The following is a 57,671-nucleotide window of genomic DNA, read 5'->3' on the forward strand; positions in this document are numbered from 1 at the left end:
ACTGGTGGAGGCGCATTGTTAAGAGGAATAGACGCATTAATTTACCACGAAACTCATATGCCAGTAAATGTAGCTGACATTCCACTAGATTGTGTGGCTATAGGAGCTGGAAAAGCGCTAGATAATATAGACATAATGGAAAAAAGAGGATAATTTTGAAAAAGTTCAAGAATAAACTGGCAGTAATAGTTATACTACTGTCAGTATGCTTTTTGTTTCTTATTGGATATAGTGTTCAAAGAGAAAAAATGTCTTTCGTGGAAAATGGTGTTGGATATACCTTAAATAGTATCCAAAGTGTAGTTTATAATATAGGAAATAAAATAAAAAACTCCTTTAGTTTTATTACTAATATAAATAATATAAAAGAAGAAAATGAGAAGTTAAAAGAGGAAAATATTAAACTATCTCAAATGTCAACGGAAAATGAAATTCTCACTAGTGAAAATGAAAGATTAAGAAATATGTTGAATTTCACTAATTCTAAAAATGAGTATAAATATATAGGTGCTGATATTAAAGGATTAAGTGGAGAAAACTTTTTAGATGGATTTACTATAAATAGAGGTAGCAAAGATGGAATTAAAAAAGGCATGGTAGCAATTACAGCAGAAGGGTTAGTAGGACAAGTCACTTCTGTAGGAAGCAATTGGTCGATAGTACAGTCTTTATGTAATGAAAATATAGCTGTTGCAGCACATGTATTATCAACTAAAGAAAGTGATGGCATTGTAAAAGGATACAGAGGAAATGACGAAAAATTCCTTGCAGAAATTACAGGGCTTTCAATTAGCTCTAAGATAAAAGAAGGAGATACTATTTTAACTTCAGGATTAGGATTAGTTTATCCTAAAGGAATAAAAATAGGCACTGTGTTAGAGGTAAAGGAAGATAAAGCTGCTGTAATGAAAAGTGCAATAATAAAGCCAACTGTAGATTTTAATACTTTGGAGCAAGTATTAATAGTAGTACCAGATGACATTATAGAAGTTAAATATAACTATTAGGTGATTAAAATGAAGAAAGTAATAACACTATTTTTTATATGTATTGGACTTACTATGTTGGATAATACATTAAGTACATTTATTGCTATTAAATCTATTTATCCCAGCATTTTATTTGTTTTTATAATTTCCTACTCAATAATAAATGGTCCAGTAGAGGCAATTATTTTAGGTATATTTGCCGGTGCACTACAAGATATTTATTTATTTAATGGATTAGGAATTAATATGCTTAGTAATATGCTTACTTGCTATATTGCAGCACAAATTGGTAAAAGCATATTTAAAGAAAAATCCTTTGTTCCAATAATTTCAACTTTTTTTCTTAGTATTTTAAAAGGAGTTATGATGTTTAGCTTGTTTTATTTATTAAAGATAAAAGTTAATATACAAACAGCACTATATGTAAGCATATATAATATGATTTTATCTATAATTTTATATAGATATGTTTACAAACTTTCTGAAACAAAATTTATGAAGAAAGATTGGAGATTTTAGGATAGTGATATTATGGTAAAAAACAATAAAAAAGAAAAAAATTTTTCAAGATATACGGTGTTTTTTATTACTATGGCTGTGATATTTACAATTTTGATAGTAAGACTCCTATTTCTTCAAGTAGTTATGGTAGAAGAATATAGGGAAGAAGCAAGTAAAAAGCACTATAAAAATGTTTCTAAGGTAGCACCAAGAGGTGATATCATTGATAGAAAGGGAGAAGTATTAGCAACAAGCAAACAAAGTTACGCATTGATGTTTACAGAAACTCCTGAGAGTAAAGAAGTTTTTTTTGATACTATGGAAAAGGTGCTTAAAATTTTAGATGAAAATAAGATTTCTATAGTAGATGAATTTCCCATAACTGTTGAGCCGAAATTTGAATTTAAATTTAATGCTGTTGATGAAGCAAGTAAACAATGGATGGAGCTTAGATTTAAAAAAGATAGAGGATTTCAAGAGGATATAATCAATAAACTTTATAAGGGAAAAAGCGAAAGTGATCTTTCTAAGGCGGAATTACAGAAAGTAGATGAAGAATTATTAAAGATTACTGCAGAAGAAGCTTTCAATAAGCTCTTTAATGAATATAAAGAACAATTTAAGAAAAATTATGAGATTGATATTGACAAGAAAAATTATAGCTTAACTGATAAGAGAAGATACATTATTGTGTTAGATAGCATTAAGATACAAAGTTATTCAGGATATAAACCTGTGGTTATATCTAACAGTTTAGATAAAGAAGCTGCGTTTATCTTTGAACAACTTCAGCCAGACTTGCCAGGTATAATGGTAGAAACTCAACCTATTAGAAATTATCCTAATGGTGAACTAGGTTCAGCTTTTTTAGGATATACTGCAAAAATAGACTCTTGGGAAAAAGAAAAATTTGAAGAAAAGGGATATGATGTAAGTGCTGATAAAGTAGGAAAAGTAGGTTTAGAGTTTAGCTTTGAAAGTATTCTAAAAGGAACTAAAGGTCAAGAGAGTATAGAAGTAAATAAGCAGGGAAGAAAAGTTAAAACTCTTGGAGAAGTTGAAGCTTATCCAGGAAAGACTTTACAGCTTAATATTGATAAAAATATACAATCAGTTGCGGAAAGAGCATTGGATGATACTATGGCTGACCTTCAAAAACAAGGTAGGAGAAATGATGTTGATACTACCAATGCTACAAGAGGAGCAGCAATAGTTATGGAAGTTAAGACTGGTAAAATACTTGCATTAGCAAGTAGGCCAGGATATGACCCTAATATATTTACACTTACGCCAGAACTTTCATCAAAATATTTTAATTCTGATTTAGAAAAAATGGGAAAAGAATATATTGAAAAAAGAGGACTTACCTCTATATCAGGGATATTAGATGAGAATGAATTGTCTAGTCTTTCTTACGAACAAAAGGTAGATAAATTACTTAATAGAATGTTTCCGTTAGATACTACAACAGAAAATAATACAAAGTCTAGACAAGACAGCTATGATATATTTCCTAAACCATTATATAACTATGCTACATTATCTTTAATTCCACCAGGGTCTGTATTTAAACCATTAACAGGATTAGCTGGACTTGAAGAAGGGGTTATAGATTTATCTACTACAATTAATGATGCTGGAGAATACAACAAAAGATACTCAGATTATAAGGGAGCATGTTGGATATATAACCAAAGTGGAGGTTCTCATGGTAGTATAGATATTAGAGAGGCTCTTAAAGTATCTTGTAACTATTTCTTCTATGATGTAGCAGATAGATTGTTTGCAAAAGGCGGAGAGAAATCAAGTGGACTTGATTATATAGCGAAATATGCATGGAAATTTGGACTAGGGGTAGAGCCTAATTCTAATAAAGAGCCTAAAACTGGTATAGAAATACCAGAAAATTTTGGTCAAGTTTATAACTATGAATCAAGTAAAAATAAGTTTGCTAACGAATATGTAGAGCAAATAGCTGATTATTTAAATAAAGGTATAGATTCTATAAACACTACACCACATTATAAACCTATTGATATAAGAAGAAAAAATGAAGTTGGTAGTGATAAAGAAAAAAGTGAAATAGCTAAAATCAATGAGAAGAAAACTATATTGATTGATGCTATTAAAGAAGAGATGAAAAAAGATGCCAAAGGAAAAGAAGAAGAAATAGTTCCTAAAATGGAAAAACTTCTTAAAGATTTAATTGAGTCTGTTCCAGAATTTAAAGAAAAGAAATATACCGATAAAGATATTAAGAATATGGCAATAGCAATTAATTATGCCATAGCAGATGCTATATCTAATAAAAAATCTGCTGCTAATGCTTATGATGCTTCCATAGGACAGGGAATGAACCAATTTACTCCTCTACAATTAACAAACTATATGGCTACTTTAGTTAATGGTGGATATAGATATGAAATGCAGCTTGTGGATAAAATTATTGATCCAGTAACAGGAGAAGAGACTGTAATTAAACCTCAACTGTTAGATAAATTTGACATTAATCCAGAGTATTTAGAAGTTATAAAGCAAGGTATGGGGGATGTTGTTAGCGCAACAGAAGGTACAGGTGCTACTGCATTTGAAGATTATCCATTAAAACACGGTGGTAAAACAGGTTCTTCTACTTTTAATCAAAATCAAGAGGAGGCATTAGGAAGAACTTCTTATGCCGTATTTTTAGGTTTTGCACCTTTCGATGATCCAGAAATAGTAACCTGTGTTATTATATTTGATGGAGGGCATGGAGGATATGCAGGACCAGTAGTAAGAGCCATATATGAAGAGTACTTTAAAGAAGAATTATTGAAAGTAGATCCAGGTTATGGATTTATGTATCCTGAAACACAAAGTAATTCAAATCAAGATAATACCACAAATAATGAAGCTATAAATAATAACAATAATGAAAGTGCAGAAAATAATCATCAAGAAGATGCTTTAGACTAAAATAATGATAATCAATAATAAAAAAATAGCCTTTATGCTAAATTAGCATAAAGGCTATTTTAAAAAGTTAAAGTCTTTTATGAAAATGTATTTAAGAAATTGATTTTAATTATAATTGTCAATTCTCCATTATTTTAAGCTTTGTTTTTATAAATCAATTAAATTCTATACATTATTTCAAAATTCTAGATTATATGAGGAAAATAGAGTAAAATAAACTTATAACCATTAGGGGTTACTTATGATATTCAATATAAAAACTTAAAATATACCTGAAAATAAGTTTTCTACAAAATAGTTTAAACTCTTGAAAATTAAGGATTAACTGTTAAGAATGAAGAGTTTATGAAGAAATTCACTTTTAGTGAATTTCTCAAAATAAAATCTATTCTAAAAAAACTCTAAAGACGTTGACGTGGAGTTTTAACCATAATTCTTCATTTTTCATTCTTAATTTTTAGTTTCTAAAGAAAAATTTTGTTATGGAAATTAAAATAATGTATAAATTAAATTTTTATTAAGAAACCCTATAAAAATATCCTTATTATAGGAGGATTTTAGTTAGAAGTGTTGAAATATATCAAATAGCTCAATTTTGGAGGGTATTTATGTATGCAGACAATATAATAATAAAAGGTAATAAAGAGGGATTAAATGTAGTTATCGACATGAAAAAATTTAAAAACTCTCTAGATATGACCAATGCATTAATTGAAAAACTATCAAAGGGAAAAAGATTTTATAGAGGATGTACTTTGAAAATTACGACTCAATTAAAGGAATTTACAGATAGAGAATTAAGGAAATTAAGGGATCTGTTATTTGAGGAGTTTTTAATAAGAGATTGTATTTTTCAAGATATAGATGAAAAGCAAAATAAGGTCTTTAATGGTATTTATGAAGGGCGCACTAAATATTTAAAGAAAACCATAAGAAGTGGACAAGTATATGAATATTCAGGTAACCTAGTTATAATAGGAGATATAAACCCAGGAGCAGAGGTGTATGCCGCGGGAAATATTGTAGTTGTAGGAGCTATTAGAGGAAGTGTACATGCGGGGTGCACAGGAAATGATAAATCATTTATAGCAGCATTTTCACTAGAACCTCAAATTATAAGAATTGCGGATATAATGACAAGAGCACCTGAGGATGGCATAAAACCAGCTTATCCAGAGGTTGCAAGAGTTAAGAATGGAAATATAATCGTAGAGCCGTACTTAGTTAATAAATATATTTAATGGAGGTATTATAAATGGGAGAAGCAATTGTTATCACGTCAGGAAAAGGTGGCGTAGGAAAAACTACTACAACAGCCAATATAGGAACAGCTTTAGCTGCTATGGATAAAAAGGTAGTAGTTATAGATGGTGATACAGGACTAAGAAATCTAGATGTGCTTATGGGGCTTGAAAATAGAGTAGTATTTACATTGTTAGATGTAATTGAAGAAAGATGTAGATTAAAGCAAGCTCTAATAAAAGATAAAAGATTTAATAACTTATTTTTACTTCCAACAGCGCAGACAAGAGATAAAAATGATGTAGATATAAAAGAGATGTTAAGAGTAGTGAATGAACTTAAAGAAAATTTTGATTATGTTATAATAGATTGTCCAGCAGGAATTGAACAAGGCTTCGAAAATGCAGTAGTAGGAGCTGATAGATCAATAGTTGTTGTCAATCCGGAAATAACTTCAGTTAGGGATGCTGATAGAGTTATAGGAAAGCTTTGTGCAAAGGGACTTGAAGAAAGTGAGCTTATAGTTAATAGAATTAATTTTGAAATGACAAAAAATGGAGACATGTTAGATATTGAGGATATAAAAGAGTGTCTAGCTATTAAATTAATAGGCGTAGTACCTGATGATAGAAAGGTAACTATATCAACAAATAAAGGTGAGCCGATAGTACTAGATAATACTGCAGATGCAGGACAAGCCTTTAAAAATATTGCAAGAAGAATTACAGGTGAAGAGGTTCCTTTTGTAGAATTAAATCAAACTTCTTCTCAAGGTGGCTTCTGGGCTACAGTAAAAAAATTCTTCGGCAACAAATAGGAGGAAGATATGGATTTGTTTAAAATATTTTCAAGTAAATTGTCTTCTAAGGATATTGCTACAGATAGATTGAAATTAATATTAATTCATGATAGGGCTGATTTTTCGCCGGATTTTTTAGAAATGATAAAGGGAGATCTATTAAAGGTTATATCTAATTACGCAGAAATTGATGATAGCGATGTTGATGTTAAATTTACAAAGGCTGAAGAAATTGAAGGTGCTTCTCCAGCATTAATTGCCAGTATACCTATTAAAAAAATCAAAAATAGATAGCTCTAAAGCTGTGCATTATTTAAATGCATAGCTTTTTTCAATCAATAGTAGCTCGCAAAAAAAATATAGGACGAAGCTTTAAAATATAAATTTAATTTATGAAGCAAAATTACATTCTTTTGTAATTTCATACGCATAAATATAAATATATATATTTATACAATAATTTTATTTTAATTAATAATTATGAAATTAGCCATTACTTTTGTTCTTTTATTAAATATGTTATAATCATATTTATGTTGGAGGGATAAATATGCTAAAGAATCTAAAGCTAAATAATAAATTATTAAAAAGAATAGACTACGGCATAATTGTAGCGGTAGTAATTCTAGTTCTTTTTTCTGTTGCAAATATATATAGTGCAACAGGGGGATATTATGCAAAACTACAATTTGCATGGCTCATAGTAGGGCTTGTTACTATGTATTTTGTAATATTAATCGATTATACTCTAATTTTAAATTATGCACCTCTTATTTATTGGGCAGGTGTTGTATTATTGATTTTAACAGAATTTGTACTAGGTAGCGAAGTAAATGGAGCAACAGGATGGATAAGCATTGGAAGTAGAGCCCTTCAGCCTTCTGAATTTGCCAAGCTTGGTATGATAATAATGCTTGCTAAACAAATTCAAGATATGGATGGAGATGTAAATAATGTGAAAAGCGTTATTAAACTTGGCATATATGCAGCTATACCAATGTTTCTTATAGTTATAGCACCGGATATGGGAATGACTATGGTATGCTTTTTTATGGTTTTAGGAATAGTTGTCGTAACAAATTTGAATTGGAAAGCTATTGTAGGAGGACTGGGTGGTATATTCTTAACCGTAGTTGCCTTATGGAATTCACCTCTTATGAAACCTTATTGGAAATCAAGATTTATAGCTTTTTTAAATCCAGAGCAATTTGAACTAAGTCATGGCTTACAGCTATTACAATCAAAAATTGCCATAGGATCTGGAGGAGTTTTCGGCCTTGGATTTTTAAATGGTAAGCAGTATAAATTTGTTCCTGAAAACCATACAGACTTTATTTTTGCAGTAATCGGAGAAGAATGGGGTCTTATGGGAGCATTAATACTATTAACTTTATATGGTATTATTCTATATAAATCAATAAAAATAGCAAAAACTTCAAAGGATGTAGCTGGAAGTATAATTTGTACAGGAATAATAGGAGCACTAATGTTTTCTATAATTCAAAATATGGGTATGACCATAGGTGTAATGCCTATAACTGGAATTACTCTTCCTTTTGTTAGCTATGGTGGTAGTTCAATGCTTACTAACTTTATATCTTTAGGTTTAATATTAAATGTTGGTATGAGAAGAAAGAAAATAAATTTCTAGGGGGAATTTTTTATGAGAATAGCTCTAATTGCCCACGATAAGAAAAAAGATGATATGATAGAATTTGCAAGAAGATACAAGCATATATTAAATGAACATGAACTTTATGCTACAGGTACTACAGGAAAACTATTAACCGATTTAGTAGATCTTGAAGTCTATAGATTTTTGTCAGGACCTTTAGGTGGAGACCAGCAAATAGGTGCAAGACTTGCACAGGGAGAAATGGATTTTATAATTTTTTTAAGAGATCCTCTTACAGCCCAACCACATGAACCAGATGTAACAGCTCTTATTAGATTATGTGATGTTCATTGTATACCTCTTGCTACAAACCTAGGCACAGCTGAAGTAATTATGAAAGCTTTAAAAAGTAGATAAAAAAGTATTTAAAATTAAAAATATATAGGAAATTTAAAACGAGAAACTAATAGCATATAACTTAAATTACTAAGTAATTTAAGTTATATGCTATTTTTATTATTTACTTTTGTTGTGAAAATATGATGATGCCAGTATTGACGTAAACTTCTTACTTGTTAATACAAAATAATGTATCAGCCTTTAATTAATCATTTTATTTTAGATATCTAAGTTAAGATTTTTTCAAACTTTATTCATAAAATTCAAGTATTTTAATATATATATAAAATAGAAAAGTAAGAAGTTATAAAGGAGGAAAAATGGGAGGTTATAGTGAACAATATGAAAAATATTATTCAGCATTAACTAGAAATAAATCTGCATATTACCAAAAAAATAGAACTAATAAAGAAACTAATAGAAGTAAATCTTTATGGACATGGTCCCGTAAAAATTATGGTGACAGACTTATAATACAGCTCTCCATAGTAATTTTTTTAATCATAGTATTTTTAGGATGTAAGATATATATAAATGAATATACAGTCGGATTTTATAATTTAAGTAAAACTATGATAAATAAAAGTTATGATTATAAATCTATTTTTGAAAAAGCAAAAAGTGTAGATATTCAAGATATAGAAAACATGAGTATAAAAGTAATAGAAAAAATTAAAATAGGTTTTATAGGTGGAAGAACTATTGATGAAGAAATCCAAAGTGATTATTCTTTACCTGTATCATCAAAAAAAGTTTATGGTAATAATAAATGGGATAAAAGTATAAATGAAACTTTAAAACTTCAAGTTTATGAGAATATGGATATTAAAAGTTGTAATGATGGAAGAGTTAAAAAGATAGATAATGATAAGCTTGGAAATTATATATTGATAGACCATGGAAAAGGAATAGAGAGTAAGTATTATAATTTATCTGATATTTATGTGAATGTAGGTCAATCAGTAGAAAAAGATGAAACCATAGGTGAGATAAGGGGAGATACTGTAGAACCCAAGACCTTTTATTTTGAAATTTTATATATGGGAAAAACGCAAGATGTATATAGTTATATGGTAACCTAAAAATTTGGAGGAGGAGTGGATTGATACGGTTTAGTAAATATTTTATACCCTATTTATTATTTTTAATTATTATAGGAATAAACTATAAGCTTTTATTAGGATTCATTATAGTGATAATTCATGAAATGATTCATTACATTACTGCTAGAATTCTAGGTTATAGTGGATTTTGTATAGAAATACTACCCATTGGGGCAGCCCTAAAACTGAAAGACTTAGATGAGGCTTCTCCTATGGAAGATATAATAATTTCATTAAGTGGTCCTATTGGAAATTTTATAATTGCTCTTATAAGCTACATTGTCTATAGGTATATAAACAACAGTTATATACTTTTGTTCTTACAATATAATATGGTGATTGGATTATTTAATCTGTTCCCCGCCTTTCCATTAGATGGAGGTAGAGTTTTAAGAGATATACTTACAACAAAATTTTTATATAAAAAAGCTAATGAAATAGCCTTAAGGATAAGTATAATTTTAGGATACATATTGCTCATAATTCACTTTATTACTTTGCTTTATGGTATATCCAATATTAACTTAGCCTTAATAGCTATTTTTATTTTGGTTATTTCTAAAAAGGAAAAAGAAAGGATAGTATATGTAATTATGGGTTATATAATAAAGAAAAGGGAAAAATTAATTAAAAGAGGTTATATAGAAAATAAAAGTATATCTGTACACTATAAATTAACATTACTTCAGCTATTAGATTTAGTGGATAAAAATAAATATAATATTTTTACTGTATTAGACGATAATATGGATGTTTTAGAGGTTATATATGAAGAAGAAGTAATAAATGGATTAAAGAATCAAGGGAACATGACTTTAGAACAATTTATAATTAATAGAGATTTTGATATTTATAGAGATCTAAAGCCTTAATTTAACATTTAAAGGGAGCTTAATATTTTGAGGATAAATACTTATGCCTTAAATTTATAATAGTAATTAAACATATAGACTTTAAAAGCAAATGTTTGACCATACTTTAAATGTTAAAGTAGTTTTTATATAATCAACATTTATTTTGAAATATTCTTAGCTTATGATAAAATAAAGTATTGTAATTAACTTAAGGAGGAATTTGAATGAATAAAATTTCTGATGATATACTGTACAAAGTTGAAAAACCAGCTAGATATGTAGGTGGAGAATTTAATTGTTATAATAAAGATAAAAGTGTAGTTGATATACGTTATGCTTTTTGCTTTCCTGATGTTTATGAAGTAGGAATGTCTCATTTAGGAAGCAAAATATTATATTATGTAATTAATGAAAGAGAAGATACTTTTTGTGAAAGATGCTTTGCACCATGGCCTGATATGGAAAAGCAATTAAGAGAAAATGACATTTCATTATATGCATTAGAAAGTAAGGATTCCTTATCAGAGTTTGATTTTTTAGGATTTACATTACAATATGAAATGAGCTATACAAATATATTAAATATGCTTGATATGTCAGGAATACCTCTTAGAGCCTCTCAAAGAGATGAAAAAAGTCCAATAGTTATGATGGGAGGACCATGTGCTTACAATCCTGAACCATTATACGATATTGCTGATATTTTTGTTTTAGGAGAAAGTGAAATTGTAATTCATGAAATATTAGATTTATATAAAGAATATAAAAATAAATCTAAAAAAGATTATTTAAGAGCAGTATGCAAAATTGAAGGAGTATATGTTCCAAGTCTTTATGAGGTAACTTATAAAGATGATAATACAATTCAAGAGTTTAAACCTATTTATGACGATGTACCTAAAACTGTTAAGAAAAGAATTATAAATAACTTTGATGAAAATGTATATCCAGATAAACTTATAGTTCCATATACAGAAATAGTCCATGACAGAATTACCTTAGAAACCTTTAGAGGTTGTACAAGAGGCTGCAGATTTTGTCAGGCAGGTATGATTTATAGACCAGTTAGAGAGAAGAAGACAGACACACTTATAAATCAAGTAGATGAAATTCTTAAGAAGACCGGATATGAAGAGGTTTCATTAACTTCATTAAGTATTTGTGATTATTCAGATATTCAAAACTTAATATTTTCTTTAGTTAAGAAATATGAAGGAGAAAAAATAGGGGTTTCCCTGCCATCTATAAGAATAGATTCTTTCTCTGTGGATTTAATTAATGAAATTCAAAAGGTTAGAAAAACAGGTCTTACCTTTGCTCCAGAGGCAGGAAGTCAAAGAATGAGAGATATTATAAATAAAGGTGTTAATGAAGAAAACTTATTAGAATCTAGTAGAAGTGCTTTTGAAGCAGGATGGTCAACATTAAAGTTATATTTCATGATAGGATTACCATATGAAACTATGGAAGATGTTATAGGTATAACAGAACTGGGTGAAAAAGTAGTAGAACAATACTTTAATGTTCCAAAGCATATAAGAAAAAGAGGCTTAAGAGTTACAATTAGCACATCTATATTTGTGCCTAAACCTTTTACTCCTTTCCAATGGGCACCAATGGATACTATGCCTAGTGTTAAAGAAAAAATTTCTAATTTAAGAAACTCAATTAAAAGCAAAGCTATAGTATACAATTGGCATGAGTCTCCTGTAAGTTATATGGAAGCAGTATTTGCAAGAGGAGATAGAAGACTTTGTGATGTATTAATAAAGGCCTTTGAAAAAGGTGCTCGTTTTGATGGTTGGGGAGAGTATTTTAGTTTTGATACATGGAATGAATCAATGAGTGACTGTAATGTAGATGGAGATTTCTATGCTTACAGGGAAAGAGATTATGAGGAGATACTTCCATGGGATTTTATAGATATAGGTGTTACTAAAGAATTCTTAATAAAGGAAAACAATAAAGCTAAGGAAGCTATTGTTACACCAGATTGTAGAGGAATATGTGAAAGATGTGGTGTAAACGTGAGCTTTAAGGAGGGAAAGTGCTTTGAAGGTGCGATACTTAATAAAATACACTAAGGAAAGTGAAATAAAATTTATATCTCATTTAGATTTAATGAGAACAATTCAAAGAGTTATAAGAAGAGCTAGATTGCCTATAGAATATTCTAAAGGGTTTAATCCACATATGACTATATCTATAGCTCAACCTTTATCTGTAGGTTCATATTCTAAAGGAGAGTATATGGATGTTGTATTTACAGAGGATATAGATGAAAATCAAATATTAAAGAATTTGAACGAAAATACACCTAGAGGTGTTATATTTCTAGACGTAAAAAAGGTTGAGAATAAGGAAAATTCTAAGGCACCTCAAGCAATGGCTATAATTGACGCTGCTAAATATATAATAAAATTAAAAGCTAAAGATGTGAATAAAGCATTAGAAGATATAAAGAACTTAAATAAAGAAAGTCAATGGAATATAGTGAAAAAGAGCAAAAAAGGCGAAAAAGAAGTTGATATAAAACCATTAATAAAAGAAATTACTTATAGTACTGAAAAGGATAGAGTAATATTAAACACATTATTAGCCTGCGGTAGTAGAGAAAATCTTTCAGCTAGTTTACTTAGCGATTATATAAAAGAAAAAGTAGAATCTATAGAAGAAGATTCTTTTGTAGATATAGAGAGAATTGATATGTATGCATATAAAAATGAAAAAATCTTCTCTCTAAATCAGTATTTTTAATAAATTTAGGAGAGTTTTTTTTGAAAGAAATATTTATTGAAAGACAAGAAGATTTTCTCAAAGTTGCTGTAAAAGAAGATAATGTGTTAAAGGGATGCTACATTGAAGAACAAAATCAGCTTCCTAAAATCTCTGATATCTACAAGGGTATAGTTAAAAATATTGTACCTGCTATTAAATGTGCTTTTATAGATATAGGTTATAAAAAAAATGCTTACATGTATTTAAATGATAATATGAAAAGCATAAAAAAAGGTGATGAAGTATTAGTTGAAGTTATAAAAGAGGAAATTGGCAAAAAAGGTCCTAAAGTTATAAATTCAATTAGTTTACCGGGTAGCTATATTGTCATAACTAATAGTCACAATAAAATACAGTTTTCACCTAAAATAAAGGATAAGAATTTTATAAAGTATATAGAAGACAATTTAGATAAACCTATAGATTTAGGAATAGTTATAAGAACTAAAGGACAAAATGTAGACTTATCTATATTAAAAGAAGAAATGTATAATCTATATAATATATATGAAAATATAGTTAACAAATTTACTTATTATCAAAATATAGGCTTATTGTATGGAAGTGAAGGAATATTAGGGAATATATTGAGGGAAACATCAGGTGATGACTATAATATTATTGTAAATAATCATACAGATTTTAATTATTGTAAAGAAGTTTTAAATTCTAAACATCATGAAGGTGAAATAAAAGTTTATGATGGGTCAATAGGGCTTTTTGATTATTATGGTATTGAAAAAGAAATATTAAGTCTTAGAAATAATAAAGTAGTTCTTCCTAGTGGAGGAAATATTGTTATTGAAAAAACGGAAGCAATGTATGTAATAGATGTTAACTCAGCTAAAAATGTAAAAAGTTCATCTCTTAGAAAAACGGCATTAGTCACAAATATTGAAGCAGCAAAGATTATAGCTGAACAAATAAAATTAAGAAATTTAAGTGGAATAATATTAATTGATTTCATAGATTTAATAGAAGATAATGAAAAACAAGATGTTATTAGTACCCTGAAAAGATATTTTAAAGATGATAAGAATAAAACTAATATATATAATTTTACTGAGTTAAACTTAGTGCAAATCGCAAGAAGAAGGACTGGAAAATCTATATATGAGTATATTTTTGAAGAATGTGTATCATGTAAGGGGAAAGGGGTAAAAATAAAATTATCTTATATTGAAAATATGATTAGAAATAATATTAAAAGACTAAATAGTGAGCAGAATGTCAAAGATATATATATTGAGATAGATGAATTTTATAAGAATGAAATTCAAAGAGATTTAATAACTTTTATAAAAAATATAAATGCATTGGATAAACGTATATATATAAATTATATTCACGACTTGGATACTTTTAAAATAGAACCATTAATATTTTCAAATCAAATAAGAAATCTAGAAAATTGCAAGATATATGGATAGTCATTAATATTTTATCACTTATTTTATGATTTATATCTTTGCTATAAAAAGTATAAAATTCCTTTACAAATAAATTTAGATATGCTACAATGGCTTTTGTAGACCGCACAGAAGAGGTTTTATTAAATCATTTAATTTTATTAAATGTACCTTAAATGGCGAGACTGGATTGAGGAGGTGTATTTTAATGTACGCAGTTTTACTTACTGGAGGAAAGCAATACAGAGTTCAAGAGGGAGACGTATTATTCGTTGAAAAACTTGAAGCTGACGTTGATTCAACTGTAGAATTTGATAATGTTTTAGCAGTTGGAAAAGAAGAAGGATTAGTAATTGGAAAACCTGTAGTTGAAGGAGCTAAAGTTGTTGCTAAAGTAGTAGCACAAGGAAAAGCTAAAAAAGTTATAGTATTCAAATATAAGAGAAAAAAAGACTACAGAAAGAAACAAGGACACAGACAACCTTTTACAAAGATAGTAATTGAAAAGATAGAAGCTTAATTATGACTAAGGTTAAATTTTACAAAGACTGTGATACATATGTTGGCTTTACTGTTAGTGGTCATGCTGCTCCACAATCTGAAAATCTAGATATAGATTTAGTATGTTGTGGGATATCAGTAATATCACAAACCACCATACTTGGTATGGAAGAGGTTTTAAAGTTAAAACCACAATATGAATTGAATGATGGGATTATAAATTTAACGTTAGAAAATCTGGCAAGTGAAGACATTGAGAAATGTCAAGTTTTAATTGAAACTATGCATGTTGGATTACAAAGTATGGCATTTACGTACGGTGATTATATAAAGATAGAGATAGAGGAGGTGTAGTATTATGCTAATTATGAACCTTCAGTTATTTGCTCACAAAAAAGGAGTAGGTAGCTCAAAGAACGGAAGAGACAGTGAATCTAAAAGACTTGGTGTTAAGCGTGCAGATGGACAATTTGTGCTTGCAGGAAACATCCTAGTTAGACAAAGAGGAACAAAAATCCATCCAGGAAACAACGTTGGAATAGGTGGAGATGATACTCTTTTCGCTAAAATAGATGGAGTTGTAAAATTCGAAAGAATGGGCAAAAATAGAAAAAAAGCTAGCGTTTACCCAATCGATGTAGAAGTTGCAATGGCTGAATAGTTGATAAAGCACCCTGCTAGGGTGCTTTTTTAATCTATAGAATCAAAGTTTATAAATTAAACTGATAAATTGAGAATTAAGAATTGAGAATTGAATTATAGACCAAGTGTCTATGGATATAAGGAAATAACTTAAAAGTATTTTAAAATGTAAAATGCATAGATGTGGTGTCTCAAAATTTAATATATAGACAAATATGTTTTAATTAACAACTTAAAATAATGGAGAATTGACAATCATAGTTGAAATTAATTCCTAAGGAGTTAATTTCTTTAATTGATTTTTCCTAGCATTTACATTGCTAGTTTTTAAAAATAAATCAATTTAAAACTTCTCCTGTAAAGGGAAGTATCCATAATTGTAAACTGTGCATTGTGAGTTGTATAAGAGAAGAAGTATCTAGAATTCTTAAATCTTAATTCTTAATTAACAAGATACTTTATAATAAATTACTGTTACTATATTATAAGATTTACAGAGAAAATCTCTCAATACTATAAACTATCCATAAAAAATTAAATTTAGTAAATAATATAGTTATGTATGTTAAAATAATTTTTATTTAAGGTAAGGTGAAAAAGTATGTTTATAGATACAGCCAAAATTTTTGTTAGATCTGGTAATGGTGGAAATGGATCTGTTTCCTTTAGAAGAGAAAAATACGTGCCACTTGGCGGTCCTGATGGAGGAGATGGCGGTAATGGTGGAAGTGTTATATTAAGAGTAGAACCTAATATGACTACACTACTAGATTTTTCTTATAATAGAAAATTCATAGCTGACGATGGAGGCAAAGGTGAAGGATCAAAGTGCTATGGTAAAGATGGTGAAGATCTTATAATAGATGTACCAATGGGTACAGTAATAAGAGATGTAGAAACAGATAAGATAATGTGCGATTTATCTCATGCTGGTGATACATATGTAGTTTGTAAAGGTGGAAAAGGTGGAAATGGAAATGCTAAATTCTGTACTCCAACAAGGCAGGCACCAAGTTTTGCAGAGCCAGGTATGCCTGGTGAGGAAAGATGGATAAAGCTTGAACTTAAATTGCTTGCAGATGTAGGACTTCTAGGATTCCCTAATGTAGGAAAATCCACGTTACTTTCAGTAGTCTCTAAAGCAAGACCTAAAATTGCAAACTATCATTTTACTACATTAAAGCCTAATTTAGGTGTAGTGAGTTTAAAAGGAATACAAAACTTTGTAATTGCAGATATTCCTGGAATAATAGAGGGCGCTGCAGAAGGAGTAGGCTTAGGCTTAGATTTTTTAAGACATATCGAAAGAACAAGATTACTTATACATGTTGTAGATATATCAGGATTAGAGGGCAGAGACCCAATTGAAGATTTTAAGAAAATAAACGAAGAACTTAAAAAATATAGTATTAAATTATGGGATAGACCACAGATAATAGCTGCTAATAAGACAGATATGTTATTTGATGAAGAAGTATTTGAAAACTTTAAGAAACAACTAAATGAAATGGGATATAATAAAGTATTTAAAATTTCAGCAGCTACAAATCAAGGAGTAGATGAGCTTATGAAAGAGGCAGCAGAGATGCTGAGCCATATTCCAGTTCAAGAGCTTGAAATTAATAATGATGAAAGATTCGTACCTGAGGAAAAGAGATTTACTTATACAATACGTGAAGAAGAAGAAGGCATATTCGTTGTAGAGGGAAGCTTTGTTGATAGATTACTTAATAGTGTTAACGTAAATGATCCGGATTCTTTAAGATATTTCCACAAGGTTTTAAGAAACAAAGGTGTGCTAGATGAGCTTAAAACTATGGGGGTACAAGACGGTGATATTATAAGACTTAATGATTTTGAATTTGAGTTTTTATTATAGGAGGAGTTTTATGATAAGTACAAAACAAAGAAGCTATTTAAGAAGCTTAGCAAATAATATAGATCCTATATTTCAAGTGGGAAAAGGTGGAATAGAGGAAAATTTTTTAAAACAAGTAGATCAAGCTTTAGAAGCAAGGGAGCTTATTAAAATTAAAACATTAAATAACAGTGGAATGACACCTAGAGAAGCATCTGATATTTTATGTGAAAAATTAGGATGTGAAGGCATTCAAGCTATAGGAAGTAAATTAGTTATATATAGAAAATCAGCTAAAAAGCCTAAAATAGAACTTCCAAAGTAAATGATAAAAAACCATGAATTTTCATGGTTTTTTAAATAATATTTTTAATATATCTATATATATACTACTTGAAAATTAATATGTAGTTAATAACTACACTATTAAATATTTCAATTTATAACTTTAATCAATGGAGAATTGAAAATTGACAATTGATAATTATGATGGAAATTAGTCTTAATAAAACTAATTTCTTTAATTGATTTTTTACTAGCAATACAATTGCTGTTCCTTTTTAAGAAGTGACTAAGTTGCTTAAAAAATAAATCAATTGAAAACTTCTCTTATAAAAGAGAAGTATCAATAATTTTCCATTGTCAATCGTCAATTCTCCATTATTTTGAGCTGTGCATTAGAATACCTAAGTAAACAGCTTTATTAGAGTATACATTATATTTTAATGTGGTACATTTATATATAGTATGATTTAATATAAGGGATTAAATTTGTATTTGGTAAAAAGTAAAAATTATGTTATTATATAATATAGAAAAAGAAGGTTTTTATTATGAGAAAAGCAATATTTGGAGGAACCTTTGATCCAATTCATAACGGGCATATGCATATTGCTTATGAAGCATTATATAACTTAAATTTAGATCTAATTATTTTCATACCTAGTGGAAACCCGCCACATAAGATTCAGAGAAAAGTTACAGAAGGTAAAATAAGATACGAAATTGTAAAATCTACAATTGAAGATGAAGTAAGATTTGATATAAGTGATTATGAAATAAATAGTAATGAATTAAGTTATACATATAAAACTTTAAAACATTTTAATACTCTAGAGCCTAATACTAAATGGTTTTTTATAACTGGTGCAGACAGTTTAATTGATTTAGAAAGCTGGAGAAATGTGAAAGGTATATTAGAGAATTGTACCCTTGTAGTTTTTACAAGACCAGGGTATAGTCTTGAAGAAATAAAAAAGCAAAAGAAAAATATTGAAGAAAAATATAATACAGATATTATATTCTTAAATATGCCTGTAATCGATATTTCTTCTACCATAATTAAAAAGAAAATAAGTGAAAATAAAAATGTAAAATATCTTCTTCCTTGTGAAGCCTACAAAATTATTAAAAAGCTTAACTTGTATAAATAAAGGAAGTGAAAAAATGTTAATAGAAGATGACATAAAAAAATATCTTGAAAAATGTTTGAAGCCGTCAAGATATGTTCATACTTTAGGTGTTGTAGATGTTGCTGAAAAATTGGCAATACAGTATAATGTCGATGCTAAAAAGGCAAGAATAGCAGCACTATTACATGACGCAGCAAAAAATATGAACAATGATGAGCTTATAAGAATTTCAAAGGAAAATAATCATGAAATAGATGAGGATTATTATAGTTCACCTCAGTTATTACATGGTGTTGTCGGAGCATATATAGCTAAAAATACCTTTGATATTGAGGATAGCGATATATTAAATGCTATTACATATCATACTACAGGAAGAGCTAATATGTGTTTACTAGAAAAGATAATATATGTAGCAGACTACATCGAACCTTCAAGAAATTTTCAAGGAGTTGAATCTTTAAGAGAACTTGCATATAAGGATTTAGATGAAGCTGTTATTGGATGTTGTGAAAACACTATAAAATACATATTATCTAAAAAACTTTTATTACATAAGAATACAATAGAAGCTAGAAATTATTTACTAATTCAGAAGCAGTAGGTGTTTAAATATGGGAGAAAATAATAAACGAAATAATGAATCTGTAAGAAAAAATAAAAGAAAAAAGAAAAAGTCATCTATTTTATTAAGAGTTCTATTTACAATTTTACTAATAGGAGTCTTATTATCTGGTGGAGTATATGCTTATTTATCTAGTTTTGATAATAATGCTATAGATCTTAAAAAATCTGGTGCTAATAAAGGAAATAAAAATGATACTTTATCTAGTGATGGTTCTGCTAATTTTCTTGTAATGGGATTGGACCTAGGATCTGGTGATGAAAATGATAAATATGATCCGAAGAGAACAGATACCATAATGTTAGTGCATTATAATCGAAAAGAGAAGAAATATGATATTATTTCAATTCCTAGAGATACAAAAGTAACTATTGATGGGCAGGAACAAAAGATAAACGCCGCTCATGCAATAGGTGGTGTACAATATTTAGTTGACTCTGTAGAAGAGTTATTTAATACTACCATAGACTATTATGTAAAAGTAAATACTATAGGTTTTAGGAAGTTCATTGATGCAATAGGTGGAGTAGATGTAGTCATAGAAAGAAATATGTATTATGACGATCCTACACAGGATTTGCACATATACTTTGAAGCTAGCAAAGAACCACAGCATTTAGATGGGAAAGAGGCAGAGGGCTTTGTAAGATGGAGACAAAACAATGATGGAACTGGACTTGCAGAAGGAGATTTGGGAAGGATAAAAGAACAACAAAAATTCTTTAAAACCTTATTAGCGAAAATACAAAGTCCAAGCATAATACCGAAGCTTCCTAATGTGCTATCAGTCTTCCCAGAATATATAGAGACTAATTTAAGTGCATTAAATATAATGGATTATGGCTTAAGCTTAGCTAGTACTTCAAAAGAAAAAGTAAACTTTCACGTAATTTCTGGTGAAGATGCATGGATAGGTGGAATATCTTATTTTATTTATACACCAGAATCAAATAGTGATATTTTATCTATATTAAACAATGAAAAGCAAATAGAGTCCAATGATGAAAAGCAAGTAGAAGGATTTAAAAAAAATAATATTAGAATTAACATACTAAATTCTACAACCAAAGAGGGATTAGCAGGAAACTTTGGAGAAAATATAGCTAAAAAAGGCTATAGTCAATATACTACAGGGAATGCTAATGAGAATAGACAAACTTCTAAGATTAAGATATATGGATTAAAAAAGGATATTGTAGAAGTTATTAAAAAAGATTTTAATATAGATGACGTAGAATATATGTCCGAATATAATGAGAACTTTGAAGTAGAAGTTATATTAGGTGAGGATAGGGATTTTGTTTATTAAACATATAATTTATATGTAAATATATAAGCAAATTTAAGGAGGATTTCAACATGGAAAAGAAAATAATAAACACAGCTAAAGCTCCAGCAGCTTTAGGACCATATTCACAAGCTGTTAAAGTAGGAAATATGGTATATACATCAGGACAATTAGCGATAAATTCAGCAACTGGGGAATTTATAAATGATGATATAAAAAAAGCGACAGCACAATCACTAGACAATGTTAAAGCTATTTTAGAAGAGGCTGGAACGTCTATGGATAAAGTTGTTAAGACTTTAGTATTATTAAAAGATATAAATGATTTTGCTGCAATGAACGAAGTTTATGCTACATATTTTGGCGATAATCCACCAGCAAGATCTTGCTTCCAAGCTGGAAGTTTACCAAAAGATGCTTTAGTTGAAATTGAAGTTATAGCTATAGTTGAATAATTATTAAACCTCGAGTATTTACTCGAGGTTTTTAACCGACGAAAATAGTTTGATTAATAAGTAAAAACAATATTAAATGTAATTTTAGTCAGATTGATTATTTATAACAAATTCTATTAAAAAATTGATTGAAAGCTTTTTCAAATAAGGAGAAGTTATACATAATTATCTATAGCTAATTGTCAATTGTATAAAGTGGAGGTGAGATATGAATAACAATTTAATATATAAGGTGTTAGAATGCGGAGAAGGAATGAAACTTAGAGAATATATGACAGATGTATTAGAGCTTTCTGGAAGATTCACTAAAAATGCTGGTCTTAATAAAAGAATATATGTTAATAAAAGTATTGTTAAATTGAATCATAAGCTAAATAAAGGAGATATTATTGAAGTTCAAGTTAATAAAGATGAAAGTCAAAATATTATTCCAGAAAATATAGATATAGATGTAGTATATGAAGATTTCGATTTGTTAGTAGTGAATAAACAGCCTAATATGGTAGTTCACCCTACAAAAAGCTATCCTACAGGAACTCTTTCAAATGGTATACTTTATTACTTTAAAGAGAAAGGTGAAAATTGTATAGTAAGATTAGTTAGTAGACTGGATATGGATACTTCTGGTCTTATAATGATAGGAAAAAATCAATTTGCCCATATGAGCTTAGCTAAAAGTATGGAAAATAACTTAATCACTAAAAGTTATTTAGCTGTCGTTCATGGGATAATAGAAGAAGAAAGTGGGACTATTAATGCTCCTATAGGTAGACCTACAGAAGAGAGCATTAAAAGAGAAGTGATGAGTAATGGACAAAAGAGTATAACTCATTTTAAAGTAATAGAACGATATAAAAATGCTACATTAGTGGAACTAACCTTAGAAACAGGAAGAACTCATCAAATAAGGGTTCATTTAAGTTACATAAAACACCCTATTTATGGTGATAGTTTATATGGCATAGAAGAGAATCAGTACATAAAAAGACAAGCGCTTCACGCTTATAAGCTTATAATACCTCATCCACGAACAGGTGAAATGCTAAACTTAGAGAGTAAATTACCAGAAGATATGGAGAGGCTTTTAAGTAAATTGAAGGAAGGAAATTAGAGAAGTTTTAATTAAATTTTTTTGAATAATATCCTAATTTAGAGCGAAACTTTTATAAATTGAGAATTAAAAATGAAGGATGAAGAATTATGAGAATGTATCTTAAAAGTAATTTAGTCACTTTTAAATCCATTAATAGAATTAATTCCTAGGAGTTAATTTCAACTAAATTCTTCATTCTTCATTTTTAATCTTTAAACTCTAGTGCTTTCTTGTTAATCTATTTAATCTTCTACGTCTTTTTTTTTCTTAAATTTATTCCTCTTATTATTAGTACTATTAATACTAGTAATAGTATAAATCCAATAATTAAAGCAATTTTTATAGTTCTCTCATTATCTTTTATAATTTTAGCAACTACAGGAAACTTTTTGGGTGTGTAATCTGTCCCACTAATAAGTTTAATTTCTCTTGTACTATTATTATATTTCATTATAGCAGTAGCTATTGATTGACCTTTTAAAAATGACTTTTTATCAAGGTTATCTGTATTAAAAGAAATCTGAGGTTCTTCTTTTACAGATAAATCTTTAGTATAAAACTCATCACTTGATGCTAGTAGAGGAATTATGGTGCCATCCTCAGCTTCATAATTAGTTATTAAATCATTTTTACTATAAAGTTTTATTGTATCGAAATTATTAAAAGCCCACTCAAATATACTTCTACTATCTTTAAAATAAGTCTTATAAGGATCATATAGCAGAGAAACTATATATTTTTCATTTCCTTTTTCAGCAGAAGCTACAAAGGAGTGTAATGATTCGTCTGTATAACCTGTTTTAGCTGCTATACATGGTTCATAATAATTATCTTCATAATCATGTAAAAGCCTATTATCATTCCATAGTGGTCGTTTTTCCTTATATTTATTTGTAGGTTCTAAAAATAAAGTCTTTGTCTTTGAAATCTTAATATACTCAGGATTCTTTAAAAGTTCTTTTTCTACTAACGCTAAATCATAAGCAGTAGTTCTATGATCTGGTTCATATAATCCATGTGGATTTGTAAAATTAGTATTTTTACAACCTAATTTCTTTGCTCTTTCATTCATCATTTTTGCAAAATTTTCCTGAGTTCCACCTATATGTTCTGCTAAAGCTTGTGCAGAATCATTAGCGGAAACCATAATTAAAGAATATAATAATTGTCTAACTGTAAGTACTTCTCCTTGATCTATGTATATTCTAGAGCCTTCTATAGTTGGAGGTGTAGCTCCTACTGTAACTTTTTCATCTAGATTGCAATTTTCTAAAGTTAATAGTGCAGTCATCAGCTTTGTTGGTGATGCAGGAGGATATTTAACGTCCTTGTTCTTTTCAAATAGAACCTCACCGGTAGTTGCATCAATTACTACCATTCCTGCAGCGCTAGGATCAGGAGCTGATGGTGCTGCAAATATGTATTTGAAATTACAAAATGAAAGAGTACTTACTAATAATAAACTTGCAATTGCTTTTTTCATATTTTCCTCCTAGTAATTTTAATATGATAGCTACCATTATATCAAAAAAATTAAAAAATATCGATAGATATTTATAGAAAATGGAAATACTCAAAATAGAAAGGAGAGTATTTCATGAAAGATAAAGAAAAAATTATTGGTTCTATTTGCATATTAGTATTAGCTATAGTATTTCTTATTAGCGGATATTTAATAACTAGAAATAATAGCAAGGAGGCTTATGAGGATATATTTGTAGAAACTAAGGATATAAATAGTGAAGAAAAGAGGAACTCAACATTTGATGAGGAAGTTATAGTAGTAGATATTAAAGGTAAAATAAAATATCCAAAGGAATATACCTTAAAAAAAGGAAGTAGAATAAGAGATTTAATAACTATGGCAGGAGGATTAACAGAAGAAGCAGATACTAATAGGGTACATTTCTCAAAAACATTAAATGACGAGGATTGTATAGTTATATATGGAAAAGAGGATAAAGAGGAAGAATCTAATATAGTTAATTCAAATAATATAGGTAATTCTTCTAACAGTTCTTCAAAAATTAATATAAATAAGGCTACTGCTGAAGAATTAACCCAATTATCAGGTATAGGACCTTCAAAAGCTAAAGCAATTATTGAATATAGAAATGCTAATAATGGATTCAAATCTATAGAAGAATTGGGAAATGTAGATGGAATAGGTGAGAAGACTATTGATAAATTTAGAGATAAGGTGGACATTAGATAGGGATTATTATAAAATGATTACGTTGAAATCTTATTAAAATTTTAAAAAATAATCTTAGTAGATTATTAGAGTTTTATAGACAGGAGGGTTTAGCATGGAAAAGAGATTGACAGAACTTTCAAAAACATCAGGATGAGCAGCTAAAATAGGGCCGGAGACCCTTTCAAAAATATTAAACAAGTTGCCTAAAATGCATAGTGATAATTTAATTGTTGGCATAGAAACATCAGATGATGCCGCAGTTTATAAATTAAGTGATGATTTGGCAACTATTCAAACCTTAGACTTTTTCACTCCAGTAGTGGATGATCCTTATACTTTTGGACAAATAGCTGCGGCTAATTCACTAAGTGATGTTTATGCTATGGGGGGAAAGCCTACTGTTGCGCTGAATATAGTTTGTTTTCCAAATTGCCTTAATATAGAGATTCTAGGTGAGATATTAAAAGGTGGAGCAGATAAGGTTATAGAGGCCGGAGCTGTGGTGATAGGAGGTCATACTGTTTCTGATGATGAACCTAAGTATGGACTTTCGGTAATGGGAATAGTGCATCCAGATAAGGTTCTTAAAAATTATGGATCTAAGGAAGGTGAGGTATTAATACTAACTAAGCCTTTAGGAACAGGAATATTAACTACTGCAATAAAAGCAGATATGGCTTCAAAGGAAGCTTATAATGAAGGTGTTAATGTTATGAGTACCTTAAATAGATATGCAGGTGAAATCATAACAGAGCATTATGTTAGTGCTTGCACAGATGTAACTGGATTTAGCATAATGGGACATGGTTATGAAATGGCAAGTGCATCTAATGTGACTTTTAGATTATATAAAGATAAATTACCTATAATTGAAGGTATTAAAGAATATGCAATGATGGGATTAGTTCCAGCAGGTAGCTATAATAATAAAAATTATTTAGATGGTAAATATGAATTGAAAAATGTTGAATTATGGATGGAAGATTTATTATTTGACCCACAGACTTCAGGGGGACTATTAATTTCTACTACTAAAGAAGAAAGTATAAGAATTATGGAGAAATTAGACAAGTTGGAATTAAAATCTGCCATAATAGGAGAAGTAATTAGTCTACAGGAGAAGCATATTATTGTAGAATAAATTTGTTATGGTATAGGAGAAATAATATGGATAAAGAGTTATTGAGGCAATTGCCTAAAATAGACGAACTTTTAAAAGAAGATTTAGTATTAAAAGAACTGAATGTTACAGGAAGAACAATTGTTGTTGATTCTCTAAGAGAATCAATAGATTTATATAGAAGATATGTATTAGAAGAGAAAATTCATAGTTTTGAAAGAGAAGAGATTTTAAATTATGCTTTTAAACTGTTAAATGACAAGAAAAAGCCTAATTTAAAAAAGGTTATAAATGCTACAGGTACAGTTATACATACTAATTTAGGCCGTTCACTTTTAAGTGATGGTGCAATAAAAAATGCTATCGAGGTAGCAGGTAGTTACAATAATTTAGAGTATGACATAAATAGTGGAAAAAGAGGTTCAAGATATAGTCATATAGAAGAACTTATAACTAAAATTACAGGGGCAGAAGCTGCTATGGTGGTAAACAATAATGCTGCAGCAATAATGCTTGTTTTGGATACATTATGTAAAGATAAAGAAGCTATAGTATCAAGAGGACAACTTGTAGAAATAGGAGGCTCTTTTAGAGTGCCTGAGGTTATGAAATTTAGTGGAGCTAAACTTGTAGAAGTGGGTACTACAAATAGAACCCATTTATATGACTATGAAGATAATATAAATGAAAATACAGGATTATTGTTAAAAGTCCATACTTCTAATTTTAAAATTTATGGATTTACAGAGGAAGTTGACCTTGAAAGCTTAGTAAAGTTAGGCAATGATATGAATATTCCAGTAGTGGAAGATATAGGAAGTGGAGTTTTAATAGATTTTTCTAAATATGGATTTACTCATGAACCTACAGTACAAGAAAGTATAAAAAAAGGTGTAGATATAATAACTTTTAGTGGAGACAAGATGTTAGGTGGTCCTCAAGCTGGAATTATAGTAGGAAAGAAAAAATATGTGAATCTTATGAAAAAAAATCAATTAACCCGTGCATTAAGAATTGATAAAATGACCTTAGCGGCATTAGAAGGTACTCTTAAGTACTACTTAGATGAAAAATCAGCTATAGAAAATATTCCAAGTCTAAATATGATTTTGGCTTCAAAAGAAGATATGAAGAAAAAGGCTATAAAACTTAAGAAAAAGCTTTCTAGTAATACTGAGGATTTTGATTTTACTGTAACTTTAGATGCTTCTATGGTAGGTGGAGGTTCTATGCCTACAGAAAAGATAGAAACTTATGTTATAAGGGTTAAAAGCAAAGTCTTTTCAGCTAATGAGATGGAACAAAAACTTAGATATAATGAAACACCAATAATAACAAGAATATTCAATGATGAACTTATTTTGGATGTAAGAACTATATTTGAAAAAGATTTTGATATAATTATAAAAGCATTTTTTAATATGGGTTTTAAATAAGAAAATATCTTTAAAGAATTAGGCTTAAATTTTTATCAAGCTATGCATTGTAAACTGTATATTAATTGAGTTTTGCATTAACTTTTTAGATAATACATATGTATATGAAATTATCTAATTGAAAGGATGAATGTTTTATGAAGCATATTATTATAGGCACAGCTGGTCATATTGATCATGGTAAAACTACCTTAATTAAAGCTTTAACAGGAAGAGAAACAGATACTCTAAAAGAAGAAAAAGATAGAGGAATTTCAATAAATTTAGGTTTTACATATTTTGATTTACCTTCAGGAAAAAGAGCTGGAATAATTGATGTGCCTGGTCATGAAAAGTTTGTAAAAAACATGCTAGCAGGTATAAGTAGTATAGATGTAGTTTTACTAGTTATTGCTGCTGATGAAGGGATAATGCCTCAAACTAGAGAACATTTTGAAATACTTCAATTATTAAATGTAAAAAGAGGAATAATAGTACTTACTAAAGCAGATCTAGTAGACGAAGAATGGATTGATATGATTAAGTTAGACATCAAAGAGGAGTTTAGTGGAACTTTTCTTGAAGATGCTCCAATACATGCAGTATCTTCAAAAACTAAGATGGGTTTTGAGGAACTTACAAAAGATATAGAAATTATGACAGATGAGGTGGAAGCTAAAGATACAGAAGGACACTTTAGGTTACCGATCGATAGAGCCTTTACTATTAAAGGATTTGGAACTGTTGTTACTGGTACTATAATTAGTGGTAGAGTAAATGTAGGAGATACAATAGAAGTATACCCATCAAAAATAACTACTAAAGTTAGAGGTATTAAAATTCATGGTGAAAACTGTGAGTTTGGAGAAGCAGGACAAAGATGTGCCCTTAACTTAGCTAATATCAAATTAAATGAAGTTCAAAGAGGAGATGTAATTGCAAGAGAAAATATAATGGAGCCTTCTAATACCATAGATTGTAATCTTTATTATTTAAAAAGTACTGATAGAACTTTAGTAAATAGACAAAGGGTACGATTATATCACGGTACTGAAGAAGTATTATGTAGGGTTGTAATATTAGATAAAGAAGAAATTGAACCAGGTGAAAATGCTTATGTACAGCTAAGATTGGAAAAACCCATAACAGCACAACGAAATGATAGATATGTTATAAGAAATTATTCTCCTATGTATACTATTGCAGGTGGTAGCATTATTGAGCCAGTGGCTAAAAAAGCTAAGAGATTTGATAAAAAATATCTTGAGCAATTAAAACTGAAGGAAAGTGGGAGAACAGAAAGCATATTAGAAAATGCTGTCTATAATTTAAGTGAGCAGTATCCTGATATGATAGCTATTATTAAAGGTTTAGGTAAAAATTTAGAAAATATAGATGAAAAACTAGAAGCTCTTATAAAAGAAGGATTAGTAATAAAATTAATTTCTTCAGAAAGTAATATATATATTCATAAAGAGTTCTTAAAAGACAAAATAATTGAAATTGAAAGGTTATTGATAGAATATCATAAGGAAAATCCATTAAAATTTGGAATGTCTAAAGAAGAGATAAAAAATAAGGTATTTGGAAGATCATTAAAACAAAAGAACTACGATGAAATATTACAACTTTTAGAAGAAAGAAAAATAATAAAAGTAAGTTCAAAGTTTATTTCCTTATATGATTTTCATATTAAGTATAATAAAGAACATGAGAGAATGAGAGAACATATTATTTCAGAATATGAAAAGTCTAAATATAATTGTCCTAAATATAATGATTTAGCTAATGAAGAAAAAGATAAAAGTGCGTTTAAAATGGTATATGAATCATTATTAGATCAAGAGATTTTAGTAAAGCTTAATGAAGAATGTATATTGACAAAGGATAATTATGAGAATGCTAAGATTATGATTAAGGAATATATAGAAAAGAATGGATCAATAAATGCTTCCACTTCAAGAGAACTTTTAGAAACAAACAGAAAATATGCTGTAGCTATACTTGAGCATTTAGATAGTATAAAGTTTACAAAACGAGTAGAGAACGATAGGTTACTATATTAATTTTAAATATAGTCTATTTAAAATTATAATAGAAAATACTATATTAAAATCAGAAAATTGTTGAAATGTGAAAATATATGTGTTACAATTTCATATGTGTCCAAATTTAAAAGATAATACAAGGGAGTAGATAGGTGCTGGTGTGCCTGCCGGTCTTCAAAACCGTGTTGCCGTGCTAAGACCACGACGGGTGGGTTCGATTCCCACATATTCCCGCCAGTTGATAATACTAGCTTTGTGAGATTTTAGATAAAAGTCTTGCAAGGCTTTTTTATTTTACTTTTAAAATATAGCTAATATGACATACTGATGTCTTATAACAAACTATATAATAATCTATATATGTTATAAGAGAGGTGCTAAAATGAACTTCGAAATAAAATTAAATTCTCTATATATTTGTGTTAAAAACATGGAAAGAGCTATTAATTTTTATGAAAAATTCTTTGAAAAGCAAGTAGATATAAAAGATGAAGTTTTTAGTATTTTTGACATAAAGGGATTTAAGTTTTGTCTATTTAATAATAGAAAAGTAAGTGAAGAAGTTACTTGGGGAGATAATTGTTTACCAAGCTTCGAGGTGAATAATATAAATAAATTAACTGAAAAATTATTAGAACTCAATGCTGAAATAAATTTTCCTTTGACCAAAATCAATAATAACTGGGTTTTAGAATTTAAAGATAGTGAGGGAAATGAGATTGAGGTCTATTGTAAAGTTTAAGGACCAAATAAAGAGCAAATAGTTTTTGTTTTGCAGTACACATTAGGTGTTTTAAACTATGGAGAAAGAATAAGCTTACCCTATGGGGTGACTTGTTTTATAAAAGGAAAAATTAAATAGCCGTAGAATAAATAAAATAAAGATTAAATTTCCCAACCGCCTTAAATATAAAATACCTCATAATTAATTGAAAATCAAAGGTTTGTGAAGTGTTTTTTCTTAAGTTTTATGAAAATAAAAAATAGTTGGTAAAAATTTTAATAAAGCCTTTATTTTCAATGTGTTACCGAATATAATCAAAATGAATAATGGCTTGATTACAGTGGTTTAACCTTAACATAGGATGTATTTAAATGCAAGTCCACCTTCGAAATTCCCATGATACTTTGTAGTTTAACCTTAACATAGGATGTATTTAAATACAAACTCAAGTGTATAGTTCTTCTTGCTGATTCATCGTTTAACCTTAACATAGGATGTATTTAAATTCTAATAAGTCACTTGCTAAAGGTACTGGAAGTCGTTTAACCTTAACATAGGATGTATTTAAATGTTAAATTCATCATTTTAACCCTTCTTAACCTTTTCGTTTAACCTTAACATAGGACGTATTTAGATCACATAATGGGGCTAATATAAATGTCGACATTAAAATCATAATTTTTTGAGCATTTAAGAATGTAGTTTTTTATTTATCCTTTTCTTTAAAAGTTGAAGTCATGGAAGTTAATTATTGGGCAACAAAAAATTTATATTGATTTATGTATGGGAGGTAAAATTAATATGGTTCTTATGGGTAACAAAATTTTTATTCGCTTTTTTGAAAATGGAGATGCAGAATCTTTACTGGATTTGCATTTAAGAAATGGTGAGTTATTTCAGAAATATTCGCCGACTTTTGACGATGGCTTTTACACACTTGATGCAAAACGTAAATATATTACCAATTCTATGAAGCAAAGAAAAGAAGATAAAGCATATTCTTTTGGTATATATTTAAAAGATAACGGAAAATTGATTGGTGATGTATCCCTGTATCATATATTTCGAAGTTCACTTCAGAGATGTTTAATTGGTTATTCATTGGACAAACAATATAATGGTAGAGGACATACTACAGAAGCAGTCTCTTTAGCAGTAAAATTTGCGTTTAATGAATTAAAACTACATCGTGTTTATGCAGGTGTAATGTTAAGCAATATAGGTTCAATGCGAGTATTAGAAAAGGCAGGTTTTCATAGAGAAGGTATAGAACAAAAAGGTGTAAAGATTAATAGAGAATGGGAAGACCATCAGATATTTGCTATAATATCAAATAATAACTAAGCTTTATAGCGATGAGGTGAAAAAGGCATATGGTACATTTCTTATTATTCTTATAATGGATAAAAAATCAATAAGAAAAAGAAAGAGAGAAAAAGTAGAATATAAGATATAGAAATAATAAGCTACAGCTTAGAAGGATTACAAAAGGTAATATAGTATATATTATCGATAGCAATAATTTTAATAGAACAATAATTGTCTAAAGGCTTTGAAGACATTTTATTAGTCCTACGCTAAAGGATTAATTATAGGGTTAATAATAAGGCTAATTAAAACCTAAGATTAATTCCTATGTTATTTTCTTTGTGATCTAATTATTTCTATACAATTTTTTAAAGTTATTTCAATTTGTTTCTTTTCTAATAGTATCGAAAAGGGAACTTTTAAATCAGATTAAAACATAATTCATTTAAATATATATGGATTAGTATTAAAATTATAGAAGATGGATATAATTTAGCAAATGAAATAATACTGATTGGATAGAAAAAATAAAAATAGTGTATCATTTTTATATTATTAAATTAGATAGTTTGAAGCAATAAATTGTCAATCAGTTTAATATACAATTAACGGAGGAAGGCGTTAACTACAGAGGGATTACAAATGTGGTTACAGCTATTAAACAAAGAGTAAATTTTAGAAAAGCATCTAGATAACTAGGTGCTTTTTTATTTAGATTATTTTGAATTAAATATAAACTAAAAAGATATTTAAATATATTGTATAATATAGAATAGGGAAAATTTGTATAATAAAAAGTGAATTCAAATTTTAAAATCTCAAATATGTGATTTTATTTGGTAAATTAGAGGGGATATGAATAAGAATAAAAATGTAGTTTTAATTATTTTAATTACAATTATTTTTTCAGTTACCGCATGTTCTAAACAAGATACATCACAAATAGAAAATCCGCAGAGTGTAGTAGAGAACTATTTCAATTCTATGAATGAAAAAAATGTTGATGAACATTTGAAAACTTTATCAGAAAATGAAAAAAGAAATCAAGGTAAAATCAATTTTGATAAGATTGAGTATATCAATATTATAAGTATTGATGAAGAAATGGATACTAAATTTAAAGAAGGCTATTTGAAAAACGGACAAGGACAAGGAAAAAGAATTTCTAAAGAAAATTTAAAGGTTTATAAGGTAAAATATGATGTAAAGTATAAAGAAGGCACAATTACAGCACGAGATAGTGGAACATATGAGGAGTGGTATTGGATTATTAGAGAAAACAGTAATTCACCATGGGTGATTGATGATGCTGGAGTTTAATACATGTTTTACTACAATAAGCATGATAAAATAAAATTTGCAATAATTGCTAGGATTTAAGTGAATTTTAAGATTTAAAACCATGCAAAAATATGAGTGATAATAGCTATGAATCAGAATTATAAATAGATTTTGTAAATTTATGTGGATTTACATTACAAAATTTCATAATTAATATACAAATGAAAGGATTTTACATAATGTAGCGAATGTATATTATTAAAGAAATAATCTATTGTATGGAGGGGCTTATATGAAAAAAAGAATTTTACTAAGTACTATTGGGTTGGTAACTATACTTAACGTAAGTTCAGCTTTACCAGTAAAAGCTGATACTTTAGAAAATAATAATATGCCTAAAGATATCAATTTAAATATGGTAGTAATAAAAAGGTATGATGGTATGATAAATGGAACAGGAGTAAGGCTTAGAACAGCTCCAGGTACTTCATCTAGAGTGATAGCAACTCTTAAGAACAGGCAAAGAGTAACTATTTTGGAATTTGGAAAGAAAAAAATTAATGGACATAAATGGGATAGAATAAGAACTAAAAGTGGTCAAGAAGGATATGTAGCTGATACATATGTATTAGGAATAGCTTAGATTAAAGTAAATCTGATTTTATAAAAGAAAGAGTTAAGTAATTTTTTTCTGATTACTTAGCTTTTTTTTATTTTTTAAAATTGACGACAGATTGACGGCAGAAATTTTACAGTACTATACCTTAAATTCTGCTACTTATTTTAGAATCAATTTTATAATTTTTTTATAAAATCTGATTAATTATAATAGGAAAGACATCATATACTTTAGATGCCTTTTCCTAGAGTAGTTAGTTGTTACAACCAGGAGCTACCCAATCATCCCAACAACCACAATTGCTACAATATGATATTAGTGTGCAATCATCAGTTTTTACAGTATGGATACGTGGATTGAATCACATGTTGACTTAGCACTAGCTATGATAGTAAGCCCTATACTAAAAAATAAAGTTAAAGTTAGTAATGAAATAGATAGCCTGTTTGAAAATTTTTTCATAAATATATCTTCTTTTTCTTTATACACCATATCATATGAGATTAAAATAAATTAATAGTTAATATTGGCTCTTTTTTTATGCATAGAATTACTATGAATTAACTAACGAATTTATTCCGTTAGCTAATTCATTAGTTTAAAATTTACAATAACATCGAATGTATTTTTATAGTGGAACTTAAATGATAATTTCATCATATAATATAAGTGTAATTCGATTTAGATATATAATTTTTCTAAAATATGTAAAAATAGGGGGAAGAAAAAATTATGGAATTAAGTTTAAGTATTCTTTTTTTAGATGGAACAAGTATATGGTTAAATAATACAACTATTACAAATTACAATGACATGTATACGTGGTTAACAACTGGTACTACTGATAATTTTGTTTGTGAAAGATCAAATGGAACACAAATTATACTCTATAAAAATGCAATAAAATATGTTGATGTATTTAGCATTGCTTAATTTGAAGAAGTAAATTGAATTAAATATATAATATTAAAATTCCATTATTTCAAGCCACACACTTAAACTAGTGTGTGGTCTTTAATTATTATTGAATTTTTTATCATAAAATAAAGCTATTGTCAGATAGTAGGAATAATAAGTACTGTAGACATATTTAAAAAATTAAATAAAACTTTATAAAATATCTCTATTCATAAAATTTCAGCATATAATTTATTAAGTTATAAATTAAAATGATATTCTAATTTATAGTATAAAGTGATTAATATAAATTTTATATTATTTTTAAATTTATATATTGATTATGAATGGAGGTAATTATGGATATAATGAGCTTTATTACAGAGAAAGCACTTATATTAATACCAGTACTTTATATAATAGGAATGATGCTTAAAAATACCTCTAAAATTCAAGATTGGAGCATTCCTTGGATACTTTTAATCGTAGGTATAGGAAGTTCCATAGGTCTTTTAGGATTTAACATGGAATCAATTATACAAGGAGTTTTAGTTACTGGTACTACAGTGTATACAAATCAATTGTTTAAACAAAGCACTATAAAAAAGAAAGAACAGGATGATAAAAGCTAAAGGTAATGTATTTATACATTACCTTTTTACATATAAAAATATAATAAAATTTATTAAAATGATTATAAATATAGTTAATAATATAGATTCAATATTTTGGAAAAAATTTTTGAAATATATAAATGAAATAAATTAATTTTAATCTTAATTAGAAAAAAATAGCTTTAATATTATTTTAATATATCTTTTCTTAAAAACTTTCTATAAAGCTGCAAAGGTTACCAAAAAGGTATAAAGTATAACAGTTTATAGACGAACATAATTTATATCGGTAGTTTGCTATTTAAAGCTATGGGAGGATATGTTAATGAAGAAAAAAATAAGAATTAAACTAAAATTTAAGAGTATAGGTACAAAGCTTGCTTTTTATTTTGGAATATTAATTTTTTTGGTTAGTGGTGTATTAGGAACACTATCAGTAAAATTATCGCAAGAATCTGCACTTAATATTCTAAATTTAACTTTACCAGAAGTTGCAACGAATGCTGCTAATTCTATAGATAACTACATAAAAGGAACTATAGACTCTTTAGAATCAATATCAATTTGGGAAGAGTTAAGAGATACCAATGTACCTATAAAAGAAAAAGTGAACCTTATTAAACCTGAAACAGAAAGAAAAGGCCACCTTAGAATGGCATTTGTTGAACCAAATGGGAAAGCTCATTTTACTGATGGGGCCAGTCTAGATATTTCTAATGATGAATATTTTAAAAAATCTTTATCTGGTGCAGTTGCAGTAAGTGAACCTTTTGAAGATAAAATAGGTGGAGACATAATAATAGTTTATTCTGTACCTATTAAAGAAACGAATGGACGTGTTAAAGGAGTTTTAATTGCAGCGAGAGATTTAAAGAAAATTAATGAGATGATATCTAAAGTCACCTTCGGTGAGACAGGAAAATCTTTCATGCTTGATAAAAGTGGAACGATTACTGCACATTATAATCCGGAAGTAGTAAAAAGAAGAGATAATTTAATAGAGATGTCAAAAGAGAATGAAGAGCTAAAAGGAATGGCTGAAATTTGTGGAAGAATGATTGGTGGACAAAAAAATGCTGAGTCATGTACTAATGGTGGAAAAGAACAGTATATAGCTTATGCTCCTATTACAACTACAGGTTGGTCAGTAGGCATATTTATTGATGCTGAGGAAGTATTGGCAGGTACATATAAAGCTGAAAACATGATAGCAATAATTTCAATAGTAGCAATACTAATAAGTTTAATGTTTGTGCTATTATTAACAAAATCAATTAAAAAGTCTATATCAACTACTGTAAGACATCTAGAAGTATTAGCATCAGGAGATTTTACAGAAGAAGTATCAAAAAAATTATTAAATAGTGGTGATGAATTCACTCATATAGGAGAAGCTATTGAGAGAATGCAGATATCTATGAGTGAGGCTATAAGTACTGTACAAAATAATGCTTTTACAATTGATGAAAATACAGAAAGTTTATCAAGTTTATCAGTAGAGATGTCCAGTTCTATTGATAATGTTGCAACTTCAGTACAGGATGTAGCTAAAGGAATGGAAACTCAATCAGGGGATTTAGTATATATAGTTTCAATATTAAATGATTTTAATATTCAACTTGACAATGTATTAGAATCTGTAAAGGTTATTGAAAATGGAACTTCAGAAATTCACATAAAAGCTAATGATAGTAATAAAGATATGAGTAGTGTTATAAATTCAGTAGATACTGTAACAGATTCATTTAGCGAATTAGTAGAAAAAATACAAAATGTAGAAGGAAATATAAATAAAATAAACGAAATAACTACCTTAATAAAGGGAATATCAGATCAAACAAACTTATTAGCACTTAATGCAGCCATAGAAGCAGCTAGAGCAGGAGAAGCAGGTAGAGGCTTCTCAGTAGTAGCAGATGAAATAAGAAAACTAGCGGAGCAAAGCAAACACTCAACAGAAAATATAGTTAAGCTAATAAGTACTATATCTCAAGATACAGAAAAAATGGTTGAAACCACTGATATGGTAAATAATCAATTATTGACTCAAAAAAATAGCATAACAACAGCAATAGAATCCTTTGGAGAAATAACAAAGGCTGTAAATGATATAAATCCTAAAATTGAGGAAGCAACTAAGATAGCAACTGATATAAATAATAAGAAAAATGACATAATAGAGAAGGTAGAAGCAACTTCATCAGTAGCGGAAGAAGTATCAGCTTCATCTGAGGAAATTGCCGCAACTTCAGAAGAGGTAAGTGCATCTACTCAAGAAGTATCAGCTTTAGCTGGAGAACTTTCTAATATGACCAATAGTATGAAAAAATTAGTAGAATTATTTAAAGTTAAAAATTTCTAAATATATTAAGGAATACTAATATAATTTATTAGTATTCCTTTTAATTTTAATATGAATATTAAAATATAAAACTTTTTTCAAATGGTTCAATTTATAATTATGAACATTTAAAAAAATAATTAGTTAATATGTAAATCTATTTTGCATAATATTATGTTTTTAAAACTCTTTATAACTTTAGTGTAACTTGCATAATATTAAATATCAGTGACTTTTTAAGTAGTTATTTAATTATGAAATATTCATTATGAACTTAAAAGTGTATAAGCTATTATATATTGGTCAAAGCTTGAAATAAATAATTTATCGAAGAGGGAGATTATGGATAGACCATTAGTTTATTATAGCGTTGCTTTATTTTTAGGTGCTTTCATATGTTATTTATTATTAAATTCAATATATTTATCTTTTATATTAATTGGATTATTTTTAATAATTATCTATAAAACTGTAAATAGAAGATATTTTATTTTAATATGCAGTTTCTTAATAACTGGTATAGTTAGTTATTTTATATATTTTAATTTTACTTTAGGACAGAATGAAACTTTAAGAGTTACTGTAGTAAACAATTATGAAACTATAGCTAGTATACATAATAGAAAAATATTTGTAAAAGGGAATTTAAAAGGTGTTAATAAGGGGGATATATTAGTATGTAAAGGAACTTATATGAAAAAGCCTATATATGATAAAGGTATAATAGGAACTTATAGTGTTCAATCTTTTAAAATTAAGAAAGATATTATATCTAAAATAGAGGAATATAAAAGGAGAATATTTAAAAAACTGTTGATTTATCAAGGAGAAGAGAATTCTTCTTTAATAATGGCACTTTGTTTAGGAGATAAGGATTATCTTTCTTATAGTAAAAAAAATAATATGAGTATATTAGGTATATCTCATATTATTAGCGTTTCTGGATTTCATATTGCAGCTATATATGGAGTACTTCAGAAAATTTTTGGTTATAAAATAGCACTTATAATAACGTTTATTTATGTAATAATAACGGGAATGAATGCTTCAACAGTGAGAGCTTTTATCATGATTTCTATTTTGGTAATGTCTAGAATAATAAAAAGAAATTATGATACTTTATCTAGTATATCTTTTGCAGCAATAATACTTTTATTAATAAGGCCATATTATATTTTAGATATGGGGTTTATGTTGTCTTTTTTATCAGTGATAGGAATAACAACTACCTATGTATACATAAGAGATAAATTAAGAATTTTACCAAATGTCATCAGAAACTCAATATCTATGACCTTATCAGCACTTGCATTTACGTTACCTTATTTAGCTTTAAATACGAATACTATAGGTTTTAATGGTATTATTAGCAACTTAATATTAATACCTTTCTATAGTATACTTATTATATTGGGAAACGTATCTTTATTGCTATTAAACATTAATTTCGTATTTAAATTCATTAATTATGTATTAACTTCATTGTTATTTATAATAAATACAGCTGAAGGACTATTTCTAAAGAATATGTTGGATGTTGCAAAAATTACTTATATACAAGCTCTAGTTGTAATTACACTATATTATTCCTATATGTTATATAAGAAAGGGTATAAAAACTCATTATACGTTCCTATAATATTCTTTTTAATAACTCTTGTTAGTAATTATTCTTTTTATCCTGAAATTAGTTATATAAAAGAAAAAAATAACAATATAATAAATGTTAAATATAAAAATAAAAGCGTTTTACTTAGCAATAAAATAGTGAAGTTATCAAAAATTAAATCTTCCATTAGTGTAGATGATATATATGATGAAATTAATAATGAAACTATTATTAATTTGAAAAATGATTATAAAATAATTGCAACTCCTAATAGAGGAGATTTAGATTTAATAATTTACTCTAAAAACAATAAAATATTATTTACAACTAATAAAAACAAACAAATTCAAGGCAGTTATGGTAAAATAAAATTTATTGAAGAGGATGAATATGGTTTTAATGGTATGGTATATAAAAGGTATAAGATTATCAAAGATAACATATTTGAATACCATTATTAAAAACTTATACAGTTAATAATTTACTATAAATAGTTTAAGTATTTTTATAAAAATTAGTTAGTATATTAGCTTATTTTATGTCATACTAACCTTATAAATTTTACTGATAATGACAATTAATTGTAATCTTAAAATTGTATAAGTTATTGTTAAAAAGGAGAGAGTAAACTTTGCTTAGTTTAGTAGAATTTGAAGAAAAGATTAAAAAAGGTAAAATTGACAACTGCTATATTTTTTGTGGAAGTGATGAAAATTTAATAAAGACATCTATAAGCACTATAGTATCTAAAAGTATAGATGAAAATTTTAGAGATTTAAATTTTATGAGATTAGATGGTCAAAAAGTAGATAATGATACTATAATTAATTGTTGTGAAACTATGCCTTTTATGAGTGAAAAAAAAGTTATAGAAATTTATAGATCTATATTTTTAGAGGACAGTTATAAAAACTCATCTGATGGGAAAAAAGTAGATTTCAATAATTTATCAAAATACCTAGAAAATCTTCCTAATTATTCAACTTTAATCATGTATTATGTTTTTGAAAGTGATAGAGAAAAGGTAAGTAATAAAGTTAAAAAGTTAGAAAAAAAGGCTACAGTAGTAAAAATTGATAAATTAAAAGGGGATAATTTATACTATAAAATTAAAACTATTTTTGAAGATAGGGGTAAGAAGATAGATAGATCTGAATTAAGTTTTTTTTGTAGTCTTGTGGAAAATAATATGAATATAATAACCAATGAAGTAGAAAAATTATGTTGTTATACTGAAGATAGAAAAATAACTAAAGAGGACATATTAGCTTTAATGCCACCTAAAAATGAAAATGATATCTTTAATCTTGTAGATTGTTTATCTCAAAAAAATATTAAAAAATCTATGGACATAGTCAATGAATTAATATATAAAGGGGAAAAAATTCCTGTTATTTTACATATGATACAAAGACAGTTTAAATTACTGTTAGCATTAAGGTTAGGCAGTGATAGTGGCATAAAAGTAGATGAACTTTCAAAACAACATAGGCTACATCCCTACATTGCAGAAAAGATGGTTAAACAAAGTAAAAAGTTTTCTGTGCAGGCCTTAAAAAGAAATTTGAAACTTTGTGTTGAAACAGAAAAGTTAATTAAGAGTTCAACTAGTGATAATAAAATACATTTAGAACTTTTTATGTTAAATTCAATGATATAGGATATGTATTATAGGGTTTCTTAATTAAAATATAATTTATACATGATTTTAATTTTCATAACAAAAATTCTTATTTATGAATTAAAAATTAAGAATGAAAGATACAAATTATGGTTAAAACTCCGACATAAAAGCCTTCGGAGTTTTTTTAGAAGAAATTTTATTTTAGAAATTCACTAAGTGTGAATTTCATCCCCGATTCTTTATTCTTAATACTGATTTTAAGAGGTTAAGTTATTTTTATAGAAAATTTATTTTACAGAGTATATTTTAAGCTCTCACATTGTATCTCTATAACAATAAGTTATAAATGAATATCTTTAGTTTTATTAAAATAAAAAAACCGTGATTTTATCACGGTTTATTTATTAAGCTGATAAGCTAGTTAACTTTGTAGCTAGTCTAGATTTCTTTCTAGCTGCTTTATTTTTATGTATTATTCCTTTTGAAGCAGCCATATCTAAAGCTTTAACAACTACGTTGTAGTTAGCCTTAGCTTCTTCTACATTTTTGTTAGCAACTGCAACTTCAAACTTCTTTATTTTAGTTTTAAGTGCAGATTTTATCATTGTATTTTTAAGAGTTTTAGTTTTTGTAACTTTAATTCTTTTTTGTGCTGACTTAATGTTTGCCATGTGTGTTTCACCCCCTTGTATTTTTATCACGTCTCAGCAGCTTTGGGGAAGTCTGCGTATGAGTCCTATATTTAACAAATGCTATTATATCATTATTTCAAAATCACTTCAAGTAGAATTTACCTTTTAAGATTAAAATCTAATAACTTTAATAATTTTTGTAATAACTTCCCTTTATGTATTATAACAGTAATGAAAGTAAAAATACATAGTTAGTTAAAATTTTTCCAAAAGAATAGTAATAGTTTATTTGGAAAAAATATATTTTAGAAGCAAACTAATTTTTTTCTAAAGCACTTTATTGTTTTAATATTTAGATTAAAAGTTATCTTTGATTTTTAATTAAAAGTAAAAAGGAGAGAGAATATGAATAACATAAGAACGGATTTAGCATTAGAGGCTAGAGAATATTATAAGGAAAAGAATAAAAGCGATATAGATGGAGTAGAAGTAATTGATTATATTGATAAACAGGTAATGATTTCTCATGTAAAAGTATTAACTGATGAAGGTGAGAGAATAATAGGTAAGCCTAAAGGAAATTATATCACTTTAGAGTTTGCAGATTTTGTCCATTATGATGGTGAGGCAAAAGATGATGTAAGTAAAACCTTAGCAAAAGAATTAAGCAAAATAATTAAATTGGATGAGAGTATGACTGCACTAGTAGTAGGACTTGGTAATTGGAATATTACTCCCGATGCACTAGGACCTAAAGTTGTATCTAAGCTTATGGTAACAAGACATTTAAAAGAGTATGTACCTAACAGTATCGATGAAGGTGTTAGACCAGTTTGTGCAGTTGCTCCAGGAGTACTAGGTATTACTGGTATAGAAACAAGTGAGATTGTAAGAGGCATAGTGGATAAGATTAAACCTAATATAGTCATATGTATTGATGCATTAGCCTCTAGAAAAACTCAAAGAGTAAATAGAACTATTCAAATTGGTGATACAGGAATATCACCAGGTGCTGGAATAGGGAATAAAAGAATGGAGTTAAGCGAAAGTACACTGGGTGTACCAGTTATTGCTATAGGAGTACCTACAGTTGTAGATGCAGCTACACTGGCAAATGATACTATAGATTTAGTTATAGATGATTTAACAGATGAAGCAGCTTCTGGTGGAGAATTCTATAAGCTTTTACAATCTTTAGATAGAAATGAAAAACAAAATTTAATAAGAGAAACTTTAGGAGTAAAAATGGCAACATTAGTAGTTACTCCTAAAGATATAGATATGATAATTGATTCTATATCTAAAATAATTGCTAATGGGATAAATATAGCACTTCAGCCAGCATTAACCTTAGATGATATTAATAAATACTTGAATTAGTTATAAATAATAAAATCCCCTCATATATATCAAATATATTTATTAATAAATAATGTGATTTAAACAATTGATTATTGAAAGAGGACAATTAAAATAATTTCTAAAACCTAATAAAGATTTTTAAATATTTTTTAATTAAGTACATATTTTTTTATTTAAGATCTAGTTGATTTAATACTTATTTTTATAAATGAAAATATTTATAATTGTCCATTATCAATTTTCAATTGTTATAAATCTTATTCTTAGGTATACAGGAGGGGTAAAATGAATTACAAAAGGCAAAGTTATGGTAGATATAATAATAAGTATAAAATAAATAATAAAAATAATTCCCTAACTAAATATTCAAAGATTGGAATAACATTTTTAATTATAATATTATTGGTGATTTTATTTGAAAAGAATTTTTTAATACACAATTATAATCATCAAAGTAGTTTTAGGACTAGCCTTTATTTTAAGGTAATAAATAGTAGTATATCCTCCTTTGGTGCTTCTTCAAACAATTTAGTAAGAGAAGAGGACAAGGGTATATCTGCTTTTAATATTCTACAAATAATTAAAGATGAATTTGGTTTTTTAAATAAAAATAAGAATAAAAATTTCAGCGAGAATACAGTAGATGAGAGCAAGGATGCTTTCATTGAAGATTTTAATATAGATTCTTTTAACTTAAAGGAAAATGATATCAATAAAAAAGATATCAAAAATGTTAGTGAAGAAGATAAAATGAAAAATGCCAATAAGAGGATATTGATTTATCATACTCATACTTGTGAAGCTTATTCACCAGGAGAAGCTTCTAAGAAAGACCCTAGTAACAACATAGTAGCAGTAGGAGATGCATTGACAGCGGAATTAGAAAAACGTGGGTTTGCAGTTATACATGACAAGACTTTTCATGATACTGTTTATGATGATTCGTATTATAAATCTCGTGAAACTTTAAAAAGATATTTAAATCAATATAAAGATTTCGATTTGATTATAGACATGCATAGGGATTCTGGTCCTAGAAAAGAGTCCGTCACCGGAAATGTAAATGGGGAACCAGTAGCAAAAATAATGTTTGTACCCGCTACTGCTAATCCTAGATATAAAAATCAATTAGTAAAAATGAATAGCATAGTTAACATTGCAAGCAAGTCATTTCCAGACTTATTAAGAGGAAGACCTATATTTGATACTTATACTACAGGAATAACTTATTATAGTCAGGATTTAAGTGACAATGCGGTTTTAGTTGAGGTAGGTGCTAGCACAAACACATTAAGTGAAGCAAAAACTAGCATGAAATATTTGGGACAGATTATTGGAGAGGCTTTAAAATAATCGTAATCATATTTAAAAATACCTAATAGTTTCTAGATTATATTCTTAGTTATACTTTATCACCATAACTCATAGATAATATACTATCTTTGAGTTTTCTTTTTGTTTAAGGCATATTCAAAAAATAAACAAGTCAGTATGCTAGACTATTTTGTGCCATACTGCGTCAGCAGAACCCATTGATAGCTCTACTATCAAATGAACCTGCTTCCTTGTCTGACGCAAAATAGTCGTCACATCTTTGACTTGTTATTTATTTTCATATGCCTAAAATAATTTCAAATAAAATATACTCATAATCTTTAATTAATTATTTTTTAGATGTCTTATTTGTATAAAAAAAGTAAAAAAAGTACATCCTTATGACATGGGGAGGTGCTTTTTATGGATAAAAAATATAGAAAGATAGTATGCTTAGCTATAGCAATTTTAATATTAGGAGTTTTAGCTGTTAATATAAATTCATCAAATATTGTTAAAGAAAAAAGTTCTTTTAAAGTTTATGTAAAAGATAATCCGCCCAAAATAGTTTTAGATTTAGGGAAAAAACATATAGTATTAAATACTGAGATATTCTATAATTTTAAAAATGGAGCAGAGCTTATTATAAGCAATACTGTTGAAAAAATAATATCTTTGTCTAGATCATAGAGGTTTTAGAATAATAACGTAATCAAGTAGAAACAAAGGGTTTTTATTGACAAAGTTCCTAAATTATATGATATAATTTAATCTGACTAATTATGTACAAAGATATAAAATATATAATTAAATTAAGGTGTTTGAAGTAAAATAAATAGTTAAAGATGAAAGGTTTATTTTGTGTCAGATATGTTGGCAGGTTATGCTTATAATGGTGCTAGCAGCGATTATGTGGACGAAATATGACACAAGATAAATATAGATTGATTAGTTATTTATTTGTTGATACCTAAGGTACAATTTGAAGTTTTGATTAAATAACTATGAATGTATTTTACTTAAAGGTAATGACAAATTGTAAAGAACTAAAAATCTTTTATAGTAGAAAGTGGATCTACGATTATTTACATTAGTCTTATTGTGGTAATTGTATTCATGTTATAAAAAAGTTAATCAAAACTTATTAAATATAACTTTAATATAGCCATTATCGTAAACGGGGGTAAAAATTAATGCAAAGTAATAGACAAAAAAATATAAGAAACTTTTCTATAGTTGCACATATAGATCACGGTAAATCTACCTTAGCAGATAGACTTTTAGAGAAAACTGGTACTTTAACAGAGAGAGAAATGGAATCGCAAATACTAGACAATATGGAACTTGAAAAAGAAAGAGGAATTACAATTAAAGCTCAAGCTGCAAGACTTGTATATAAAAGAGAAGTAGATGGACAAGAGTACATATTAAATCTAATTGATACTCCGGGGCATGTAGACTTTAATTATGAAGTTTCCAGAAGTTTAGCTGCCTGTGAGGGAGCAGTGTTAGTAGTAGATGCTACCCAAGGTATTCAAGCTCAAACATTGGCAAACTGTTATTTAGCATTAGATCATAATCTTGAAATTGCACCAGTAATAAACAAGATTGATCTTCCAAGTGCAAGACCAGATGAAATTAAACAAGAAATAGAGGATGTAATAGGAATAGAAGCTCATGATGCACCGCTTATTTCTGCTAAGACAGGACTTAATATAGAAGATGTTTTAGAGACAGTAGTAAAAAAGGTACCAGCGCCAAATGGAGACGAGGAAGCTCCATTAAAAGCCTTAATATTTGATTCATATTATGATAGTTATAAAGGCGTTGTTACATATATAAGAGTTATGGATGGTATTGTTAAACCAGGAACGAAAATAAAACTTATGAATACTAATAAAGTTTATGATGTTACTGAAGTTGGTGTGTTTACACCGGCACCAATGCCGATTACAGAACTAAGAGCAGGTGAAGTTGGATATTTAAGTGCTTCAATAAAAAATGTTGGAGATGCTAGAGCAGGAGATACAATTACAGAAGCTAATAGACCTGCAGAAGAAGCACTTGAAGGTTATAGACCTGCAATACCAATGGTTTTTAGTGGAATTTATCCTGTAGATGGATCAAAATATGAAGCTTTAAAAGAGGCGCTAGAAAAATTGCAACTAAATGATGCTGCATTATCATTTGAACCAGAGACTTCTATAGCACTGGGATTTGGATTTAGATGTGGTTTCTTAGGGCTTCTACATATGGAGATTATTCAAGAGCGAATAGAGAGAGAATTTAACTTGGATATTATAACTACAGCACCTTCTGTTATTTATAAAGTAGTAAAAACTGATGGAACTCTTATAGAAATAACAAATCCAACTAATCTTCCAGAACCATCAGAAATAAGTTATATGGAAGAGCCTATGGTTAAAACTTCTATAATTGCACCCTCAGATTATGTTGGAGCAATAATGGAACTCTGCCAAGATAAGAGAGGTATATTCATTGATATGCAATATATTGAAGAAACAAGGGTAGTTATAAATTATGATATGCCTTTAAATGAGATAGTTTATGATTTCTTTGATGCATTAAAATCTAGGACTAGAGGATATGCTTCTTTTGACTATGAATTAAAAGGATATAAGGAAACTAAACTTGTTAAGTTAGATATAATGTTAAATGGAGATGTGGTAGACGCCTTATCAATGATAGTACCACAGGAAAGAGCTTATTATAGAGGAAGAGCTATGGCTGAAAAGCTTAAAGAGATTATTCCTAGACAATTATTTGAAATTCCTATACAGGCTACTGTAGGTTCAAAAATCATAGCAAGGGAAACTGTAAAAGCTATGAGAAAAGATGTACTTGCAAAATGCTATGGTGGAGACATTTCAAGAAAGAAAAAACTTTTAGAAAAACAAAAGCAAGGAAAGAAAAGAATGAGACAAATTGGTAGCGTAGAAGTACCACAAGAAGCATTTATGGCCGTGTTAAAAATAGATTAGTAAAAAGTGAGGATCAGATTATGAATAAGGTAGCATTATATATTCATATTCCATTTTGTAAAAACAAATGTTTTTATTGTGACTTTGCTTCTTTTAGTGGCAATGAAGGATATATGCTTGATTATGCTAAAGCCTTATCTAAAGAAATTGACAACATAAGCAGTGACAATATTATAAAAACAATATTTATAGGTGGGGGAACTCCCACCTATTTATCTTTAGAAGGCTTTAAGATACTAAAAGAAAGTATAGATAAACTAAATATTCATAAGGATGTAGAATTTACTGTAGAAGGAAATCCAGGAACTTTTACAAAAGAAAAACTAGAGTTTCTAAAAACCATGGGGGTTAATAGATTAAGTATAGGACTTCAAGCTTGGCAGAATAATTTATTAAAAACTTTAGGAAGAATTCATACTGTAGAAGAATTTAAAGAAAGTTATTTAATGGCAAGACAATTAGGTTTTGATAATATTAATATAGATTTAATGTTTGGACTTCCAAATCAAAATCTTAAAATGTGGGAGGAAACTCTTGAAGAAGTAGCATCATTAGATCCAGATCACTTATCTTGCTATAGTTTAATTATTGAAGAAGGAACTCCGTTTTTTAATCTTTATAAAAATAAAAAATTAAATTTACCTAATGAAGATATTGAACGGCAAATGTACTCTACTACTTTAAAAACTTTGAGGAAATATGGTTATAACCAATATGAAATTTCTAATTTTTCTAAGGAAAATAAAGAATGTAAACATAATTTAGTATATTGGAATTTAAATCCTTATATTGGTTGTGGTGTTGCTGCTCATTCTTACATAGATAATGTAAGATATTCAAATACTGAAAATATAAAAGATTATATAGAGAGAATGAATAAATATAATAGCCCACTAGTATATAAAAATGAAAATACATTAGAAGAAAATATAGAAGAATTCATGTTTTTGGGTCTTAGAAAAATTTGTGGGATTAAAAAAGAAGAGTTTAAGAAAAGATTTTCACAAAACATACATAGTATTTATGGAGAAGTTATTGACAAGTATAAATCTTTAAATATGTTATGTGAAACTGAGGAAAGAATATTTTTAAATGAAAGGGGAATAGAGGTATCTAATATAATTATGTCTGAATTTTTACTAGAAAAATCATAAAGGGTATTGACAATTAAAAATTTAAATGATATTTTAAAAATGTAGTGATTAGCACTCAATAATAGAGAGTGCTAATAAAGAGGTGATAACATGAAGATTGATGATAGAAAAATTTATATACTTCAGGCTATTATCAATGACTACATTATCTATGGAGAGCCTGTAGGATCAAGAACTATTGCTAAAAAGTATGATTTAGGAATTAGTTCAGCTACTATAAGAAATGAAATGGCAGATTTAGAGGAAATGGGATATTTAGAACAATTACATACCTCTTCAGGGAGAAAACCTTCAGATAAGGGGTATAGGCTGTATGTAGATAGACTTATGAAATTATCCTCTTTAACTCAAGAAGAAGAAAGTGCCATAAAAAATTATTTAGTAGATTTAGCTTTTAGTGAAATTGACAAAATTGTAAAAGGTGCAACTCAAATTCTTTCAGAACTTACAAATTTAACATCTATTGTGAAGGCACCATCGGTTAAAAAAAGTTTTGTTAAATATATACAGTTAATTAGCCTAGATAAGAATAGTATTTTATCTACAATTATCACGGATAGTGGTTTGATAAAGCATAATGTTATTAGAGTTAGTAATCCAATTGACAATAATTCATTATTCAAAATAAATAATATTTTAAATATAAGATTAAGAGATATTTCTGTAGAAAAAATTAATTTAGAATTATTAATTAATCTAAAAAAAGATCTACATGGAAATGAAGAAATATTCGATGCTATACTTCCTGTACTTTATGAAAGTTTAGTGAATACTGAAAATAATGAGGTTTATATAGAAGGAAGCACAAATATTTTTAATTATCCCGAGTACAATAATATTGATAAAGCAAAGGAATTTTTAGTGTTAGTTAATAATTCTGAAAGTATCAGTAATATTCTTGAAAATGATGAAGGTGAATTATCTATAAAAATTGGGCGAGAGAATTTTATGGAATGTGCTAAAGATTGCAGTATAATAACTGCAACATATAGTTATAATGGCAATTCACTAGGAACTATAGGGGTTATAGGGCCTACTAGAATTCCCTATGGCAAGGTAATTGCAGTCCTTAATAGCATAGTTAATGAACTAAATATTAATATATCAAAAAAATACAACGGTTTTAAGTAAAATCGTTGTATTATAATAGCTTTGGAATGGAGGAATGGGAAGTGCAAAATATAGATGAAGACCTGAAGAATAAAAAAATGGAAGAGGCTTTAGAAAATAATGAAGAAGTTGATAATGTGGAAGAGACTTTAGAAGAATCTGAAATAAATGAGGATAAAGAGTTTGAAGACATATCATCACCAGAACTTTATGATGTAAAAGCTTTAAAAGAAGAAAATGAAAGTCTAAAACAAGAATTATCATCATTAAAAGATAGAATTTTAAGATTAACTGCTGAATATGATAACTATAGGAAAAGAACAATAAAAGAAAAAGAGAACATTTACGTAGATGCTTGCGAAGATGTTCTAAAGGAAATGTTCCCTGTTCTAGATAATCTTGAACGTGCACTAGGTGTTAGTGGAAGTGAAGAAGATCTAAAAAAGGGAATAGAGATGACTGTTAAGCAATTTAGTACTTCATTTGAAAAATTAGGGATAGAGGAAGTTGCTACAGACGTTGAATTCGATCCTAATCTTCATAATGCTGTTATGCATATAGAAGATGAGAATTTCGGAAAAAATCAAATTGCAGAAGTTTTCTTAAAAGGATATAAAAAAGGAAATAAAGTATTAAGATATAGTATGGTAAAAGTTGCAAATTAACATTTAGGAGGTAAATACAATGGGAAAAATAATAGGTATTGATTTAGGTACAACAAATTCATGTGTGGCTGTTATGGAAGGTGGAGAACCAGTTATAATTCCAAATGCGGAAGGTGCAAGAACTACTCCTTCAGTAGTATCCTTTTTAGCAGATGGAGAAAGATTAGTAGGTCAAGTAGCAAAAAGACAAGCGATCACAAATCCAGATAAAACAATAATGTCAATAAAAAGATATATGGGAACTAACCATAAAGTTAAAATAGATGGAAAAGAATATACTCCTCAAGAAATATCAGCAATGGTTCTTCAAAAGATTAAAGCTGATGCAGAGGCATATTTAGGAGAAACAGTAACAGAAGCGGTTATAACTGTTCCAGCGTATTTTAATGACAGTGAAAGACAAGCAACTAAAGATGCAGGTAGAATTGCAGGTTTAGATGTTAAAAGAATAATCAATGAGCCAACAGCGGCATCACTTGCTTATGGTCTTGATAAAATGGATAAAAGTCAAAAAATATTCGTTTATGACTTAGGCGGTGGTACTTTTGACGTATCTATACTAGAACTTGGAGATGGAGTATTTGAGGTTAAGTCTACAAATGGAGATACAAAACTTGGTGGAGATGACTTTGACCAAAAAGTTATAGATTATATAGCAAATACTTTTAAAGCAGAGAATGGTATAGACTTAAGAACTGATAAAATGGCACTTCAAAGATTAAAAGAAGCTGCTGAAAAAGCTAAGATTGAATTATCTTCATCAACTCAAACAAATATCAATTTACCATTTATAACTGCAGATGCTACAGGTCCAAAACATATAGATTTAAACTTAACAAGAGCTAAGTTTAATGAATTAACTCATGACCTAGTACAAAGAACAATAGAGCCAATGAGAAAAGCACTACAAGATGCAGGATTAAGTATAAATGAAATAGATAAAATTGTATTAGTAGGTGGATCAACAAGAATTCCTGCTATACAAGAAGCAGTTAAAAACTTTACAGGAAAAGAACCTTCAAAAGGAGTTAACCCAGATGAATGTGTTGCAGCAGGTGCAGCAATACAAGCAGGTGTATTAACAGGAGATGTTAAGGATGTACTACTATTAGACGTTAGTCCATTAACTTTAGGAATTGAAACTTTAGGAGGAGTTGCTACTGCTTTAATTGAGAGAAATACTACAATTCCAACTAAGAAAAGTCAAGTATTCTCTACAGCTCAAGATGGTCAAACATCTGTTGAAATTCACGTTGTTCAAGGTGAAAGACAAATGGCAGCTGATAATAAAACTCTAGGAAGATTTACATTATCAGGAATAGCACCAGCTCCAAGAGGAATTCCTCAAATAGAAGTTACTTTTGATATAGATGCTAATGGTATAGTTAATGTTACAGCTAAGGATAAAGGAACAGGAAAAGAAGCAAACATTACAATTACTGCTTCTACTAATTTAAGTGAAGATGAAATTCAAAATGCAGTAAATGAAGCAGAAAGATTTGCTGAAGAAGATAAGAAGAGAAAAGAAAATATAGAAGTTAAGAATAATGCTGATCAAGTGTCATATCAAACTGAAAAAACTTTAAATGAATTAGGTGATAAAGTATCAGCTGAAGATAAAGCTTCAATAAATGAAAAATTAGAAGCTTTAAATAAAGTTAAAGATGGAGAAGATCTAGAAGCTATTAAAAAAGCTACAGAAGAATTAACTCAAGCATTCTATGCTGTATCTTCTAAGATTTATCAAGCAGAAGCTGCACAAGGTCAAGGACCACAAGACCCACAAGACCCAAATAACATGGGACAAAATGGACCAGAAGATGATAATGTAGTTGATGCTGATTACAAAGTAGATTAATTATTTTAATTAAGGGATGGGTATAAACGCCCCTCCCTTAATTTAGCTAAACTTATGCAATAATCTATTAAATTGATAATTTTAAATAATACACAATGAAATATGAAACTAATTTTACTTAAATAGTTTTATTAAGACATTGTGTTAAGATGGTATGCCTTTTACTTATTCTATATTAAAGGCAACTTATTTACTTTTAAAAAAAAGTCAAATTGAAGTTTCTCTAAAAATGAGAAATGTTCATAATAGTGAATTGTACATTAATTAAATATTAGTAGCATATTTTAGGAATTATACATAATAAACTAATAGAAGTTGAATTTATGCTAAAGATGTTTTATAGTATAAAACAGAGTATAATAGGTGGTGAAAGAATTAATGGCAAATAAGGATTATTATGAGGTTTTAGGTGTAGATAAGAATGCTAGCGAAGATGATATAAAAAGAGCTTTTAAAAAATCAGCATTAAAATATCACCCTGATAGAAACCCAGGAGATAAAGAATCAGAAGAAAAATTTAAGGAAGTAAATGAAGCGTACCAAGTACTATCTGATGCAGAAAAGAGACAAAGATATGACCAATTTGGAACTGCTGATTTTAATGGTCAAGGTTTTGGAGGCTTTGACTTTAATGGAGGCGGCTTTGATTTTGGTGATATTTTCAGTGATATATTTGGAGGCGGTTTTGGCGGCTTTGGTGGAGGAAATAGAAAAAATGCTCCAAGAAAAGGTGCTGACCTTGAATATAATTTAAATTTAACCTTTGAAGAGGCCGTATTTGGAGTAGAAAAAGAAATTTCTGTAACAAGAAGAGAAAGTTGTGAGACATGTAATGGTACAGGTGCAAGCCCAGGAACATCTGCTAAGACTTGTACTAAATGTAATGGTTCAGGTCAAATAAGAGTACAAAGACAAACTCCAATAGGGGTTATTGCTTCAACTACTACTTGTGATGCATGTAGAGGTAAGGGGCAAATAATTGATGAGCCATGTACATCATGCCATGGTAGTGGCAAAGAAAGAAAAACTAGAAAAATAACTGTTAATATACCAGCTGGTGTAGATAGCGGTAATGTTATGCCTTTAAGAGCACAAGGAGAGGCAGGAGAAAATGGAGGACCATCAGGAGATTTATATATAAATTTAAGAGTTGCACCACATAAAACCTTTAAGAGACAAGGTTTTGATATTCATATAGAAACCCGTATTAGTTTTGCTAATGCAGCATTAGGTGTTGAAATTACAGTTCCAACTGTTGATGGTGATGTTAAATATAAAATACCAGCAGGAACTCAGCCAGGAACTATATTTAGGCTAAAGGGAAAAGGTGTACCTAGAGTTAATTCCGCAGGACGTGGTGATCAATATGTTAAGGTTATAGTAGATGTTCCAAAGCAATTGAACGACAAACAAGTAGAGGCACTTAAAATGTTTATGGAAGCCAGTGGAGAATATACAGAGGAAACTGGAGAAACTAAGAAAAAATTTAATTTATTTGGAAATAAAAAATAAATTATTAGAAACTTCACTTTAAAAGTGGGGTTTCTTTATTTTTATACTTTTGTTAAAAAAATAATTGATTATAAAATTTAAAAAGGTTAAAAATTATGATAGTATATAATAATGATACTAAATTTCGTTGAGAAAAAATAGAATTTATATAAAGTGTCTAAAGTGAAATAACTAGTCAAAGATGTAGTAAATATTTTGTGTCAGATAAGGAGATATAACTTAATCATAGTGGTGATATGTTATTGTAGTATTATGCAAAATAGATTAGTATATTGAGTAGTTATTTTTGAATATGAATAATTTTAATTGGAGGAATAATAATGGATAAGGATTGGATAGAGGTAACAGTAGTTACAAGTAGTGAAGCAACAGAAGCGGTATCAGGCTTTTTCTACAATACTGGAGTAAAAGGTGTATCTATAATTGATTCAGAAGATGTAGAATTTAAAAAAAGAAACCCTGGAGACTGGGACTATTTTGATGAAACCATACTAGATATAAAAACAGGGGCAATAGTTAAAGGATATTTTAAGAAAGATGAGAATTTTGATGAATATCTAGAGTACATAAAAGAAAGTGTTGAAAAACTTCCTGAGTTTGGATTTGATAAGGGTGAAGGTGTAGTTACCGCTGCTAAAGTTAATGAAGAAGAATGGGAAAACAATTGGAAAAAATACTATAAGCCTACAAAGATAGGAGATAAAATAATTGTCAAACCTATTTGGGAAAATTATGAGCCTAAAGATAATGATGTAATAGTAGAATTAGATCCGGGAATGGCTTTTGGGACTGGTACTCATGAAACTACAAGAATGTGTATTAAATCATTAGAAAAATATGTTGATAAAAATAGTGTAGTTTTTGATATAGGAACAGGTTCGGGAATATTATCTATTTCTGCTTCAAAATTAGGAGCAGAAAAAGTCATAGCTGTAGACTTAGATCCTGTAGCGGTAGATTCTGCTAGAAAAAATGTGTCGTACAATCACATAGATAATGTGGAGGTTCTTCATGGCGATTTAATGGAAGTTGTTGAAGGAAAAGCAGATATAGTAGCAGCAAATATTATAGCTGACGTTATAATATTTTTAGCAGAAGATGTTAAAGAGTTTATAAAGAGAGAAGGATATTTTATTTCTTCAGGAATAATTCTATCAAGACAGGAAGACGTTATTAATAAGTTAAAATCTTGCGGATTTGAGATTTTAGAAGTAATTAATGATGGTGAATGGGCTTGTATAGTATCAAAAGCGTAATTCAAAGGGAGAAGATATAAATGCATAAGTTTTTTGTATCTAAGGATAACATAGTGGGAAATAAATGCACCATTGAAGGTGATGATGTTAAACATATATATAAAGTTTTAAGACTTAAAGAGGGCGAAAAAATTAGTATTAATAACTGTGAAGGTAAAGAGTATGTAGGAAAGCTTATTGATATTAATAAAAAAGAAGTTATTATTGATATACTTGAAGAGATAGAGCTAAACAATGAAAGTGATATTAAAGTTCATCTTTTTCAAGGGATGCCCAAATCTACAAAAATGGATTTAATTGTTCAAAAGAACACTGAACTTGGAATTAGAAGCATAACTCCAATAATTACAGAAAGAGTTGTAGTTAAAAATGATTCAGAGTTTAAAAAGGTAGATAGATGGAATAGAATAGCTCTTGAAGCTTGCAAGCAGAGTAAAAGAAGTTTAATTCCTAATATAAACACACCTATAGAGTTTGAAGAGCTTCTAATAAAAATAAAAGATATGGATTTAGTAGTAGTCCCTTATGAAAATAAGGAAGAGAATGGAATTAAAAAATTAATCAACGATGTAACAAATACTCAAATTAAAAATATTGCTATTATTATAGGTCCAGAAGGAGGCTTCGAGGAAGAAGAAATTTTAAAACTTGAAGAAGTAGGAGCGTATATTGTAACTTTAGGACCAAGAATTTTAAGAACTGAAACAGCAGGTTTTGTAGCCTTGAGCCTTCTTATGTATGAGCTAGGAGATTTAGGAGGAAATATATAATGAAAGTTGCTTTTTCTACATTAGGATGTAGAGTTAATGTATATGAATCAGAGGCTATGGCAGAAAAGTTTATAAAAGATGGATATGAGATAACTAACTTTGAAGAATTTTCAGATGTATATGTTATAAATACTTGTACTGTGACTAATATGGGAGATAAGAAGTCAAGGCAAATGATTTCTAGAGCAAGAAGAAAAAATCCTGAGGCTATAATTGCTGTTGTAGGATGTTATTCTCAAATAGCTTCTGACGAAATTTCTAAAATTGAAGGTGTTGATGTAGTTTTAGGTACTAGAAACAAGGGAGATATTGTTTACTATGTAAATAGAGCTAGAGAAGAAAAGAAACAATTTGTAGAGGTAAGTGATGTACTTAGAAATAAAAATTTTGAAGAATTGGATATAGAGGAGTATCAAGATAAAACTCGTGCTTTCTTAAAAATACAAGATGGATGTAACAAATTCTGCTCCTATTGTTTAATTCCCTTTGCCAGAGGTGCTGTTTGTAGTAAAGACCCTAAAAAACTATTAAAGGAAGTTCGTGAACTTTCTCAAAATGGATTTAAAGAAATAATATTATCTGGAGTACATACAGCTTCTTATGGAGTAGATTTAGAAGGTGATTGGTCTTTAGTAAAAGTATTAGAAGAAATAAATAAAGTAGAAGGAATTGAAAGAATAAGAATAGGTTCTATTGATCCTACCTTTTTTTCAGAAGGGGTCATAGAAAAAATAATTACTTTAGAAAAAATGTGTCCTCATTTCCATTTATCACTTCAAAGTGGATGTGATGCTACTTTAAAAAGAATGAACAGACACTACACTATAGAGGATTATAAAACTGTAGTTGAAAATCTTAGAAAATATATAAGTGATGTATCTATAACTACAGATATTATTGCAGGTTTTCCAGGGGAAAGTGAAAAAGATTTTAATGAAACATATAAATTTTTAAGTGAGATGAAGCTTTCAAAAATGCACATTTTTAAATACAGTCCAAGAAAAGGTACAAAGGCAGCAGAAATGATGCTTCAAGTAGATGGCAATATAAAAGAACAAAGAAGTGAATCACTGATTACTTTAGCAGAAAAATTAGAAAATGAATTTATGAATAAATTTATAGGACGTACAATGAAAGTGTTATATGAGGAAGAAAGTAAAGAATTAACTAATCACTATGTAGGATATACTCCAAACTATATTAAGGTTATTACAAAAAGTGATGAAAATTTACAAGGAAAAATAGTAGAAACTAGACTTAAAGAAGTTAATAAAGGATATATTTTAGGTGAAATATAATAAATTTAATTATAATAAAGGTTTATTTATCTTATTATAATTACTTAATTTATTTCTAATGAATTTTCTTGAAGGAAAAATATTGTTTTTGTAGAATAATATTTTAGTAAAACAAAAATAATAACTTTATTGTTGTTCATTGGCAATTAAATCAAATTGGAGGTGAGAAAATGAGTGATTGTATATTTTGCAAGATAATTAACGGGGAAATACCTTGCAATAAGGTTTATGAAGATGATAAAGTGCTTGCTTTTAAGGATATAAATCCAGAAGCACCAATTCATGTACTTTTAATTCCTAAAATCCATATAGCTAGTATTAATGATTTAAATCACCAAAATTCCCATCTTATTTCACATATATTTTTAACAATACAAAATATTGCAAAAGAGCTAGGAATAGATGAGAGTGGTTATAGAGTTGTAACTAATACAGGAAAAGATGGTGGGCAAACAGTAAATCATATACATTTCCACATCTTAGCTGGAAGAAATTTAAAGTGGCCACCAGGCTAAAGAAAAAATAATGAAAATCTTGACAGTAAGCGAAATTATATTGTATAATTAAAAATGTGCTATTTATGCCCCGCATTGGCTACTTTTAATTTAAAAGTTGAATTGAGCTAGCGGAGGGAGGGATAATAATGTCAGAAATCAAAGTTGGAGAAAACGAATCACTAGAGAATGCTTTAAGAAGATTTAAGAAAAAGTGTGCAAGAGCTGGTGTTCTTTCAGAGGTAAGAAAAAGAGAGCACTATGAAAAACCAAGCGTTAAGAAAAAGAAAAAATCAGAAGCTGCAAGAAAGAGAAAATTCAAATAGAATTTTTGAAAGAAGGTAACAGGCTATGTCCCTTAAGGATAGATTACAAGAAGACTGGAAAAACGCCTTAAAAGGAAAAGAAAAATTTAAGGCTTCAGTGATAAGCATGGCAAAAGCTGCTATATTACAAGTAGAAAAAGATAATAAATCAAGTCTTAATGATGATCAAGTCATTGAGGTTTTAGCTAAGGAAGTTAAGCAGAGACGTGATGCTTTGCAAGAATTTGAAAAAGGAAATAGACAAGATTTAGTAGACAGCACTAATGCTGAAATAGATATCTTGCTACAATACCTTCCTCAGCAGTTAACTGAAGATAAAATTCGAGAAATTGTTCGAGAGTCAGCGGAAAAATTGGGCGCAAATAGCATGAAAGATATGGGAAAAGTAATGGCTGCTGTCAGACCAAGTACAAATGGCAGAGCAGATGGAAAAATTGTAAGTCAAATAGTTAAAGAATATTTGAATAAATAAGAACTCAGAATTATCTGGGTTCTTTTTGTATGTATAAAAATTTGAAGTTTAAATATTAATTAAAAAATCGTGACAAAGTTACGATTTTTTTCTTTAAAGTAATTTATTCTAATAAGTAATCATAAAATTTA

At 28.2% G+C, this 57,671-nt stretch carries 54 protein-coding genes, 1 tRNA gene and 1 CRISPR repeat array (1 of these 56 cut by a window edge); of the genes, 53 read left to right on the forward strand and 2 right to left on the reverse strand.

Features of this window, described 5'->3' with window-relative positions; translation table 11 throughout:
* From ACWPW7_RS10955 to ACWPW7_RS11070, 24 genes are all read left to right on the forward strand, one after another.
* Positions 1 to 153 carry the 3' portion of a rod shape-determining protein gene (locus tag ACWPW7_RS10955; RefSeq protein WP_039632012.1) on the forward strand. It extends 858 nt beyond the left edge of the window, so 153 of the gene's 1,011 nt are visible here — the last part of the coding sequence; its start codon lies off the left edge, out of view; the stop codon is at positions 151 to 153.
* A 2-nt stretch (positions 154 to 155) separates the two neighbouring features.
* Positions 156 to 1,007 carry a rod shape-determining protein MreC gene (mreC, locus tag ACWPW7_RS10960; RefSeq protein WP_291560152.1) on the forward strand — a complete coding sequence of 284 codons (852 nt, stop codon included), beginning with the start codon at positions 156 to 158 and terminating at the stop codon, positions 1,005 to 1,007.
* Between the two features lie 9 nt (positions 1,008 to 1,016).
* Complete coding sequence (mreD, locus tag ACWPW7_RS10965; RefSeq protein ID WP_454053532.1) at positions 1,017 to 1,508, forward strand: rod shape-determining protein MreD; 492 nt, start codon at positions 1,017 to 1,019, stop codon at positions 1,506 to 1,508.
* 12 nt (positions 1,509 to 1,520) lie between these two features.
* A complete protein-coding gene (locus tag ACWPW7_RS10970) occupies positions 1,521 to 4,445 on the forward strand; it encodes a penicillin-binding transpeptidase domain-containing protein (RefSeq protein ID WP_454053533.1) in 2,925 nt (974 codons plus the stop codon).
* A 608-nt stretch (positions 4,446 to 5,053) separates the two neighbouring features.
* Positions 5,054 to 5,686, forward strand: a complete 633-nt coding sequence (minC, locus tag ACWPW7_RS10975; RefSeq protein ID WP_039632021.1) for a septum site-determining protein MinC — start codon at positions 5,054 to 5,056, stop codon at positions 5,684 to 5,686.
* 14 nt (positions 5,687 to 5,700) lie between these two features.
* Positions 5,701 to 6,504 (forward strand): septum site-determining protein MinD, encoded by an 804-nt coding sequence (gene minD, locus ACWPW7_RS10980; protein ID WP_454053534.1) that lies wholly within the window; start codon positions 5,701 to 5,703, stop codon positions 6,502 to 6,504.
* Between the two features lie 9 nt (positions 6,505 to 6,513).
* The gene (gene minE, locus ACWPW7_RS10985; RefSeq protein WP_039632025.1) at positions 6,514 to 6,780 is read left to right on the forward strand and encodes a cell division topological specificity factor MinE; all 267 of its coding nucleotides are present in this window, start codon (positions 6,514 to 6,516) and stop codon (positions 6,778 to 6,780) included.
* Positions 6,781 to 7,036: 256 nt separating this feature from the next.
* Positions 7,037 to 8,137, forward strand: a complete 1,101-nt coding sequence (gene rodA / locus ACWPW7_RS10990; protein ID WP_291560915.1) for a rod shape-determining protein RodA — start codon at positions 7,037 to 7,039, stop codon at positions 8,135 to 8,137.
* Positions 8,138 to 8,149: 12 nt separating this feature from the next.
* Positions 8,150 to 8,518, forward strand: coding sequence for a methylglyoxal synthase (locus tag ACWPW7_RS10995; RefSeq protein WP_291560912.1), 369 nt, complete (start codon positions 8,150 to 8,152; stop codon positions 8,516 to 8,518).
* 302 nt (positions 8,519 to 8,820) lie between these two features.
* On the forward strand, positions 8,821 to 9,582 hold the full coding sequence (locus tag ACWPW7_RS11000; protein WP_454053535.1) for a peptidoglycan DD-metalloendopeptidase family protein: 762 nt from the start codon (positions 8,821 to 8,823) through the stop codon (positions 9,580 to 9,582).
* Between the two features lie 20 nt (positions 9,583 to 9,602).
* On the forward strand, positions 9,603 to 10,475 hold the full coding sequence (locus ACWPW7_RS11005; RefSeq protein WP_291560908.1) for a M50 family metallopeptidase: 873 nt from the start codon (positions 9,603 to 9,605) through the stop codon (positions 10,473 to 10,475).
* A gap of 206 nt (positions 10,476 to 10,681) precedes the next feature.
* Positions 10,682 to 12,541, forward strand: a complete 1,860-nt coding sequence (locus ACWPW7_RS11010; protein WP_454053536.1) for a TIGR03960 family B12-binding radical SAM protein — start codon at positions 10,682 to 10,684, stop codon at positions 12,539 to 12,541.
* Complete coding sequence (locus tag ACWPW7_RS11015) at positions 12,510 to 13,214, forward strand: TIGR03936 family radical SAM-associated protein (RefSeq protein WP_454053537.1); 705 nt, start codon at positions 12,510 to 12,512, stop codon at positions 13,212 to 13,214. The genes ACWPW7_RS11010 and ACWPW7_RS11015 overlap by 32 nt, the downstream gene beginning before the upstream one ends.
* Positions 13,215 to 13,234: 20 nt before the next feature.
* Positions 13,235 to 14,665 carry a ribonuclease E/G gene (locus ACWPW7_RS11020; RefSeq protein ID WP_454053538.1) on the forward strand — a complete coding sequence of 477 codons (1,431 nt, stop codon included), beginning with the start codon at positions 13,235 to 13,237 and terminating at the stop codon, positions 14,663 to 14,665.
* 187 nt (positions 14,666 to 14,852) lie between these two features.
* Positions 14,853 to 15,164 (forward strand): 50S ribosomal protein L21, encoded by a 312-nt coding sequence (gene rplU, locus ACWPW7_RS11025; RefSeq protein WP_039632041.1) that lies wholly within the window; start codon positions 14,853 to 14,855, stop codon positions 15,162 to 15,164.
* A gap of 2 nt (positions 15,165 to 15,166) precedes the next feature.
* Positions 15,167 to 15,499, forward strand: coding sequence for a ribosomal-processing cysteine protease Prp (locus tag ACWPW7_RS11030; RefSeq protein ID WP_454053539.1), 333 nt, complete (start codon positions 15,167 to 15,169; stop codon positions 15,497 to 15,499).
* A 4-nt stretch (positions 15,500 to 15,503) separates the two neighbouring features.
* Positions 15,504 to 15,806 (forward strand): 50S ribosomal protein L27, encoded by a 303-nt coding sequence (gene rpmA, locus ACWPW7_RS11035; protein ID WP_039632044.1) that lies wholly within the window; start codon positions 15,504 to 15,506, stop codon positions 15,804 to 15,806.
* 582 nt (positions 15,807 to 16,388) lie between these two features.
* Positions 16,389 to 17,666 (forward strand): GTPase ObgE, encoded by a 1,278-nt coding sequence (gene obgE / locus ACWPW7_RS11040; RefSeq protein ID WP_454053540.1) that lies wholly within the window; start codon positions 16,389 to 16,391, stop codon positions 17,664 to 17,666.
* 10 nt (positions 17,667 to 17,676) lie between these two features.
* On the forward strand, positions 17,677 to 17,970 hold the full coding sequence (gene yhbY / locus ACWPW7_RS11045; RefSeq protein ID WP_039632048.1) for a ribosome assembly RNA-binding protein YhbY: 294 nt from the start codon (positions 17,677 to 17,679) through the stop codon (positions 17,968 to 17,970).
* A 505-nt stretch (positions 17,971 to 18,475) separates the two neighbouring features.
* Positions 18,476 to 19,078, forward strand: coding sequence for a nicotinate-nucleotide adenylyltransferase (gene nadD, locus ACWPW7_RS11050; protein ID WP_454055498.1), 603 nt, complete (start codon positions 18,476 to 18,478; stop codon positions 19,076 to 19,078).
* A 13-nt stretch (positions 19,079 to 19,091) separates the two neighbouring features.
* Positions 19,092 to 19,661: a bis(5'-nucleosyl)-tetraphosphatase (symmetrical) YqeK gene (yqeK, locus tag ACWPW7_RS11055; RefSeq protein WP_454053541.1), complete on the forward strand. Its 570-nt coding sequence runs from the start codon at positions 19,092 to 19,094 to the stop codon at positions 19,659 to 19,661.
* Positions 19,662 to 19,671: 10 nt separating this feature from the next.
* Entirely contained in the window at positions 19,672 to 20,991 is a 1,320-nt protein-coding gene (locus ACWPW7_RS11060) for an LCP family protein (RefSeq protein ID WP_454053542.1), read from the forward strand.
* A 50-nt stretch (positions 20,992 to 21,041) separates the two neighbouring features.
* A complete protein-coding gene (locus ACWPW7_RS11065; RefSeq protein ID WP_039632057.1) occupies positions 21,042 to 21,425 on the forward strand; it encodes a RidA family protein in 384 nt (127 codons plus the stop codon).
* Positions 21,426 to 21,633: 208 nt separating this feature from the next.
* Complete coding sequence (locus ACWPW7_RS11070) at positions 21,634 to 22,536, forward strand: RluA family pseudouridine synthase (RefSeq protein ID WP_454053543.1); 903 nt, start codon at positions 21,634 to 21,636, stop codon at positions 22,534 to 22,536.
* 232 nt (positions 22,537 to 22,768) lie between these two features.
* Here ACWPW7_RS11070 and ACWPW7_RS11075 read toward each other — a convergent pair whose 3' ends face one another.
* Positions 22,769 to 24,001 (reverse strand): D-alanyl-D-alanine carboxypeptidase family protein, encoded by a 1,233-nt coding sequence (locus ACWPW7_RS11075; RefSeq protein ID WP_454053544.1) that lies wholly within the window; start codon positions 23,999 to 24,001, stop codon positions 22,769 to 22,771.
* 114 nt (positions 24,002 to 24,115) lie between these two features.
* Between ACWPW7_RS11075 and ACWPW7_RS11080 the strand changes: the two genes are divergently transcribed.
* From ACWPW7_RS11080 to holA, 14 genes are all read left to right on the forward strand, one after another.
* A complete protein-coding gene (locus tag ACWPW7_RS11080; protein ID WP_454053545.1) occupies positions 24,116 to 24,733 on the forward strand; it encodes a helix-hairpin-helix domain-containing protein in 618 nt (205 codons plus the stop codon).
* A gap of 94 nt (positions 24,734 to 24,827) precedes the next feature.
* Positions 24,828 to 25,856, forward strand: coding sequence for a selenide, water dikinase SelD (gene selD, locus ACWPW7_RS11085; RefSeq protein ID WP_454053546.1), 1,029 nt, complete (start codon positions 24,828 to 24,830; stop codon positions 25,854 to 25,856).
* 26 nt (positions 25,857 to 25,882) lie between these two features.
* On the forward strand, positions 25,883 to 27,271 hold the full coding sequence (gene selA, locus ACWPW7_RS11090; protein WP_454053547.1) for an L-seryl-tRNA(Sec) selenium transferase: 1,389 nt from the start codon (positions 25,883 to 25,885) through the stop codon (positions 27,269 to 27,271).
* A gap of 137 nt (positions 27,272 to 27,408) precedes the next feature.
* Entirely contained in the window at positions 27,409 to 29,316 is a 1,908-nt protein-coding gene (selB, locus tag ACWPW7_RS11095) for a selenocysteine-specific translation elongation factor (RefSeq protein ID WP_454053548.1), read from the forward strand.
* Positions 29,317 to 29,438: 122 nt separating this feature from the next.
* Positions 29,439 to 29,535 (forward strand) — tRNA-Sec (locus ACWPW7_RS11100).
* A 145-nt stretch (positions 29,536 to 29,680) separates the two neighbouring features.
* Positions 29,681 to 30,040 (forward strand): VOC family protein, encoded by a 360-nt coding sequence (locus ACWPW7_RS11105; protein WP_454053549.1) that lies wholly within the window; start codon positions 29,681 to 29,683, stop codon positions 30,038 to 30,040.
* 325 nt (positions 30,041 to 30,365) lie between these two features.
* A CRISPR array of direct repeats spans positions 30,366 to 30,658; the repeat unit is 30 nt; unit sequence GTTTAACCTTAACATAGGATGTATTTAAAT.
* 174 nt (positions 30,659 to 30,832) lie between these two features.
* Entirely contained in the window at positions 30,833 to 31,366 is a 534-nt protein-coding gene (locus ACWPW7_RS11110) for a GNAT family N-acetyltransferase (RefSeq protein ID WP_454055499.1), read from the forward strand.
* Between the two features lie 819 nt (positions 31,367 to 32,185).
* Positions 32,186 to 32,650 carry a DUF4829 domain-containing protein gene (locus ACWPW7_RS11115; protein ID WP_454053550.1) on the forward strand — a complete coding sequence of 155 codons (465 nt, stop codon included), beginning with the start codon at positions 32,186 to 32,188 and terminating at the stop codon, positions 32,648 to 32,650.
* Between the two features lie 253 nt (positions 32,651 to 32,903).
* Entirely contained in the window at positions 32,904 to 33,254 is a 351-nt protein-coding gene (locus tag ACWPW7_RS11120) for an SH3 domain-containing protein (protein WP_454053551.1), read from the forward strand.
* A gap of 708 nt (positions 33,255 to 33,962) precedes the next feature.
* Complete coding sequence (locus ACWPW7_RS11125) at positions 33,963 to 34,163, forward strand: hypothetical protein (RefSeq protein ID WP_454053552.1); 201 nt, start codon at positions 33,963 to 33,965, stop codon at positions 34,161 to 34,163.
* 323 nt (positions 34,164 to 34,486) lie between these two features.
* Positions 34,487 to 34,759: a phage holin family protein gene (locus ACWPW7_RS11130; RefSeq protein ID WP_454053553.1), complete on the forward strand. Its 273-nt coding sequence runs from the start codon at positions 34,487 to 34,489 to the stop codon at positions 34,757 to 34,759.
* 307 nt (positions 34,760 to 35,066) lie between these two features.
* Positions 35,067 to 37,103: a methyl-accepting chemotaxis protein gene (locus tag ACWPW7_RS11135; protein ID WP_454053554.1), complete on the forward strand. Its 2,037-nt coding sequence runs from the start codon at positions 35,067 to 35,069 to the stop codon at positions 37,101 to 37,103.
* A gap of 321 nt (positions 37,104 to 37,424) precedes the next feature.
* A complete protein-coding gene (locus ACWPW7_RS11140; protein WP_454053555.1) occupies positions 37,425 to 39,152 on the forward strand; it encodes a ComEC/Rec2 family competence protein in 1,728 nt (575 codons plus the stop codon).
* Positions 39,153 to 39,322: 170 nt separating this feature from the next.
* Entirely contained in the window at positions 39,323 to 40,351 is a 1,029-nt protein-coding gene (gene holA / locus ACWPW7_RS11145) for a DNA polymerase III subunit delta (protein ID WP_454053556.1), read from the forward strand.
* A 368-nt stretch (positions 40,352 to 40,719) separates the two neighbouring features.
* Here holA and rpsT read toward each other — a convergent pair whose 3' ends face one another.
* Positions 40,720 to 40,986 (reverse strand): 30S ribosomal protein S20, encoded by a 267-nt coding sequence (rpsT, locus tag ACWPW7_RS11150; protein WP_291560370.1) that lies wholly within the window; start codon positions 40,984 to 40,986, stop codon positions 40,720 to 40,722.
* Between the two features lie 366 nt (positions 40,987 to 41,352).
* Between rpsT and gpr the strand changes: the two genes are divergently transcribed.
* From gpr to ACWPW7_RS11225, 15 genes are all read left to right on the forward strand, one after another.
* Entirely contained in the window at positions 41,353 to 42,327 is a 975-nt protein-coding gene (gene gpr, locus ACWPW7_RS11155) for a GPR endopeptidase (protein WP_454053557.1), read from the forward strand.
* Between the two features lie 267 nt (positions 42,328 to 42,594).
* A complete protein-coding gene (locus ACWPW7_RS11160) occupies positions 42,595 to 43,662 on the forward strand; it encodes a stage II sporulation protein P (protein WP_454053558.1) in 1,068 nt (355 codons plus the stop codon).
* 384 nt (positions 43,663 to 44,046) lie between these two features.
* Complete coding sequence (locus ACWPW7_RS11165) at positions 44,047 to 44,313, forward strand: hypothetical protein (RefSeq protein WP_291560376.1); 267 nt, start codon at positions 44,047 to 44,049, stop codon at positions 44,311 to 44,313.
* 503 nt (positions 44,314 to 44,816) lie between these two features.
* On the forward strand, positions 44,817 to 46,625 hold the full coding sequence (gene lepA / locus ACWPW7_RS11170) for a translation elongation factor 4 (protein ID WP_291560379.1): 1,809 nt from the start codon (positions 44,817 to 44,819) through the stop codon (positions 46,623 to 46,625).
* 17 nt (positions 46,626 to 46,642) lie between these two features.
* Positions 46,643 to 47,779 (forward strand): radical SAM family heme chaperone HemW, encoded by a 1,137-nt coding sequence (gene hemW, locus ACWPW7_RS11175; protein ID WP_454055500.1) that lies wholly within the window; start codon positions 46,643 to 46,645, stop codon positions 47,777 to 47,779.
* Positions 47,780 to 47,869: 90 nt separating this feature from the next.
* Positions 47,870 to 48,910 (forward strand): heat-inducible transcriptional repressor HrcA, encoded by a 1,041-nt coding sequence (gene hrcA / locus ACWPW7_RS11180; protein WP_291560382.1) that lies wholly within the window; start codon positions 47,870 to 47,872, stop codon positions 48,908 to 48,910.
* 26 nt (positions 48,911 to 48,936) lie between these two features.
* Complete coding sequence (gene grpE, locus ACWPW7_RS11185; protein WP_454053559.1) at positions 48,937 to 49,554, forward strand: nucleotide exchange factor GrpE; 618 nt, start codon at positions 48,937 to 48,939, stop codon at positions 49,552 to 49,554.
* A 19-nt stretch (positions 49,555 to 49,573) separates the two neighbouring features.
* Complete coding sequence (gene dnaK, locus ACWPW7_RS11190) at positions 49,574 to 51,412, forward strand: molecular chaperone DnaK (RefSeq protein WP_454053560.1); 1,839 nt, start codon at positions 49,574 to 49,576, stop codon at positions 51,410 to 51,412.
* A 378-nt stretch (positions 51,413 to 51,790) separates the two neighbouring features.
* Complete coding sequence (gene dnaJ, locus ACWPW7_RS11195; protein WP_454053561.1) at positions 51,791 to 52,924, forward strand: molecular chaperone DnaJ; 1,134 nt, start codon at positions 51,791 to 51,793, stop codon at positions 52,922 to 52,924.
* Positions 52,925 to 53,244: 320 nt separating this feature from the next.
* Positions 53,245 to 54,180 carry a 50S ribosomal protein L11 methyltransferase gene (gene prmA, locus ACWPW7_RS11200; protein ID WP_454053562.1) on the forward strand — a complete coding sequence of 312 codons (936 nt, stop codon included), beginning with the start codon at positions 53,245 to 53,247 and terminating at the stop codon, positions 54,178 to 54,180.
* A 20-nt stretch (positions 54,181 to 54,200) separates the two neighbouring features.
* The gene (locus tag ACWPW7_RS11205) at positions 54,201 to 54,950 is read left to right on the forward strand and encodes a 16S rRNA (uracil(1498)-N(3))-methyltransferase (RefSeq protein WP_454053563.1); all 750 of its coding nucleotides are present in this window, start codon (positions 54,201 to 54,203) and stop codon (positions 54,948 to 54,950) included.
* A complete protein-coding gene (mtaB, locus tag ACWPW7_RS11210) occupies positions 54,950 to 56,248 on the forward strand; it encodes a tRNA (N(6)-L-threonylcarbamoyladenosine(37)-C(2))-methylthiotransferase MtaB (protein ID WP_454053564.1) in 1,299 nt (432 codons plus the stop codon). The genes ACWPW7_RS11205 and mtaB overlap by 1 nt, the downstream gene beginning before the upstream one ends.
* A gap of 170 nt (positions 56,249 to 56,418) precedes the next feature.
* Positions 56,419 to 56,763, forward strand: a complete 345-nt coding sequence (locus ACWPW7_RS11215) for a histidine triad nucleotide-binding protein (protein ID WP_454053565.1) — start codon at positions 56,419 to 56,421, stop codon at positions 56,761 to 56,763.
* A gap of 128 nt (positions 56,764 to 56,891) precedes the next feature.
* A complete protein-coding gene (gene rpsU, locus ACWPW7_RS11220; protein ID WP_003357777.1) occupies positions 56,892 to 57,068 on the forward strand; it encodes a 30S ribosomal protein S21 in 177 nt (58 codons plus the stop codon).
* A 25-nt stretch (positions 57,069 to 57,093) separates the two neighbouring features.
* Complete coding sequence (locus ACWPW7_RS11225; protein WP_291560470.1) at positions 57,094 to 57,540, forward strand: GatB/YqeY domain-containing protein; 447 nt, start codon at positions 57,094 to 57,096, stop codon at positions 57,538 to 57,540.
* Positions 57,541 to 57,671: the final 131 nt, after the last annotated feature.

Source organism: Clostridium sp. Marseille-Q7071 (assembly GCF_965112025.1).

Excerpts from the sequence above, each read along its gene's own strand:
- mreD (WP_454053532.1), top strand. The coding sequence starts at position 1,017 with ATGAAGAAAGTAATAACACTATTTTTTATATGTATTGGACTTACTATG.
- ACWPW7_RS10970 (WP_454053533.1), top strand. The coding sequence starts at position 1,521 with ATGGTAAAAAACAATAAAAAAGAAAAAAATTTTTCAAGATATACGGTG.
- minC (WP_039632021.1), top strand. The coding sequence starts at position 5,054 with ATGTATGCAGACAATATAATAATAAAAGGTAATAAAGAGGGATTAAAT.
- minD (WP_454053534.1), top strand. The coding sequence starts at position 5,701 with ATGGGAGAAGCAATTGTTATCACGTCAGGAAAAGGTGGCGTAGGAAAA.
- minE (WP_039632025.1), top strand. The coding sequence starts at position 6,514 with ATGGATTTGTTTAAAATATTTTCAAGTAAATTGTCTTCTAAGGATATT.
- rodA (WP_291560915.1), top strand. The coding sequence starts at position 7,037 with ATGCTAAAGAATCTAAAGCTAAATAATAAATTATTAAAAAGAATAGAC.
- ACWPW7_RS10995 (WP_291560912.1), top strand. The coding sequence starts at position 8,150 with ATGAGAATAGCTCTAATTGCCCACGATAAGAAAAAAGATGATATGATA.
- ACWPW7_RS11000 (WP_454053535.1), top strand. The coding sequence starts at position 8,821 with ATGGGAGGTTATAGTGAACAATATGAAAAATATTATTCAGCATTAACT.
- ACWPW7_RS11010 (WP_454053536.1), top strand. The coding sequence starts at position 10,682 with ATGAATAAAATTTCTGATGATATACTGTACAAAGTTGAAAAACCAGCT.
- rplU (WP_039632041.1), top strand. The coding sequence starts at position 14,853 with ATGTACGCAGTTTTACTTACTGGAGGAAAGCAATACAGAGTTCAAGAG.
- ACWPW7_RS11030 (WP_454053539.1), top strand. The coding sequence starts at position 15,167 with ATGACTAAGGTTAAATTTTACAAAGACTGTGATACATATGTTGGCTTT.
- rpmA (WP_039632044.1), top strand. The coding sequence starts at position 15,504 with ATGCTAATTATGAACCTTCAGTTATTTGCTCACAAAAAAGGAGTAGGT.
- obgE (WP_454053540.1), top strand. The coding sequence starts at position 16,389 with ATGTTTATAGATACAGCCAAAATTTTTGTTAGATCTGGTAATGGTGGA.
- yhbY (WP_039632048.1), top strand. The coding sequence starts at position 17,677 with ATGATAAGTACAAAACAAAGAAGCTATTTAAGAAGCTTAGCAAATAAT.
- yqeK (WP_454053541.1), top strand. The coding sequence starts at position 19,092 with ATGTTAATAGAAGATGACATAAAAAAATATCTTGAAAAATGTTTGAAG.
- ACWPW7_RS11060 (WP_454053542.1), top strand. The coding sequence starts at position 19,672 with ATGGGAGAAAATAATAAACGAAATAATGAATCTGTAAGAAAAAATAAA.
- ACWPW7_RS11065 (WP_039632057.1), top strand. The coding sequence starts at position 21,042 with ATGGAAAAGAAAATAATAAACACAGCTAAAGCTCCAGCAGCTTTAGGA.
- ACWPW7_RS11070 (WP_454053543.1), top strand. The coding sequence starts at position 21,634 with ATGAATAACAATTTAATATATAAGGTGTTAGAATGCGGAGAAGGAATG.
- ACWPW7_RS11075 (WP_454053544.1), bottom strand. The coding sequence starts at position 24,001 with ATGAAAAAAGCAATTGCAAGTTTATTATTAGTAAGTACTCTTTCATTT.
- ACWPW7_RS11080 (WP_454053545.1), top strand. The coding sequence starts at position 24,116 with ATGAAAGATAAAGAAAAAATTATTGGTTCTATTTGCATATTAGTATTA.
- selA (WP_454053547.1), top strand. The coding sequence starts at position 25,883 with ATGGATAAAGAGTTATTGAGGCAATTGCCTAAAATAGACGAACTTTTA.
- selB (WP_454053548.1), top strand. The coding sequence starts at position 27,409 with ATGAAGCATATTATTATAGGCACAGCTGGTCATATTGATCATGGTAAA.
- ACWPW7_RS11105 (WP_454053549.1), top strand. The coding sequence starts at position 29,681 with ATGAACTTCGAAATAAAATTAAATTCTCTATATATTTGTGTTAAAAAC.
- ACWPW7_RS11110 (WP_454055499.1), top strand. The coding sequence starts at position 30,833 with ATGGGTAACAAAATTTTTATTCGCTTTTTTGAAAATGGAGATGCAGAA.
- ACWPW7_RS11115 (WP_454053550.1), top strand. The coding sequence starts at position 32,186 with ATGAATAAGAATAAAAATGTAGTTTTAATTATTTTAATTACAATTATT.
- ACWPW7_RS11120 (WP_454053551.1), top strand. The coding sequence starts at position 32,904 with ATGAAAAAAAGAATTTTACTAAGTACTATTGGGTTGGTAACTATACTT.
- ACWPW7_RS11125 (WP_454053552.1), top strand. The coding sequence starts at position 33,963 with ATGGAATTAAGTTTAAGTATTCTTTTTTTAGATGGAACAAGTATATGG.
- ACWPW7_RS11130 (WP_454053553.1), top strand. The coding sequence starts at position 34,487 with ATGGATATAATGAGCTTTATTACAGAGAAAGCACTTATATTAATACCA.
- ACWPW7_RS11135 (WP_454053554.1), top strand. The coding sequence starts at position 35,067 with ATGAAGAAAAAAATAAGAATTAAACTAAAATTTAAGAGTATAGGTACA.
- ACWPW7_RS11140 (WP_454053555.1), top strand. The coding sequence starts at position 37,425 with ATGGATAGACCATTAGTTTATTATAGCGTTGCTTTATTTTTAGGTGCT.
- rpsT (WP_291560370.1), bottom strand. The coding sequence starts at position 40,986 with ATGGCAAACATTAAGTCAGCACAAAAAAGAATTAAAGTTACAAAAACT.
- gpr (WP_454053557.1), top strand. The coding sequence starts at position 41,353 with ATGAATAACATAAGAACGGATTTAGCATTAGAGGCTAGAGAATATTAT.
- ACWPW7_RS11160 (WP_454053558.1), top strand. The coding sequence starts at position 42,595 with ATGAATTACAAAAGGCAAAGTTATGGTAGATATAATAATAAGTATAAA.
- ACWPW7_RS11165 (WP_291560376.1), top strand. The coding sequence starts at position 44,047 with ATGGATAAAAAATATAGAAAGATAGTATGCTTAGCTATAGCAATTTTA.
- lepA (WP_291560379.1), top strand. The coding sequence starts at position 44,817 with ATGCAAAGTAATAGACAAAAAAATATAAGAAACTTTTCTATAGTTGCA.
- hrcA (WP_291560382.1), top strand. The coding sequence starts at position 47,870 with ATGAAGATTGATGATAGAAAAATTTATATACTTCAGGCTATTATCAAT.
- grpE (WP_454053559.1), top strand. The coding sequence starts at position 48,937 with ATGGAGGAATGGGAAGTGCAAAATATAGATGAAGACCTGAAGAATAAA.
- dnaK (WP_454053560.1), top strand. The coding sequence starts at position 49,574 with ATGGGAAAAATAATAGGTATTGATTTAGGTACAACAAATTCATGTGTG.
- dnaJ (WP_454053561.1), top strand. The coding sequence starts at position 51,791 with ATGGCAAATAAGGATTATTATGAGGTTTTAGGTGTAGATAAGAATGCT.
- prmA (WP_454053562.1), top strand. The coding sequence starts at position 53,245 with ATGGATAAGGATTGGATAGAGGTAACAGTAGTTACAAGTAGTGAAGCA.
- ACWPW7_RS11205 (WP_454053563.1), top strand. The coding sequence starts at position 54,201 with ATGCATAAGTTTTTTGTATCTAAGGATAACATAGTGGGAAATAAATGC.
- mtaB (WP_454053564.1), top strand. The coding sequence starts at position 54,950 with ATGAAAGTTGCTTTTTCTACATTAGGATGTAGAGTTAATGTATATGAA.
- ACWPW7_RS11215 (WP_454053565.1), top strand. The coding sequence starts at position 56,419 with ATGAGTGATTGTATATTTTGCAAGATAATTAACGGGGAAATACCTTGC.
- rpsU (WP_003357777.1), top strand. The coding sequence starts at position 56,892 with ATGTCAGAAATCAAAGTTGGAGAAAACGAATCACTAGAGAATGCTTTA.
- ACWPW7_RS11225 (WP_291560470.1), top strand. The coding sequence starts at position 57,094 with ATGTCCCTTAAGGATAGATTACAAGAAGACTGGAAAAACGCCTTAAAA.